Genomic DNA, 57,671 nt, shown 5'->3' with positions numbered 1-57,671 from the left:
AGAAACATTGCGATTAATGGCTGAAGATTTGGCCGCCCGACGGAGTAATACCTCCCCGGAGTTTATACGGCAGTTCTTTGATACCCAATCTTTAACGACTTGGGGAATTCGCTCAACTCAACAACTGGTACTCCGTTCTTATGGATTAACTAGAGGGTTACTTGGCGGTGTGGTAACGCTGATTTTATCTATCTTTATTTCCGGTTATATGGTGGCGGATAGTCACAGTTTAATTAAAAGTTTGGTTCAGCTATTTCCGAAACCTTGGGATGAGCGTTTAGAGACTCAGGTAATGCCGATTAGTCAACGGATGGGGGGATATCTTCGCGGGCGAGTGTTGGTTTCGGCAGTGTTGGCAGTGGCAACCAGTGTGGGATTGAGTGCTTTAGGATTAGGGGAGTTTGCGTTGGGTTTGGGGGCGATCGCCGGAGTCACAAATTTAATTCCCTTTTTAGGGCCAATTTTGGGGGCAATTCCGGCGCTGATTGTGGCGGTGTCTCAAGGAGGATGGTTGTTCCTGTCGGTGTTAATTTTATTTGCGGTGATCCAAAATGTGGAAACTTATGTTTTGGATCCGTTATTAGTGGGGTCTTCTGTAGGAGTGCATCCCCTTTATCAGTTACTCTCGGTGATTGGTGGGGTTCAAGTGTTGGGAATTGTCGGTGCCTTAATCGTTCCGCCTTGGGTTGCCGGGGCGGCTGCATTAGTGGAAAATTTATATTTAAAACCGAAACTCCGGGCAGAAGCTGTGGGGACTCCCCAGGCGATCGCTCCGAATTCCACTGCTGAGGAGTCCAGTTTGGCACAGCATCCGACTTCCTCAGTCTAAGAGAGGGAAACCCGATTAGGATTCGCTATCCACGTTAAACCCCGTCCTAACTCAGACGAAGAAGACAGGGGAATGAATTTTTGTTTTGTCTCGGTTCAGGTCCCGGAACCCCACCCTAACCGTCTCCAAGACACCGGGGAGAGGACCAGACTTAGCCGAGTCGGTTTTTACTAGAGCGGAAATTGTTTGGAGGTTGATCCCCTGTGACTGCTTTTTTCCTCTGAGTTGTAGCGTTCTTGTTTATTTTAGTGTAAATTATACCTCAATCCATAAAAGCTTGCCGGGAGAATTTAACCCTAAGAGTTGATCGGGGTTAAGACTCAGCGAGTAAGAGAAAATTAACAGGCAGACTAAGATGAGACAATGGCGAATCATCATGAAGCTATCTCCCCGTCGAATCGTCAGTATTTATCTAGTGATCAGTGCCTTATGGATTGTCGGGTCCGATCGCGTGATAGCCTTTCTATTTGGGCAACCTGGGGTCGAAAACATAACTCATCTGCAAACCATTAAGGGTTGCATTTATGTGAGCGTTGTGGCGATTATGCTGTACTATGCGATCGTCCGCTATACCTCAGAAATTCATCAGTCTAAAAAAGAGCTAGAACTCAACGAAAGGCGACTCGATGCAATTATTGAAACGAACGCTGATGGAATTTTAGTCTTTGATAGTACCGGGCGGATCACCCTGACTAATGCAGCAGCACAAAAGCATTTAGGACTGCCTCGGCAAGAGATTATCGGATGTCGATACAATGAACCGATTTGGCAAATTCAACCGTTAGATGCGCGGGGTTTACCTGAAAATCAACTGCCGTTTTTGCAGGTGATGCAAAAAGGACGACCTGCTTATGAAATGGAGTATGCGATCGCCCGTCGAGATGGTAGTCAGATTTTTGTCTCAATTAATGCCGCCCCCTTATACGATCGCTTCGGGCGAATGGATGGAGTCGTCGCCGCCATCACCGATATTACTCAACATAAACAAGCCGAAGCTGTTGCCCGGGCTCGGGATATTGCTGAAGCGAGAAATCGAGCCAAAAGTGAATTTTTGGCTCAAATGAGTCATGAAATTAGAACGCCCTTAAATTCTATTTTAGGGCTGTCTCAAATGTTGCAAAGAGAAATATTTGGAACTCTTAATCCTAAACAAAAAGAATATGTCAGCCGCATTAAAAGCAGTGGCGACCATTTATTAGAACTCATTAATGATATTTTAGATTTATCCAAAGTCGAAGCCGGTAAAGAAGAATTAAAATTTAGTGAAATACCCGTTGCGGACTTATGTAAATATTGCCTCAAAGTGATGCAGGAACGGGCGGTGGACAAAGGATTGAGAGTGACGAGTAGAATTGACCCGAAAATGCGAATTTGCATTGCCGATGAACGTCGTCTCAAACAAATGCTGCTCAATCTGCTCTCCAATGCGATTAAGTTTACCCCAAAAGGGGAAGTTTCATTAATTGTAGAAAAACAGCCTGGGGGAATTGGATTTACCGTTACAGATACGGGAATCGGTATTTGTGAAGAACATTTGCCCCTAGTATTTGACCCGTTTCGGCAACTGGATAATGAACTGAACCATAACATCCAAGGGACAGGATTAGGATTAGCCTTGACGCGAGATTTAGCGCAGTTGCATGGGGGGGATGTACTCGTCAGTTCTACCTTGGGGGTGGGGAGTCGATTTACGATTATTCTGCCCGATCCGCCTCCGGGATATATTCCAACTCCGGCTAGTGATGAGCTTCCGGCAATTGTCATTCCCGAAGCGGGCGATCGCAAAGGTCGGATTTTAATCGTGGATTATGATGGTTCCAGCACGTTATTGTTACAAGACTATTTACAAGCGGTAGGACATCATGTCAAATTGATTGGTTACAGCGCCAATTTTCTCGAAGAAATAGCTTCCTTTGACCCCTATTTAATTTTGTTAGATGTCCAGTTTGCTCATCTGGCGATGGGGTTGCAATTAGTCGAAGAGTTACGCAAAAACCAGAATGTGCAATATTTGCCAGTAGTTGTGGTAACTGCAATGGCAATGTCAGGCGATCGCGAACGCTGTCTAGCCGCAGGCGCAACAGATTATTTAAGCAAACCCATTCAGTTAGAAGTGTTAGATGAAATGCTATTACGCTATATCCCTCCAATCGTTTAAAATATTATTCCCCCATAAAAATTGGCATTTTCGGACAGGTGGGAAGACAAGTATTTTTATATTCTTCACGGTTTGAAATAGTTTCCATGTTATAAAATTTGGAAAATATAAATGAAAATTGAACGTTTAATCATCAATTCATTTCGAGGCATTGAAACTTTAAACTTAGAGTTTGCTCCCTCTGAGCCTATCGTATTTATTGGCGCGAATGGAGTGGGAAAATCCAGTATTTTGGATTGTTTAGCTATACTTTTATCCTGGCTTCCGGCGCGACTTCAAAACCCGCAAACTTCGGGACAGCTTTTTAGGGAAGAAGATATTAAAAATGGGGCGAAAGAAACTCATGCTGAAATTACGATTAGAATCAATCATCCCGAGCAAACTGTCAAATGGTCACGAACGAAAACGCGAACCGGGCGCAGCAAAGAAACGAGCAGTGATTTGGTGCAATTAAGGCAACTGGTTGGAGAAATTCACGAAAGTTTAGAAGAAAATCCCCATGCAGCTTTACCTGTGATTGCCTACTATCCGACCAATCGTGCAGTCTTGGATATTCCCTTACGAATTCGGAAAAAGCATCTGTTTGAGCCGATCGCAACTTATGACGAAGCACTTACCGGAGGAACCATCAATTTTAGACGGTTTTTTGAATGGTTTCGCCAACGGGAAGATTTAGAAAATGAACAACGACTCTGGGGGGAGTCGATTGATTATCGCGATCGCCAGTTAGAAGCAGTCAGACAAGGCATTTCCGGGATATTGGGGGATATTCAAGACTTGAGAATTCAGCGATCGCCCTTGCGAATGACCCTCACCAAACAGGGACAAGAACTCAGTGTCAGCCAACTTTCTGACGGAGAAAAATGCTTATTGGCATTAATTGGGGATTTAGCAAGACGCTTGGCGATCGCCAACCCTAACCCCCAGCAAAATCCCCTCCAGGGTAGCGGAGTCGTCATCATTGATGAAATCGAATTACATCTTTATCCCCAGTGGCAACGGGGAATTATTCCCGCCTTAACCCGAACCTTTCCCAACTGCCAGTTTATCGTCACCACTCATTCTCCCCAAGTGATTAGTGATGTGGAATGGGTCCAGCTTTTAAAAATGACACCGGAAGGAATCGTCATTGAGCGCCTGCGGTCCTTTGGCAAAGATAGCAATCGGATTCTGGAAACCCTCATGGGGACTCCCGAACGTCCCCCAGAAATCGAAGAAAAGTTTCAGCAACTCTTTCGGGTGATTGATAGGGGAGAATTAGACAACGCTCGCCAATTGCGTCAACAGCTTGCGGAACGAGTCGGAGAAGACGATCCCACCTTCGTGCGAGCGGATGGACTGATTCGCCGAAAAGAAATTCTGAATCGATGAAATACATCCAAAAGGGAAATGAACCCCCGGAGTTTACAGAATGGAAGGAGCAACAAAAACCTTTGGGGGTCGAGTATTGCAATTATAAAAATCTTCAAAATCCGGAAAAGCGTTTGACTCACGAGGCATTGCTGCGTGAACAAGGGTATATTTGCTGCTACTGCTGCCAACGGATTGACAAACAAACGAGCCACATTGAACATTTAGAACCTCAGAGCAAAACTGAAGTAGAGTTATCAGTAGATTACGCCAATTTACTGGCATCCTGCGGTCGAGATGGAAATTGGCCGGATCACTGTGGTCATAAAAGAGGAAATAAACCCATTCAAGTTTCCCCTCTCATCGACAATGGTGAAGCGTTTTTCAGATACTCAGGGGGTGGAGAAATTCTACCGACAAATGCTCCGGATAAAAAAGTAGCAGCAGAAACAACGATTGATATTCTGGGACTGAATGCGTATGACCTCAAAAAGATGAGAATTGAGGCCCTTGATGTATGGATAGGAATGACAGAGGAAGAAGCACAGCTTGTGGCTCAGGATTTTAAGCAGCAAGATACCGAGGGAAAATATCAACCGTTTTGTAGGGCAGTTTTGTATTATCTAAAGCAGTATTATGGAGTTTAAAGGCTTTTTCCCCTGATGCGATATTATCCTTCTGCCTCTTTCTAATTTTCCGCGATAATTTTACTAATTTTGTTCGTTTCAGGGGAAGATAGACGCTCTAAAATATCTAAAGATTCCTGCATAGATTGCAAGGCAGTAGTAAAATAACCTCCAATTGCTAACAGTGGTCCCAGCATTCCTAAAGTCGCCGCATTCCGTTACAGGTTGCCAATATGTTTAATAAGTGGCAGCAATGTCAATCGTTATCCTAATCGCTGCCATTGGTGCAACTCTCAATCACGCCAAGACCATTGTAAGGGAACTCCAAAAAATAAAATCTTCTAGGAGAGATCCCCCCAACCCCCCTTAAGAAGGGGGGCTTTTCCAATTCTGCAAAACTTCTAATGCAGAACTTTTTCTATGGAAATCCCTAAGCGATTCACTCCCAAGTCCACTAACCCTGGAATCCAGCATCACCCTTCCCCCTGGAACTGTTATTCTGTCTCGAATGAGTCCCGTTAGCGGCTACATCTGGGTAGACAGTCCCGAATATTCTACCTAAAATTGCCAAGAATTTATACTCATTTACCTCACACAACTTTATCATAACTTTGCACAGATTGCCCGAAATTTAGTCCCATTTTTATAAAACTTGTCTATACTAGAAGTAGATAGAGAAGAAAAGCAGATTCTTTATCGGGGATCAACGCAAACCGAGGGTTACTACGATGCAAACACTACGGGAATCTCCGGAAACGAACTATGGTATCAGCTTTGCTTTAGAAAAGATTGACTCCATTGTGCTGGATGTATTTAAGCCGTTTTTTAACAATTTACCCCTAGACCCTTATATCAAAGGCAACTACAGATTGCGCCGCTTGTCGCGGTTTAAACTGAGGGAAAATGAGTTGATTCACCTGCCTCATGGGTATTTGTACCAGAGTAAGGATTATAATCCGGTTGTGGGGGGTGTGAAGCGGCAGTTTGCGGAATTGGATGAGGAACTGATTGCGCTGTATGAGTTTAAGAAACTGGTGCAGGAAGTGAGTCATTACTGCAAGTTAAAACCCGGTGTGGAAATCGGGGTGCATCAAATCCGGACTACCTGTTCCCCGAAAAACTATGGGAACCCTGCGCCGGAAGGGATTCATCAAGATGGTGCGGATTTTGTGGCAATTTTCTCTTGCGATCGCCAGAATATCCAAGGGGGAGGTACTCATCTGTATATGGCACGTCGGGAAAAACCTGTGTTTACTAAGGTGCTCTATCCCGGTGAATTGTTACTCGTCAACGATCGCGATTTCTTCCACTTCACCACCCCCATTAAACCCCTAGAAGCAGGGGTAGGAACTCGGGATGTATTCGTCCTCACTTCCCCCAGTTTACTGGTTGATTTTGAAGAGTAAACGAGCGATAATGTAGAGGCGAATCGCGATTCGCCCCTACATTAATGCGCTTTAGAATTTATCGGGATGGATTCATTCTGGGTTGAGGGTTGAAAATTTTGCCGTCTACTAAATAGGGAGAATTAAACTCCGTCATTTCTCCCGCTTGTTTCCCAGGAATGGGAAATAATCGCGCTGATAGCGGTTTATCTAATTTTATCGCTAAACTGGCAACATCGAGTAAAATTGCTTCAATCTGTTCAATGGAGATATTTCCCGGTAGAGGAACCGTATCTAATCCACAGCCACAAACCGAAGAATATAACAATAAATCGGTTAAATTGTAGTTTCCATCACTGGCGCGTTTTGCCAGTCCAACATCTTCACAAACGGGCAACATTAAGCCCGAGTATCCACATAATTTGACGGGAATTTTTTTAATCACCCGAGTGATGAGGGCCGAAATGGCTAGGGTTCCAGAATGCCCAAATTGACCTAATTCTAATTGTTCATAAGCGTAGGCGATACTATTAGTTTTGTCCAGGGAGGGGGCGAGGGATGCGTCTATTCCCTGATAGGAAATCTGAAATTCCTGGGCGAGTTTAGCGGCAGTTCCCTCTAGTTTGATGAGATGTTTTGCATAAATTTCCGTTAAATTTGTTTCCGCTTCGAGTAAAGTCCTAGATTTAGAAAAGGCTTCAGTGAGTAAATCGGCACATTCTAATCCAATGGAAAAACTAGCCTTGCCTTCATGGTAGGATGCCGGGAAAAAGGGAATTCCTGGAGGACAATTTGCACCCGCGCAAAAGCGAAAGTTGCCAAATCCCTTAATGGTTTCCGTGGAAATGCGGTGAATGGTTTGCGCGGAGGCTTGCAGACTTTCAAAATTAATTCCATCTTGGACATTGCCAATTGTACTAGAACAAAATATTTTTTCTGTTCTTTTGAGAATTGCCGGAATTACCGAAATAATTTCCGGACTTTTGGCATATCCGATATTAAAAAAATCCAAATTTAACGTTTGGCAAATCTCTTCGAGTCTTTGTAAATTGTCCAGGATTTCAAAGAGGGTATATCCGGGTAAATACTGCTCAAAGGATTGGGTAGAAATGCGGGTGGTTTGGACTTCGTAGCCTTGAGTTTCTAACTCTTGTTGCGCTTGGGCGTTAAATTGCGCGGCTTGTTGAATAGGGGCGCTATCCGTGGAAGATGCTAAGGAAATCCCGGTGGTGATGGTTCTAATTTTCATAACCCTGTGGTGGTTTAGTGTAAATTTCCCGGGGAGGCGATCGCCGGAGTGATTGCAGACATACCCTCGTCATCGGTGCCACTTCCTCCGGTTTCTTTATTGAGAATTTTCACCACATGATTGTAAATCGATTCAGCTTGTTCGGGGGAATTACCAATGCTAGTTAATCCCAGTTTACCAAACTCCGAAAGACATCCCATTAAATGAAATAAGGTCCCGGTTTCGGTACAGCTATCAAAATGAAGTTGATGAAAAGCGATAATATCCATTAAATCATTCGGCAGTAATCCTCGATAGCGCTCTTTTTGCAGATTATCCGTGGCGAAATAATATTTAGGGCGTCCGGTTTGGCTATAAAATAATCCAGTAGATAAATTATACCGGCCATTGGTTAACAGTTTGAGTTCCATAAAAGGATGAGTTGTGCCGCCTTTGCGAAGGTTAATTTCGATCGCATACAAATCCCAGATTGGATGAGTGTTCTCCTGACGCTGAACCGCTAAAAAATCCACGCTAAACCGTTCTAATGCGCCTTTAGCGGCTAAATTTCGACCCACGCGCATCCCCAGTTCCTGCGCTTGCAGTCGATATCCTTCATCGGCGGGAAACCGACAACCGAGGAAAATCTGCTGATCACTACCGCCGAGAATTTGGTCATGGGTGGAGAGAATTTCTACCTCACCATTAGGGAGAATTCGCCCTTGCACACTGGGCGATCGCTTGTCCTCTCCTTCGATATACGCTTCCACAATTGCGCCTAATTCAGGAATGCGACTGGAAAAATTAGCCCAAGTTTCTTCCTCTGCTTGAAAGTTCATGGTTTCAAAGCGATCGCAAATGGTAGAAACCCGCTGTTCCGGTGCAATTTCATAGAGGGAGTTTACCTCTAAAATGGCATTTCCTTTCCCGGAAAACCCTTCATTGAGTTTGATGGCAATCCGCTTTAAATTGGGTTCTTTCGCTAATAAGTCTGCTGTGGCAACTGCCAACTCTTGAACTGTCCAAACTGATAAACTCCCCGGCGGATGGGGAATATTACATTCCCCAAAGATTTGGCGAGAACCGCTTTTTGTACCCCACTCCAATAATTCCGGATTTAATCCCAGTAAAGGAATGTCTAACTGGACTGATAACTCGCGTTCAATCTCCGTAGAATTAAAACAAATCATGTAGGATTTATCTCGGCGCAAAACCTGCCGGATGCGCTCCATTAGACGGGGACGTTCTAAAATCTTTTGCGCTAGGGGTTTCGGGGAGGTATCGTAAGTCGAAAATAGCAACAGGCGATCGCGAGCGTGAGAAAAGGGAATTCCGGGCAATAATTGTAGATAATATTCGACAATCGTGGGATGTAAGGGTTGGGATGTCACATAAATCAGGCGAGTGCGAGGGTTTCTCAACCGAATCAGGGAATAGAGATTCCGCTCTTCATAGTGATGTACCCCGTCAATTTTTAACAATTCCCGCCTATCAAGAGACAGGGAGGGAACGACTAAAATATCATTATCCCCGCGATCAAACTCATCGATAGTTTGCCAGCGATCGCGCAATTGACTTTGCAATTGGCGAAACCGCTCAATGCGATCGCCTTCAAATTCCGTTTGAACACCCATCCACTCAACCCCTACTTGCGATTTATTCTGTAATTTTAGCCTGATTGCTCCCGTCACCCATTCCCCTAGGGTGAGATTTTAGCGAAGATTTTGGGATACCCTTGGCGACTCCATCCTCTACGGATAAAAGATGGAGTATCAGAGTCCAAAAATTTTCGCGCCGGGAAATGCCTCCCCTTCTACCACGGGAGGCACTAAAAATACACCTCCTGCACGCACGTTAATAAACCGTTCCATTCCTGGCAATTGCTCCTTGTCCCCACCGCCAAAATTCACCCCACCTAACCAAGTCGGTTGCGTCAACATCCGTAATAATCGTTCGGGAGTATCCTGAAAACTCACAAAGTTTAACCCAGCGCGAAAACCCGGAGTGCTATCGATCGCCTCTAAGAATTCATACCCTTGCCGGAACACCCGCAGGGAATTACGCGAACCCACATCTTCCGCCTTATTTTGATTGGCGCGATGAGTGTGACTCGCATTTAAAGGCGACTCCAACGGCACCCGAGGTAACTCTCGATACCCTTGGTTTTCCGGGGTGGTGACTTCTCGGGTTCCGGTAAACGGACAACCCGTTTGGACTACTGGATTGCCATCATTATCAATTGTCTCTAGGGGACATCCCGATAGTTTATCTCGTCCGATGATGATTTCTTGTTGCTGGCGAGTGAGTTTGCGCCAGACAGTGAGATCCACCGGCAATCGCAGAAAGGCGAGATAAGTTCCGCCGACTGTCCATTTGTCTTCCGGGGAAGTTTGGTCCTCTTTAATGGCGATCGCCTGAATTCGTTCGGAACTTTTCATGTTAGAAATTCCATCATGAAAATCAATCCAGCTTCGCTCATCATCTCGCTGAAAACCCGTATAAAATCGGGTAATTAACAAAGGGGATTCCCCGGTTTTCGGGTCAGTCAAATCCTGTAAAATTTTCCAGGTTTCTACCACCGCCCGATTCACCGCTAGTTCAGTTTTAGCAATAAATTGAATGGCAATTTCTTCCGTTGCGGGATTAAATTGAACATCATCCGCATAAGATAACCCCGAACCCAACAGTAACGGACCGCCACCCGTAGGACGAGCCGAACGAAACTGATTTTTTGCCCCTAAATCTAGGGGGAGTGTTCGACCCCCATCCGCCAGTTTAAAGGCATTAGGTCCATATCCCACCAAAACCGTTAAATTCCCACTGGGAACCGGAGAATCGGGTAAATCCCTAACTTTGCCTTGTTTGAGGTTTTGATACATTGAGTACAGGGTTTGAAATGCCGTGCCAATTTCCGGCGCAGTTAACCCCCTGGCAGCGCGAAGAAACATGATTCCAAAACATTGATCCGGTCGCACTCCCGGTGCGTGATAGATGCCTTCTTGAAGTTGTGGTGTCATGAGTTAATGTTGCTGAAAGTAAGGGTTAAGAAATGACGCCCATTTGCCGAGGACCAACGCGACCAATTTTTTGTTGGGTATCATACTGCTGTTTTAATTGATAAATGCGATCGCAAATCCCCGCGTCTCGACAGCGAATCGGTTCTGAACTTGTCCGGAGAATCACATACTCATCTTCGGCCACTGGAGTGGGTTCTCCTACCACAATAATCGGTCCAATTTCAATCTGTTGTAACACTTGAAAACCCCCGGTTAAGGGTTTAATATCTGATCCAACTTCCACAACAATATCATCTAAAAATGCTTCATCGGTGTCACTCGGGCCAAACTCCAACCGTTGATACATATCTTTTTCCCCTCGACTGAAGCGAATCCACTCCTGGGGAACAGGTTGGTCTTGATATCTGAAAACCGGGTGATTAAACGATAAAATATACATTCCCAGGGGATTATCAAATGCCACCGTCTGACCATTCATCGCCGCCCCCTGCGCCCCCATTGCGGCGGCTGGGTCCGCATGACGACAGGCCAACCCTTCTACATTGTATTGCCGGAAAATTTGTTCTCGGATGGCGGATTTCAGCCCCGTCTCGGTGCGAATCACATAGGGCGCGGCTCCAAACATCACAATATATAGCAAATCATCCAAGCCATTAATCGGATGGGTCATAAACAGAGCATTGTCTTGATTCAAGGCCCCGACTGGTTGTTCAGGAACCCCCGCCGAGACTAACTCCTGGTTGTTGCCATGACCTGCAACCAGTCGAGAAAAGGCAACTTCTCGCTGACGTGGACTTAATTTAGACGGGTCGCTGACACCGTAAAGAGCTTCCCAACTGGGGAGAAATCCCAGGACATTCTCCACCATTGCCCGAACCGCCACGGGATCAAATTTAGCAATACAAGCCCAATATTCCCGCAGTTCCGTGGTGACTTGCACTCGTTTCGGGCGCTTTTTTCCTGTGGGATCGGGTTTCTCAAGGATTCGATATTCACAGTATTCATTGTGCAGAATATGCCGACCTGGAACGCCCCAGTCACACAATTGTTTAGCTGTGGGTTCATCTAGACAAAATGCAGGTTCCGCAGGGTCGCCAAACCATTTAATGGGGGCACGGACGGGATTTTTCAGAGAACTGGGGTCGAGGGTGAAAAAGCGATTTTTCCAGTTACCCAGGCGATCGTAAGCGTCTTGGATGGTTTGATTCCACTGTTCGAGGAGATCGCTACTGATGATGGGGTCGGCCCGACCGGGAACGTCATATAACATGATTGATTATACTCCTGATGTTAGGGTAGAGAACGGAAAGAAAGACGACAGACCCGATCGCAGATCGAACCATAATTCCATCGTGCAACAGGACTGCACCAGTCCCGATAGATTTCAGATTTTTTAAAGAAAGTGACTTTAACCTCGAACTGCTTTGACCAAGGACTGGCAGGCTTTGAAAAAAATGCTAACATCCATGCCTAACCCAATATACTGCACCCCGACCTCCATCCACTGTTTCGCGCTTTCCGGGGTGGTGGTAAAGGTTCCCACTGCCTTGCCTGCATCGCGAATGGTGGTGACGGCACGTTTCATCAAGTCCACAACTCGCGGGTCCTCCACTTGACCGGGAATTCCCAGGGATTGGGAGAGGTCATAAGGACCGAGAAAAATCACGTCAATATGGGGAACGGTGACAATTTGGGCTAAGTTTTCGATGCCGGTTTGACCTTCGACATGAACGATTACGAGGGATTCGGCATTCAGGCGATCGGTGATATTCGTACCCGCAGAGGTGTATGCACCAGCGCGGGTGCCAAAGGACAGACCACGGGTCCCGACAGGGTTATATTTGGCCCCCTGAATCACCGCCACAGCATCCGCTTGGGTTTCAATTTGGGGCACCTGGACCCCGGCACTGCCAATATCAAGGGCGCGTTGAATTTGAGAGGCATCGTTTTTAGAAACCCGGACGATGGGGGCCAGTCCCACGGAATCGGCAGCGCGACAGAGGTCTTCCGCAGCGAGGATATGTAAAGGGCCATGTTCTAGGTCAATGACGGCAAAGTCAAATCCGGCATGACCACAAATTTCAATAAAGGCGGGATAGGGACAGTTAATAAAAGGGCCGAGAACGGTTTCCCCTTGTTGGAGTTTGCGTTTAAGTTGATTTTCGCGCATATTGTCGGGGTTGACGGTGGGATTGTCTCAATTTTAACGGAAGGAGGATGGAGGGACTTCAGGGGGTACAAAAAGAAATCGCACCCGCTGTAATACGGATGCGATCGCCTTATTTATCGATTACTGGATTCTGATGCTTCCAGTTCAGATTCACCTTACATCAGCAGTAAGCTCTCTTGCGTAATCTCAACTTGAGAGAACACCGTTAGGGAGTATTCCGCACTAAAGGTAATCTTAGAAACAATCTGTCCGGACTCAAGGGTAGACGAAGAAATCCCTAAATCGTCCGTAGTATTGGTGGCATCAAACAAATCAGAGAGATTGCTAATCCCGAACGCAGCACCCGCAAACTTGATGACGTCACCTTCTTCGGCATTGAAGTCCAAAATCACGTCTTGCTTTTTGCCTTGCTTGCGGACAGTTTTCTCGGTTGCTTCGCCCTCTTCGCCTTCTTCGATATCATCGAGGAGCGCATCGCCATCTAAGATGAAGACATCTGCACCTTTACCACCGACGAGGGTATCTTTACCAGACCCACCATACAGGGTATCGTCACCTTCGCCGCCACTGAGCAAGTCTTTACCGTTGCCACCCATGAGAATGTCGTTACCCATCCCACCGATCAGGGTATCTTTGCCATTCCCACCATCTAGGTAGTTATCCCCGGCAACACCACAGAGGAAGTCGTTGCCATTGTCACCCATTAGGCTATCGTTACCCGTACCACCAATTAGGGTATCTTTGCCGTTGCCGCCTTGTAGGGAGTTATTGCCACCCATCAGCATATCGTCGGCATCGTCGCCTTCGAGGTCATCTTCGACAACTGCTTCACTTTCAGTAATTGTTGCATCACCTTCAGTGACTTCACTTTCAGCAATTGTTGCATCACCTTCAGTGACTTCACTTTCAGCAATTGTTGCATCATCTTCAGTGACTTCACTTTCAGCAATTGTTGCATCACCTTCAGTGACTTCACTTTCAGCAAGTGTTGCATCACCTTCAGTGACTTCACTTTCAGCAAGTGTTGCATCATCTTCAGTGACTTCACTTTCAGCAAGTGTTGCATCATCTTCAGTGACTTCACTTTCAGCAAGTGTTGCATCATCTTCCGTGACTTCACCTTCCGTGACGGGTGGCATCAATTCTTCACCGTTCATCAAGGCTTCAAACACTTCTAGGTCAGCAATCAGGAGGTCATTTCCGTTGGCACCAAAGATGGAGTCGTTGCCTGTACCACCAATCAGGGTGTCCTGTTGGTTGTTCCCTTCGATGAAGTTATCGCCAGCGATACCGAAGATCATGTCTTTGCGGTTACCACCGATGAGGGAATCGTTCCCTTCACCCCCGATGAGAACGTCGATGCGTTTTGCTGCGGTCAGACTTACACCGTCATCGCTGTCGGCAATCAGGACATTCTTGCCGTTGGGGTTGATACTATCGATCGCCGGGATTTCGAGTTCCAGATCCTCACAACTCGGCACAGACTCTAGGGCCGTATCCGGTGCAACCGTGATCAGTCCTTCAAATTGACCCACTTCGATGTAGTGTTCAAAGGTGCTGGCGTATTCTTTACCTTCACCGATGAGTGCTTTGGTTTCTTCATCGAGTAGGGAGAGATAGAATTCGATATTGAATTCAGAGGTAGCAATTAAACCGCTGGGGAGTCCGACTTCAGCGAAGTGAGCGAAGGCGCTGCTGTATTCACCAGAGGCGATCGCCGCTGTGACACCGGGCTGAGTGAGATAGAATTCCTCTTCAAAGAATTCACAGGATACCTGTCCTTCAGAGAATCCAACCTGCACGAAGTAAGCAAAGGCGCTACTGTATTCCCCAGAAGCAACCAGTTCGGCAACTTCTGGATACTTCTCCAGATAGAAGGATTCTTCAAACAGCGCACTGCCAACCAAACCTTCAGAGAGTCCAACCCTCATAAAGTGGTCTAAGGCACTGGTATATTCTCCCGAGGCAACCAGTTCGGCGACTTCCGGATATTGATCCACATAGAACGCTTCGTCAAAGAAGGGATTAGGACTGAGACCCTCAGCTTTACCGACTTGCAGGAAGTGGTCTAAGGCACTGCTGTATTCTCCGGAGGTAATCAGTTCTGTTACCTGAGAATAGGTGGCCAGATAGAACTTAGTATCAAACAGCTTACTGACTTGGGTCAACTCTTCCACGTCAGGCATTTCCACACCCTCTACGCTGATGCTGGGGGTCGTGACGACGGCAATATCGGTGGCAGATAGGGCTACATCGGACCAAACATTGACAGCGCCTTTTGCACTGAAATTGAGTACGCTCAGGAACTTGGTTGTGACGGTTCCATCTTCAGCGGTTTGTTCAACTTCGCTCACTTGAGCAGAACTTAAAATTTGTTCCGCAGTCAAAGTGCTGCCGACGAGTTCGATTTTGTCGCCGTCTTCCGCATTGAAGTCGAAAATCGTGCTCCGGTGCTTCCCTTTGTCTGCACTCAGATCCAGGATAAAGGTATCGCTGCCTTCGCCACCGACGAGACTATCGGATTTGCCACCGCTGGTATAGAGGTAGTCATTCCCCTCGTCACCGATGAGCAAGCTCTTTCCTTTGCCGCCGCCGATGAGGGTGTCGTTGCCTTCACCGCCACAGAGGGTATCTTTCTGGTCCCCACCGATGATTAAATCATCCCCTATACCCCCGATGAGTAAGTCTTTACCTTTGTTACTGATCAGGGTATCGTTACCATCGCCACCAATCAGGGTGTCTTTGTTCTTGCTGCCAATGAGCAAGTCATCCCCAGCTTCGCCAAAGAGTACGGATTTACCTTTGTCACCGATTAAGGTATCGCCACCTTCGCCGCCAAGAAGCACATCTTTGTTCTTAGCACCTAACAGCACATCGTTCTCTTCAGTGCCGATGATGGCGTTGTTGGCATTAAACTGGCTGGGTTCTAAACCCTCTTCCAAGTTCGCACATTCGGGAATGGTGATATCAGAGGAGGGAAGCAGTCCTTCTTCTTTTCCGACTTTGAGGTAGTAGGCAAAGGCGCTGGGATATTGCTTGCCTTCTCCAATCAGGGCTTTTTCTTCTTCACTTAGCTGCTGTAAGAAGACTTCTTCCTTGAAGGTGGCGCTGGCGGTGATGCCAATTTCGATGCCGATACTCAAAAAGTGGGTAAAGGCAATCTGGAATTTTTGCGCTTCGGTTGCACCGGAAGGAATTTCCGGCATCTCGAAGTCCGGATTTTCTGCTGCATATTTCTCTAATTGTTCTATATAGAATTCTGCATCAAATTCCGGGAGGGGATTTTGGCCTTTTGCAAAGCCTTCTTGCATGAAGTATTCAAAGACGCTGGTATATTTCCCACTGGCGATCAGTTGTTGAACTTCTGAATATTGCAGTAAGAAGTATTCGGCATCAAAGAACTGGGTGGGAACATCGCCTTGAGCTTGTCCAACTTTCAGGAAGTAGTCGAGGACGCTTTCGTATTCCCCAGATTCAATGAGTTCTTTAATTTGGGGATTTTGCTCTAAGTAGAATTTCAAATCGAATAAAGGACTGAAACTCTTCTGGCTGATTTCTGCATCGAATTGTCCTTCGAGGAGGTAGTATTCGATCGCACTGCTGAATTGCTTGCCTGCGCCGATGAGTTGGCGGATTTGTTCCGGCAGTTGAGAGAGGAAGAAATCTGAGTTAAAGACACCTGTTTTGGCGATCGCTTCGGTTTCTTCCGTCAGTGCAGGATCGTCTTCGTCAGAGGGTTGTTCGCCATCGGTGGGTTGTTGTCCCGGGATTGTCGGCGGAATAGGCGGCGTATTGAAGACAATGGGGGGACCGTCGGTGGTCTCTTCAGTTTCTACATCATCCTCATCCGTCGGCATTTCTGCTTCGGGTTCTGGCATGGGGGGATTCGGCAGGAATCCGCTTAAGAATCCAACTTGGAAGAAGTGAGCAATGGCACTAGAGAATTGACCGTTTTCGATGCCTTCAGCTACTTCTGGATACTGTTGTAAGTAACTCTCAAGATTAAAAGATTCGCTGGGGATTCGTCCTTCAACGATGCCATGATTTAAGAAGTGGGAGAAGACGCTTTTAATCTTGCCGGTTTTTAAGGCTTGGGCAACATCTTTATATTGTTGCACGTAAAATTGGCCGCTGAAAAAGCTGCTGAAGGTCCGAATTTCATAGCGTCCATGTTCCAGCCAGTGACTGAGGCCGCTGCTAAATTCTCCGCTTTGAACGGCTTCATTTACGTCTGCATTACTGGCTAGATATTCTTGTTCGTTGTAGGCGAGGTTGGGAGAGCGATTTTCTTTGCAGCCAGCCTTGAGGAAATGATGCAGTCCGCTTTCAAAATTGCCGCTGGCGATCGCCTCTTTGACATCTGCATTACTTTCTACATAGAAAGTAGCATCAAACCCGACGATGATTTTCCGTTCCTCTTTATATCCAAATGTGTAGGCGTGTTGTAACCCACTCTCGAATAAACCCTGTTCGACAGCTTCAACAACGTCCGGGTTTGCCGCTAAATATTCTTCTTCATCGCAATAAGCGGTAACCAGTTCTTTGATTTCCGGATCGACATCCGCATCGTCGTCGATTTCCATTTCTTCGCCATCATCCACCGCTTCACCTTCATCAACGGCTTCGCCATCATCCACCGCTTCACCTTCATCAACGGCTTCGCCATCATCAATGTCATCATCACCGTCATCGCCGATTACATCATCCCCTTCATCGGTGGTGACTTCTACATCCTCGGCAACATCATCACCTTCATCAGTGGTGGTGACTTCCTCTTCTGCTACTTCTTCGACATCAGTTTCGGTTTCGGCAACGGGTTCTTCGGGGGTTTCCTCGGGTTCCGGCACAACTTCCGTTAATGTGGTGGGTGCGATACCTTCGAGTTTGCTGCTGCCTCCGCGATCGTCCGTTCCCACACTGGTGAGGCGTAATCCCAAACTTTGACCTAAAAACTGATCCAAAGTCAAGGTTGCGGATTCGTGGGAGAGGGTAAAACTGGTGGTAGTAATATCGTCTTTGCCGATTCCGGAGGTGCCAATTTCTACGTTCCCCTCAAAGGATTTTGGGGTAACATTTGCATCCCCACTAATACTTCCACTCGATCCAAAAGCGGAATTGGTGACGTTACTGCCGGAGATTTTCAATCCAGTGAGTAAAGAATCATCAGCTAGGTTGAAAAATACACCTCTAATGTCTGCCATTGGGGTGACATCTTTCACGGTGACGTTAATGCCTGCGGCGGTTTCTTCGAGAATCAGTTTACCACTGGCAGTATCTCCGGTGAAGCTACTCACTTCAACGGTAATCGTTTTGGGTGCGGCAGTTTCTTGGGTGTTGGTGGTCGTAACTGTGGCAGTTTCTTCGGTAGTTTCTTCTAGGACGGTCTCTTCAGGATTCATAGCAAATCTCCGTAGGTTAATGCAAACAATAGCTGTTTTAAGTGATGCCTTTTTGGGGTAAAGGCGGGTAACAATCCCCCACATTGTTTCGATTTAGGGGGGGGGGACAGTTCCCTAAAATTTAAGCTTCCCGGTTTCAGGATTGGGCGGCGATCGCCTCGGTTATTCTTAGGAACTATCCCTAATTTTTGGGAGAAAAAAACTTTCCATTTTCTTACAAGCTCAATCCGGTTTTTAGATGTCATCTGGGGCCGCGTCTCAAATAAGGATAATTGAGTTAACGCTCAGGAGAAAATTGCTCTTTACAATATTTTTAATTCATTTTCCTGGGTTTAGCTTACCCTACAAATCCAGGGGAACTCTCCGCAATTCCACGGAAATTATTTTCATAAATCCTCAGAACTAAATTCAATTGAAGCCCATGAAAAATTTTGTTATAAATACTCTTTATAACCGCTAAAATTTAATTAGGAAAATGATTGAATCCTAATTTTATTCAATGGGTAGTTTCGTTTAAATCTGATTAGCTACGTTTTGCTTTAAAGAGAGAAAATTCAATTTTCTATAAATAGTTAAAAGGACCCAGGGTAGCCAGAGGAGATATTAAGATGAAAAAATACCCAGTTTTGATGTCAGGAATGCTGCCATAGGGCACAGGGGAAAGAAAGCAGGGGTCAAGGGAGTTAGCTTCATTAAAAAAAATAGGGGGACAGACAAACCCAGGATAAAATTTTAGGATTAGGGACAGTTTGAACCAGAATCTGAAAAAAATCCCGATGGATTTCCAGATGGGGGTGAATATAGCCTTTAGACAGAAACTCTATCTTTTCCGACGGGGACTCACCGGCATCCTGTAATGATTAGATTTAAAAGAGTCGGGTTTTGTTCCCGCTGTGGAAACGCCGATCGCGATTCGGGGAATGGCATGGTAAATATCCGCCTATCTGAGCAATGGAACCTCTGGTCAAGGGCTCCTTGGGTATGGGGCCCTCTGGCGCAGATGTCGAATTCAGGACCTGAAAAAAGCGGATACCCGATTTGAGGAGGCGATCGCCTCACCCAAAGCGCCAGGAACTTCCCCCAGGTTTAGCCAAACTCCGGGGGAGAGGATGATGGCAAAAGAAATCGCACCCGCTTTAACAGGGGTGCGATCGCTCTATAGATTAATCCCTAGATGTTGTTCATCCCCTCTGGGGACTGACCTTACATCAATAGGAAGTTATCTTCCGTGAGTTCTACCTGAGATAAGACCTCTAGGGAGTAGTTTGCACTAAAGGTAATCGTGGAAAGAATTTCTCCACTTTCTAGGTTACTGGTAGCAATACCAAACCCGTCCGAACCATTTTCAACAAACAAGTCAGAGATATTCGTAATCCCAAATGTCGCGCCGTCAATTTGGATAACGTCTCCTTCTTCGCCATTGAAGTCCAAAATCAGATCTTTCTGGGTGGCGTTCTCGTCATCCCCTGCTTCCGTCTCGCTACCGAGGGTACTGCCATCGAGGACGAAGACATCTGCACCGGATCCACCCCGGAGAGTATCGTCACCGGATCCACCCGTGAGGGTATCGTCACCGGATCCACCATTCAGGAAGTTGTTACCGCTGCCGCCGATGAGCGTATCATTGCCGGTCCCACCGAGCAGGGTGTCGTCACCTTCTCCACCCTCTAGGTAGTTGTTGCCTGAAACTCCAAACAGGAAGTCATCGCCACTATCTCCCATCAGGGTATCGTTACCGCGACCCCCCATCAAGGTGTCGTTGCCTTCTCCACCCGTGAGCATATTATCGGTGACATCATCGGCATCATCAACATCATCGGTGACATCATCAGCATCATCAGCATCATCGGTGACATCATCAGCATCATCGGTGACATCATCAGCATCATCAGCATCATCGGTGACATCATCAGCATCATCGGTGACATCATCAACATCATCGGTGACATCATCAGCATCATCGGTGACATCATCAGCATCATCGGTGACATCATCAGCATCATCGGTGACATCATCAGCATCATCGTCATCGGTGACATCATCAGCGTCATCGGCATCACCGTCGTTGAGTTCATTGATGAAAATAAAGCCGTTAGCGCTTTTTAATTCATCAAAGACTTTGAGGTCCCCAATGATCAGGTCGTCACCTTCCCCACCGGAGATAGAGTCACTTCCTTGACCCCCAATGAGAGAATCATTTTCGCTGCCGCCTTCAATCAGGTTATTGCCAGCAACTCCAAAGATTAGGTCGGGGAGGTCGTTTCCTGTGAGGGTATCGTTGCCATTCCCACCGATGAGAACATCAATGACTGCAGTCGCTTCTAGGAGCACTCCCTCTTCACTATCGGAGACCAACACATTGCTGCCGGTGCGGTCAATGTCGTCTATATTGCGGATTTGGATTCCAGAATCACCGGAATCGTCATCGGCATCATCGTCATCGGCATCTAAATCACCGGAATCAGCATCTAAATCACCGGAATCAGCATCGGCATCATCCTCATCGGCATCATCGTCATCGGCATCTAAGTCACCGGAATCGGTATCTAAATCATCGTCATTGGCATCATCGTCATCGGCATCTAAGTCACCGGAATCGGTATCTAACGCGGGGGGTACAGGGGGTGAAACGATGCCGGTAGGAGGATTGAAGACGATGGGGGAGGTGTCGGTGGTATCTTCAGGGGTTGAGGTGTCGTCTTCTAAATCATCATCATCATCATCATCATTATCGGGCATTTCTGCTTCTGGCATCGGTGGATTCGGCATGAATCCACGGAAGAATCCCACTTGGAAGAAGTGGAAAATGGCATTGGGGAATTGACCTGATTCGATTCCTTCGGAGACTTCTGGATATTGTTCTAAGTAGGTTTCCAGATTGAAGGATGGGCTGGGAGTACGTCCTTCAAAAATCCCGTTATTTAAGAAGTGAGAGAAGACGCTGCGAATCCTTCCCGTATTGAATGCTTCTGCAACATCTTCATATTGTTGCAAGTAAAATGGGGCGTTAAAAATGTTGCTGAAAACCCGAATTTCACGACTTCCATGTAAGAGCCAATGGGCTAGGCCGCTGCTAAATTGACCCTGTTGCACAGCATCATTAACGTCTGAATTATTATTCAGATACTCTTCTTCGTTGTAGGCGAGGTTGGGAGAGCGATTTTCGTTGATGCCAAAGAGTAAGAAATGATGTAGTGCGCTTTTGAAATCACCCTTGGCGATCGCCTCTTTCACGTCGCGATTATTTTCTTCATAGAATCGCGCATCGAATCCCGGAATGACTTCCCTGCCTTCAAGATATCCAAAGAGGTAGGCGTGTTGTAATCCACTCTTAAACTCCCCTCGTTTGACGGCCTCCTCAACATCAGGGTTATCGGCCAAATATTGATCTTCATCACAATAGGCGGTAACGAGTTCTCTGATTTGAGGATCGACGCCTGCATCGTCATCCATGTCATCGGCATCATCCAAGTCACCGGAGTCCATCTCTAAGTCATCGGCATTATCATCGCCATCCATGTCATCGGCGTTATCCTCGCCTTCGGCAGTCGTCGTGACTTCACCTTCTAAGTCATCATCATCATCCAAGTCACCGGAATTCATCTCTAAGTCATCGGCATTATCCTCGCCTTCGGCAGTCGTGGTGACTTCACCTTCTAAGTCATTATCATCATCCAAGTCACCGGAATTGGCATCTAAGCTATCACCATTATCCTCGCCTTCGGCAGTTGGTGTGGTTTCACCGTCCAAGTCATCATCATCATTATCCAAGTCACCGGAATTGGCATCTAAGTCACTGGATTCGACGTCGGTTACAGCGGTGGTGGAGAAGATGTTGTCATCCAATTCATCATCCAAATCGCCCGAATCGACATCAATAGTCGGATCGATAACGACAACTCCTGTGGTTTCTTCTGGCATTGTTTCTTCCGGATTCATTGCAAAGCTCCTTGGTGCAACAGGGTGAAAAGTTACGGGGTAGATTAGGTTGGCTTTTCCCGGCTTCGGGAGTCCGTGGCACTCGCCTTTATGAATAGAGGCACGGTTTGCAGGGTTAGACTACGAACAGGTTTTTTTTACTTCCCTTAAATTGGACGAGGGCAAGTTAATAACCTTTTAATTTATTTTTCACTTTAGAAAAAGCATTTTAATCTGTCTAAAGGCTGATTTTAATGAAATTCGCATTTTCTGAATTTTCTCATGAAAAAACTCTCTCTGCTTAAGGTTGCTGAGAGATTTACGGAAATCAATTCCGAGGGATATTAAATAATTAATCCAATTTTTTCTATTTTTATTTCAATGGCTTATGCTTGAAGGATCATCCTAAGGACCATCTGATTTCCTCTACTTTTTTCGGAAATCTCAAGAGTCGCTAAATTCGATGAACAGTTGGCCTAGAGCTAAACGGGCCCCGGGAGTTTGCTTCATGAAAATTGGGATGCAGCAAAGCTTAAAAAATAAAGCATGAGGATCAAAGCGGTTTTTGAACACTACAAAAAAAATACGGATTCGTGAATGGAGGATGCGAATATAGACGCTAGGGGGAAACTCTATGTTCCTGGAACAGTAACTACATTGCAGCATCTCTTAACCTGATTTAAAAGAATTAGGTTTTGTTCCCGGTGAGCGAAAGATTATCTACAAATTCCAGGAATTCGATGAAAATAGGATTGATGTACTGACTCTGTGGTGGGTTCAGTCCGATCGGTGCGTCAGTTCCCGAGAACGCCTAATCCAAAACCCGAGGACTTGGGACTGGAAGAACAAGTGCCCTAGACCGGGGGTAACATTTGGGTTAGAAAGCCGGGGTTCTTCACGAAATTTAGGCCAATTCGCCACAGATCGGGGCCAAAAACCCGGTGTCTGGTCCCTGAGATCTAAAATCCGGGCCTCCTAGGGCCTGTTAGAGGTCGGATGTAAGCGGTGAAAGACCGCCATGAGTGCAACAATAAAACAGCAGGCCGGATGGCTCCTTATTAGCAGTAAGGGGATGAAGGGTTGAAAAGTTGGGGGATGAGGAATCGGTTTGGGGATGTCATGAGGGAGGATGGGTAAGGAGGTCGGACAGGATAGGACGTGGGACCCTCGCCTTGGCTTCAGGATGAGCTTAGAATCGGTAAGAGTGGGAAGCGTGTTAGAGGTGAGGAGTTAATCATGACGTTGGCAGAACAACTGGCGCAAGAGTGGCGATCGCGCCTATCCCAGGATTGTCCAGACCATCCAGCCAGCACCCACGAGAGTATCGTGCAATGGCTGTTGGGGGAGGATCCGGATCGGTTTGAGGCCCTGACGCCAGAAAAGCTAGAAATCATCCGTTCGGCGATGGACTATCGCTATCGGATTTTGCTCAAGGTCCTCGGGGTGCCGCCAGAACGAGCTTACACGAATTTAGTCCGCCGGTTGTCTTCGTTGGTGCTGCTGCGGAATAAGATAAAAACCTGGGTGGCGCTGAGTCGCGATCGCCAGCGGACTGTGGTGGATGTGGTCCAGGAAGTCATCCAGGAGTTGTGCGAACGCGATCGCTATATGCAGCAGCAAATTGCCTGGATTGGCAAATCAACCCAAACCTCGCGGGTCAGAAATGCGCTGTTGTTGGCAACTATTGAAGAATATTGCTTGCGTCCGGTTCGGAATCAACCCTTACTCGCCTATCGGTTTTTTAACTATTTGCGGAGGTCCCAGCGTGGGGGCTTGACTCAGGTACCCGAGGCGGAATTAATTCGCCTGGTTTCTGATGAAATTGGTTCGGATGAGTCAGACAGTTCGATTAGTTTGTTGGATGCTCAGGCGATCGCCAATGCGCAAGATACGATCGCCTGGGAAGAACAACAACTGTTAAGACAAACCGTCCAACAGGAGTTTGCCGAATATTTGGCGAAAAATGTGGATCCAACGGCAGCGGATTGGTTGCGATTGTATCTTCAAGGTTGCTCCCAAGATGCGATCGCCAAGGGTCTAAATTTACCCGTTAAGCAGGTCTATCGCTTGCGCGAAAAAGTCAGCTACCATGCGATTCGAGTCTTTTCCCTGAAAATCGAACCGGAGTTAGTCGCTAACTGGCTACAAATTAGCTTACAAGACCACGGGTTCGGTCTAACCTCGACGCAGTGGGATCAACTTTATGACACCCTCCCTCCAGAGCAGCAACAGCTTCTTGAGCAACTCAAACAGGGACAATCCCTAGAGGCGATCGCCCAGAACCAAGGTCTCAAACTTTCTCAAGTGCTAGGGGAATGGACCCAGCTTTATTTAGCGGCTCAATCCCTCCGAAATAGCCGTTCGGAACCCGATGGCTGATTAAAAATTGTTAACTTTTTCAGGGAAAAGTGCTACTTTAAAAGAAGAATATTAAATCAACTCACCCCTAGTCCAACCGCTGTCCCTTTGTTTGTGGTGCATTGAATTTTAGTTGAAACCCCGATTAGCCAGACAGCCTGATCCCAAATTTGTTCAACTTTCGCCAATCTTTATCCCACATTCCTCTGACAGGTGTGACTTTTTACCCAAGTTAATCACAGCAGCGGAATCACTGGAATTGAGGAAATAACTGGGTGCATCTAAATCTGTTTAAAAGTGGCCAATTGTACTCAAAATTTGACACAGGGTGCGATTCTTGACTACCTTGTTTGGAACTGCTCAGTCCGGCCTGGTATCGGACTTGACTTGTCGGGTCATCAAGCCGGAGAATATGAATAACCCGCCAGCATTTCTTTTCTGGGAGAGTCAGGGATGGGACCTACCCTGACAACCTTGGGTCATTGGTGTCACTATTGTTAGTTTTCTTTCTCTGAATAAAACAGCACCGAGTTTTTCCACCAATGCAAACCAAAACCGTCACTAACTGGGCAGCACAAATGGATTCCGAGCAAATCTTCCAGCTAATTGACAACCTGTTGCCTTTTGAAGCCTGCCTGTATCATGAGGTGTTACCGTTGTCCATTAAAGGGAGCCGTCTCCACCTGGGTATGGTGGATCCTGAAGATTCTGCTGCCTTGGAATATGTCCGCCGAATTCTGGGATATATGAGGTGTTCTCTCGTATCAGAAAATATTTCTGCGGAGGTTCACCGCTCGATGCTCAGTGCTTACTTAAACTATATGCACACGGGGAAGAAAAAGGCATCGGCTGCACCTCAAAACCCTGGAAGTCACCTTGCCGCACCGGCCCTGCCGCCTTTGCCGAATCCCTCCCATGCTTCCTCAGTGGCAGTGCATTCTCGGAACGATTTGCTCCCCGCGCCCCCTTCACATTCAGGGATCAGCAACCTCCCGAGCTTACCCGCACCTCACTCGGCACCGATGTTACCAGGGGCGGCGGTGCCAGTGTTGCAAGTGAGTGCCTCCCATCCTCACAGTTCCCTGGATGAACTGGCAAGTTTACCCCCCAAGGAGCTTTTACAAGAGTTATTAGGGCGAATTTTAGAAGGGGGTATTGGACGGCTTTATTTCGAGCGTCAATCTCAACATGGGCGGATTCTGTGGAGTCAGGATGGGGTGGTGCAGTCGGTGATGGACGGTTTGGAATTGTCCCTGTTTGGGGGGGTGATGAACGAGCTCAAGCTATTGGCACACTTGCCGTTAATTCCCCTCCAAAAACCGAGACAGGTGGAAATTGAACGGCGATATAACAAAGAAGATTTATTATTACGCTTGCGGGTGATGCCGGGAACTGATGGGGAACGGGCGACCTTGCAAGTGTTGCGGGGAGCGGCTTTAAAGTTTTATAAGCAGCAACAGGTGGAGGATTTAAGTCGGGATGCCTTGCGACTAGCGCTGCAACTTCAGCGGAAGGTGGATGAATTGCGCGATCGCGCTAGTAAAATTCCGGATCTCGCTTTAGGTAAGTTAGATGCGCTGCCTGCGCTCAACCAGTTAATTCGGCAGGTGGATGAACAGTTAGCGCAACTGAAGGCACTGGAGGAACGCAAAGATTAAGTAGGACTTAGATAAAAAATTTTAGGAGATCACCGGATCGGAAGTAGGGGCAGTCAATATACTACCCCTACTTTCAGCCTGTTTTGAGAGAGCGAATAGCCTTTTACGCTAAGACGGCAGCGGGTACAGTCCAGCGACCGACCGCTTTGCCAATCACGGCTAACTCTTCTCCCATCAGGCGATCGAAGCGATCGGGGGTGAGGGATTGGGGTCCGTCAGAGAGGGCTTTATTCGGCGTCGGGTGGACTTCAATCATCAGAGAATCAGTGCCTGCCGCGATCGCCGCCCGCGCCATAGACGGAACCTGATCCGACCACCCCGTTCCATGACTGGGATCAATCATGATCGGTAGGTGTGTTAGCTTCCGCAGGACCGGAATCACCGATAAATCCAAAGTATTGCGCGTGTACTGCCGGTCAAAAGTCCGGATTCCCCGTTCGCACAAAATCACCTGAGTATTGCCTGCGGCTAAAATATACTCGGCTGCCATCAACCACTCTTCAATGGTGGCCGACATTCCCCGTTTGAGTAACACCGGCTTATCCTGAGCGCCCACTTTCTTTAACAGGGAAAAATTATGCATATTCCGCGCCCCAATTTGGATGATATCGGCGACTTCGCCTAACATCTCCAAATCTGACGCATCCATCAGCTCGGTAATAATTCCCAACCCAGTCACTTCCCGCGCTGTGGCGAGTAATTCTAACGCACTTTCGCCATGTCCTTGGAACGCATAAGGCGAGGTGCGGGGTTTGAATGCGCCGCCTCTCAAAAACTTGGCCCCAGCCGCTTTGACTCGTCGGGCCGTCTCAACAATCATGTCCTCGTTTTCCACAGAACAGGGTCCTGCCACGACCACGATCGGGTGGGTTTCACCAAAGGGAACAGGTCCATTAGGGGTATTCACCACAACTTCTGAGGCTTCGCCGTGGCGGAATTCCCGACTCACGCGCTTAAAGGGCTGTTCTACTCGCAGGACTTGTTCGATCGCCGGACTCATTTCCTGGAGTTGTTGCAGATCCAAATCTGCCGTATCCCCCACGAGTCCAATCACGACTTTATAGCGCCCGACAATTTTCTCGGGGGTCAGACCCCAATTGTCGGTCAATTCTGCACTGAGTCGGTCAATTTCGGCTTCGGGTGTGCCGACCTTCATTACAATGATCATGGTATGTTACGGGGCTTATTTGCTTTTGTACAGACTCTTTAACTGCTCTCGTCGGCGATCGGCTATTCCTCATTGATGGCTTCTTTCTAGCAATGTTCAGCACTTCGCTAAAGAGCAGCCGATCGCCGATCGCCCGCGAATCCTAAAAATGGAAAAATGGGGCATTTGTCATTTGTCCTTGGTTCTCCCTAAAGACGACAAAGGACCAATGACCCATGACAAATGACTACTGGCTTTTTTGCTTCGCCTCTCGCCTCGCCGCATTCATCCGGCCAAAATTGGTGGTAAACTCCTGCCACCCTAACAGGGATCCGGGAATCTCTTCATCCCAAGATGCCGAAAGGACGCCGTAGGTTAGCCCGATTACGCCGAGACCAAAGCAGCCCATGCTCACTAAGACAACGGCGAAATTAGGCAAGGGGAACAAGTCCCCACTGATCACAAAATAGCTGGCGATAAATGTAAACATCCCCAAAGCAGTCGGAACCCCGCACAAGATTGCCATCCGACTCACCATACGTTGGCTGACCACTTCGGGAATGGCCCGGTCTTCTTTGGATATCGGACGACGAGCGGTATCTTTAGGTTTTCCAGATTCTGGAGTTTCGGACGCCTTGGAGGTTGAGTTGTTTTTGGCCGGTTTTTTCCGTTTAGGCTCAAACGGTAACCGATTTCTTTGGGGTTCCTGTGACATTGGCTTTTGTGTTAGGTCTAACCCCGAATCCCGAGGCGGGTAATTAAAGCGCGATAGCGGGCTTGGTCTTGTTTCAAAATATAGGCCAGTAACCGCTTGCGCTGACCAATCATTTTCAACAATCCTCTTCTGGAGGAGTGGTCTTTTTTGTTGATTTTCAGGTGTGCGCTGAGTTGGTTAATCCGAGTGGTTAACATGGCAACTTGCACATCTGCCGATCCGGTGTCGGTCTCATGGATTTGATATTCGTTGATGAGTTCGTGTTTGCGCTCTTGCGTCAGGGTCATTGCTTTTTGGCTTTACTACTATAAACGCGGCAATTCACAATCTTAACATGAGTTGGGGAGATGGGGAAGATGGGGAAGATGGGGGAGATGGGGGAGATGGGGGAGATGGGGGAGATGGGGGAGATGGGGAGGATGGGGGAGATGGGGAGGATGGGGAGGATGGGGAGGATGGGGAGGATGGGGAGGATGGGGAGGATGGGGAGGATGGGGAGGATGGGGAGGATAGGGGAGTTATTGGGAGGCTAACCAGGCGATCGCCTTTCGGATCCAGTCTTCTACCGGGTCCTCGTTGGATAATTGACCGCTTTGGGCGATCGCTGATAAAGATTCCATGACTTCGGTACTGGTATATCCGATCGCCAGTAAGGTCATCTCTACATCCTCTTGCAATGCCGGTTTAATTCCCATTGCTGGGCTTGCACTCACCCCAGATTGCTTCCGCCATTCCGCTAGTTTAGTCCTCAGTTCTAGGGCAATCCTTTCCGCTGTTTTTTTCCCAACCCCTGGGGCTTTGGCGAGGATGGCGGTATTACTGGTAACGATCGCCTGGACCAATTCGTTCAAGTCCAGGGTATCCAACAGGGCGATCGCCAACTGGGTCCCGATCCCACTCACGGCGATTAATTGTCGAAACAATTCCCGTTCCGCATGAGACCCAAACCCATACAGCACCATCTGGTCCTCCCGCACCTGGAGATGGGTAAACATCTGCAAGGTTTCCCCGATTGCCGGTAACTGTCGGATCGTCCGGGGGCTAATTTGCAAGTCATACCCCACCCCCTTCACCTCTAAAGTTAGGAAAACCCGATTTCCGGTATTTTTTTGAACCCCTGCCACGGTGCCTTTGAGATAGCCGATCATGCAATTAGATATCCTTCTGATGCGGTTACGGTCTGATTCCAGGGTCCTAGTTGAGGGTGGAGGGCTTAAAGGGCGATCGCTCCTCCACCCTCAACCCTTGAGGTTACAAAAACTCAAAATGTTTTAAGCCTTCCAATATACCACCGGCACAGGATGCCTGGGCAAAATAAAGACTCTCGTGGGGATGTTCTTCATACCAGGTGCGTAATTCAGGGCGGGCATTCCCCACGATGATCCCCCGTTCTTCCCCAACTTCAAACAGGGCGATATCATTCCCCGAATCCCCACAGGCAACGGTTCGTTTGGGTTCGATGCCGTAGCGGTTGCGGATAAACTGCATGGCTAACCCTTTATTCCCCTTGATGGGTAAAATATCCAGGTCTTTGCCACCACTGTAAATCAAACGCACCTCTAATGAACGGTCTTTTAAGGCAGATTCTAACCGGGGGAGTAAATCAGAGGCGACATCCTCGGAAAGGAAATAACTGACTTTAAAAGGGCGCTGTTCTGAGTCCGGTTGGGACACTAAGTCAGAAAAATGACCAGCAGTCTCCCGGATGCGATCGCGGTCCCACCCGTGAGAGAGAATATCCGCCCATTCGGGATCATACCCTTCGATGCCATCCGTATAGATTTCGGTGCCAACGGAGGTGATTAAAGCATCGGGTTGGATGAGTTGCTTTTCTTGTTGGAGTTCCTGGTAAAGTGCTGGCGATCGCCCGGTGCAATAGACAATTTTCGTTCCGTAGGTTTGGCGATGCTGACTCAGTGCTTCCTGAAGCATTGCCAAGGCGGCATCGTCACCGACATAAGTATGATCTAAATCGGTTATGAATAAAAACTGACTCATGTTTTCCTCTGGTTTATGGTATTTAGTGGTTTATTGTTTCGTGGCGATCGCACCTTGTCAAAGTCCAGGGGGTAGAATTTTGGTTTTCATTCCCGGAAAAAGGGAGAGTTTGAGGTTGTCAGAAACCTGATCTCAGTCCGATGGAGACAACTGTGGGGACGATCTCGCGGTTATTGGTCTTCGGGTGATCAGTTAAACTGCCTGTTACTATGGCTAAAGATTCTTGTAGCCTCTGCGAACCCCTATGATCCTGACTCCCCTACCCGAAGCGTTACAATCGGCATTCAATACACCGCGCAGACTCTGGTTATTGATTCTGCTCTTTTTCTATTCCCTCTGTCTTATTTTCCTATCACCTGGGTTGAGTCTCATGGTATTTCCCCCGCAACTTTTAACGGATCCGTTTTTGCAAGTTCCCACGTCCAATTCTGTGCGGGTGGTATGGTTTACGGATTTTGCTGGGATTCAGCATCGGGTGGAATATGGGGAAAATGGGGAGAACGTAGTGGCGGCGACTACGACGAAACTAAGTCGGACTCAGGAGGACCAGCGATCGCATTTCGGGAGTCAAAGCGAAGACGGATCAGTGTATCCCAAACCCACAGTCCGAGAGATTTGGCGCCATGAAGCGGAGATTACCGGATTAACCCCAGGGGGGCGGGTCCCTTATCAGGTGACCAGTGTGCGGGAGGACCAGGTGGAAATCAAAAGCGATCGCTTCACCCTGGCAGCCAACCCCGAACCCGGTAGCGATTTGAAAATTTTACTCACTTCCGATTATCAGTTAAAGCCGATGACTGCGGCTAATTTACAGAAAGTCGTCGAAACCGTCGGGCGAGTTGATGCAGTGTTTCATGCCGGTGATTTAATCAATGTTGCCGATCGCGCTTCGGAATGGTTTGATGACAATCGCGGAAATGCCTTCTTTCCCGTGCTACAAGGTCGCGCTCAGTATAACTTTAAATCCGAGTCGGGAGATCACGTTTATACTGGGGGTCAAATTATTCAACACGCCCCCCTATTTCCCACCATCGGCAATCATGAAGTCATGGGCCGTGTTTCGACAGAAAAAGACTTAGAGGACCAGTTTATCGATGCCTTTCCCCGGGAGATTGCCCATCGCCTTTACGAGGAAAAGGTTGCAGAAATCAATCCTGAACAGTCTCCGGTATTGCGCGATCGCTGGTTAATTGACAACTCCTTTAATACCACAACCTTTAATGAAATCTTTACCCTCCCCAATGCTGAGGGCAAAAATTATTACGCCGTCACCTTCGGCGATGTGCGATTAGTTGTTCTATATATTACCAATATTTGGCGCACTCCCAATCTCGGCCCCAAAGCTAAAGGCCGATATCTAGAACGGGCAGATCATTTAACTCAACCGGAAAAATGGGGATATGGACAACATATTTTTGAACCCATTACTCCGGGAAGTCCGCAATATCAATGGCTGGAACAAGAGTTAGCCAGTTCCGAGTTTAACCAAGCTAAATATAAAATTGTCATGTTTCATCATCCCCCCCATTCCCTCGGGGGAAATGTCGTTCCGCCTTATACCGACCCCGTGCAACGCTTAGAATCCGATGGGATTGGGCGGATCACAGTGCGTTATGAATATCCTCAAGACCAAGATTATATTATTCGCGATGTCGTACCCTTACTTGAATCAGCGGGAGTTCAGTTAGTCTTTTACGGACATTCTCACCTGTGGAATCGCTTTATTAGTCCCAGTGGAATGCACTTTTTGGAAGCCTCTAATGTGGGGAACAGTTACGGGGCACATGATGAGAATAATCCCCGAGAAGTGCCGGAGAATTATCAAGAAACATATATCGCCACCGGCGATCCCAATGGCTTAGATCCGGTTGTTCCCACTCTTGTCCCCCTCCTAGATGACAACGGTCAACCGTTACCCTATCTTGCCAGCAATGAAATATCGGCGTTTAGTATTTTCGAGACGAGTACAGGGATGGTCAGCAGTTACCGTTTTGATGCGCGAAACCCTAGGGTACCGGCTGTTAAATTTGATGAATTTAAGTTAAAATAATTGGCCTAAAACAGGGAACCAGAAACCGGGTTTCTGAAATAACTTTTGTACCTTGGCCTAAATTTATGAAAGAAACCCGGTTTCTTAACCTACCGCAAGGGAACCAGAAGGCGAGTTTGACAATCACTTGCCTTCTTCACTTCCAGAATCTGGCATTTTCCAGATTTTTATGGTTTTATCACTGCTACCACTAACGAGCATTTTACCATCGGCAGTCATGGCTACAGCATTAACACTATCAGAATGTCCCGTTAAGGTTTGAATTTCCTGTCTGCTTCTGAGGTCCCAGAGTTTCACGGTGTGGTCTGCACTGGCAGAAACTAGCATTTTTCCGGCGGGACTGATGGCAAGACTATTAATGCGATCGCCATGTCCAGTTAAGGTGCAAATCTCTGTTGCCGTTTTCATATCCCAGAGTTTAATGGTTTTATCTAAACTGCCACTGGCTAAGGTTAAATTATCCGGAAATATCCCCACGGAAGTCACTGCATCAGAATGTCCCAATAAGGGGGGAAATTCTTCTGATGTTTCTAAATTCCAGAGTTTAATGGTTTTATCTAAACTGCCACTGGCTAAAAGGCGATTATTTGGACTAATTGCCAGGGAAGTTACAGCAGCTAAATGTCCAGTTAAGGTGACCAATTCTTGTGCCGTGATGGCATTCCAGAGGCGAATGGTTTGGTCGAGACTGCCACTGGCGAGAAGGGTGCCATCGGGACTGAAGGTGACCGCATTTACCCATTGTTGATGTCCGGTTTTGGTGAATAAAGGTTGTCCGGTTTGGGCTTTCCAAAGTTTGACGGTTTTATCATTACTGCCACTGGCTAAAGTCCAGCCATTGTAACTCAAGGCGACGGAATTAACGGGGTAAGAATGGCCGGTGAGGGTGAGAATTTCTTCGCCGGTTTTGAGGTTCCAGAGTTTAATGGTTTTGTCCCAACTGCCACTAGCGAGGAGTTGACCCTCGGAATCTAAGGCGATCGCACTGACGGGGCGAAAATGGCCAGTGAGGGTGGCTTGACATTCCATGCCGGGAGTTTTTAACACTTCCACTGGGGAGACGGGAGTAGCTGCCAAATCCGGGGACTCGGGAGAAGCATGAGGATTAAAGGAAGAGGAAACCTGGGTCAAATGAGACTGAAGAACTTGGGTTTCTTGTTCCAGTTGCTTAATTAGATGGCTGGCGCTTCTGAGTTCGTCCTGCTGCGATCGCAGGGTGGCCCAGAGTCGTTTCGCCCAAGCTACTTTTGCCCGTTCTTTAAATAAAATAATCGGTCGAATATCCGGCGTAACCGATGCAGGATAGGGGGTCAAATCCCACCCACAATTTGCACAGCGATCGCATTCTCCTTTAGTAAATTCAACTTGACAAATCGGACAACTAGACATAATGGCTTAGATAGACGGGCAACACAACTGATTTAATCCAAAGTAACTCTTGATATAATAAAGGGTTAATGGTCACCAATTCCCCAAATTTTAATCTTACCGCCATCAAACCCCGTGACAATTTTATCTCCGTTGGGACCGATGGCGCTACATAACATATACCCTTCATTTCCGTGAGTCGTTTTCAAGGGAGGAATGGTGTGAATGGGTCGAGCTTGCTCCAAATTCCAAATTTTAATTGTCCCATCATCGGAACTGCTGGCCATCATATTATTTTGAGAAATGGAAACAGAAGTCACCCCACTGGAATGATCCGCCAGGGTGTACAAAAGTTTGCCGGTTCCGACATTCCAGAGGCGCAGGGTGGTATCATTACTCCCACTGGCTAAGAGATTGCCATCGGGACTAATGGCAACGGAACAGACAGATCCGGTATGTTCCGTGAGGGTATGGAGTAATTCTCCCGTGAGTAAGTTTCTAATTTTAATCATATTATCATTTCCCCCACTAATTAGGGTATTTCCTTGAGGATTAATCGAGATAGATCGTACGGTACTTGTATGTCCGTAAAACGTCCCGATTAATTCCTGAGTCTCCAAATTCCAGAGCGCAATTGTTTTATCTGCACCCCCACTCACGAGCATATTTCCTTTGGGATGAAATGCCAAGGCATTCACCCATCCCGTATGTCCTCGCAACGTAAAGCGGAGTTTACCAGTTTTGAGTTCCCACAGTTTGATCGTATTGTCTCCACTGCCACTGGCGAAGAGTTCGCCATTGGGGGAAATTGCCAGGGCGATTGCCGAACCCGTGTGACCTATTGCTGTTTTAATCAGGTTTCCGCTGTGGATTTCCCAAATTTTTACCGTTTTATCATTACTCCCACTCACCAAAAAATTCCCCTCGGGGTCGATCGCTAAAGTTCGCACCGCTTTTTGATGTTCTAAGACTTGTAGGCAGCGAAAAAACCGATAGGGTTGATAATCTTCTATGGCCATTTTTGCTTTGGGCAAATGACTGCGTTTGAGCAAGGCATAAGCCCATCGTTGGACTGCTTCAGAGGGATCGGCTAGGGATGAAATCAATAAATTGACCATTTCAGATTCAAATTCCATCGCCCCATCGTTGCGACTTTTAGCTTCTATTTCAGCGTTTAGTTCTTTAATTTTTTCTTTTAAAACTGCCGAATTTTTTTGTTCAATAGCCAGTTGATTAGTTAGCTGTAATTGCTCTGATTTAGACTGATTTAGCTGTTCTTTTAATTCCTGAAGTTCCTGAAATGCTTCCGCTTCTTGGGGGGGCTTCAACCGGGCTATTTCTTGATGCAGGTTGGCCAACATTTCTTTTAAATCCTGGGGTTCTCTCATGGGACTGCTGCTCGATTGAATAGGATGAAGGGGTTGAGAAATTTGGAGGCGATCGCTATTGCTTAGGGGTAACTGAGAGAACACTTCATTGAGTCGAGTCTCTAACTCTTTGTGCCCCGCTAGGCGTTCTTGACGCTCATGGTTAATCTCCGCTTCTAGCCGATCGCGCTGTTGGCGGACTTCCTCACTCTCAAATAATAGGCGATCGACCTTTTCTTGGGTCGTGATTCGTTCTTTCCCCGCCCGATCTAAGCGTTCCCAAAATTTAGATAACTGTCCTTCAATGTCCGCTAACTTCCACTCTAACTGTTTAACCGCTGAGTCCCGTTCCTGAACCAGCGCCCAAACGTTTCGCGCCCAAAATAGTTTGGTCCCCTCACCAGGAGAATTCCCGTCAGGCAACTCCCCAGGCATTAACGGGGGATCCAACGTTACATCCCACCCACAGGTTGGGCAGAGTGTCTGTTCCCCCTGCACATATTCAGTTCCACACACTGGACATTTAGATCCACCCAATCTCACCCTATCCATGCTTTCTATCCGCCAGAAATTCGCTCACCCATATCGGCATCTATTGTTATGCTAATGGTTTCCCATGCCTTTAGCCTAGAACCTCGGTATCGCCTTCAATCGATACAGGGCTTACGGCTCACACAGATGTAAGATGGACATGGCCAAGCCCGGGCTACATTTAAAGTTTTAAACCGGGACTGGCGTTAGTGATCAGATAGGGCAGTTACGAGGTTGCTCCTCAACCCCAGTTTTTTATGGCTTCAACTCACCTTGTAAAGCTGGCTTGAGGCGTTCGTACTCCAAGTAAATCGCTCGCACCAGTGCCAATGCCTCTGGGGGTAAGAGCGTTCCCTCTTCGGAACTGGTTCGTCCGAGCTTTTCTAGCTGCTTACTCAATTGCGCCAACGGTTTTGCGCCGAGGGTGGCACTGGTTGATTTTAAAGTGTGAGCCGCGCGATGGAGGGTGGGAGCATCTTGTTTCTGCACAGAAGTTTCTAGGGTTTCTAACAAATCTGGTAAGTCCTTTAAATAACTCTCAACCACTTCAATAAACGCTTCTGGCTCATCTTCACCGACCATCTCTCGTAAGTTTTGCAATGCTTTGGCATCGATGGGAGGTTCAGGAATTGAGTGAGGAAATGAAGAATTAGACATGGGAGATGGGGGGGATGGGGGAGATGGGGGAGAGACAGACTCTGGGGGAAAGGATACATCCGTGGTTGGTGGCACAGGTAAGGATTCAGAATACAGATGACATCCAGCCAGTGCCTGGGCGAGGGCTTCTAGGCGAATGGGTTTGCTGATGTAATCATCCATTCCTGCTTGCAGACAGATTTCGCGATCGCCTTGCATAGCATTAGCCGTCATGGCAATAATCCAAGGGCGTCCCATTGGGGAAACATCCCGGCGTTGACTCCATTCTAAGCAGATGCGACGAGTGGCTTCTAAACCATCCATTTCAGGCATTTGCACATCCATGAGGATGACATCGTAGCTTTGACGATTCAGAGCGGCGATCGCCTCCAATCCGTTACCAGCGACATCGGCACGATATCCCATCCGTTCTAAAATCCGCAACGCCACCTTTTGGTTAACCACATTATCTTCGGCTAACAGAATCTTCAGGGGGCGATCGCTCTTTAGAGGAGTTGGCTGACGGGGGAAAGAGGGAGCGCGACGGCCCTTGGGATCCTTCCCGTGGGATTGCCGTGACAAAATCCCAATCAAAATATCGAACAGTTGAGATTGTTTGATCGGCTTACTCAAAAACGCTGCAAAATCGATTCCGGAAACTTCCCGAGAAACGGGTTGCCAACCCAGAGAGGTCAACATGACCAAGGGTAAGCGATCGCCATCGGGGATCTGACGAATCGCCGTTGCTAGGGCTATCCCATCCATATCCGGCATCTGCATATCCAAAATAGCCAGGTCAAACCGGGTATCCGAATTCTGCAACTGCGCCAACCCTTCAGGACCCGAAGCTGCGGCATAAGGAATCATTCCCCAGGATTGGGCTTGGCGGGTGAGAATCAGGCGATTTGTGGCATTATCATCCACAATCAGTAAATGCTTGCCCGTGAGTTGAGGAACTTCATCTTCTGGACTCACCGAGGCGAACTCCGAAGTGGCTGCCGCCTGAATTGTAAAATGGAACGTCGAACCCACGCCGATTTGACTTTCCACCCACATCGTACCGCCCATCAGTTCGCTCAGGCGCTTGGCGATCGCCAAACCCAAACCTGTACCCCCATATTTGCGCGTTGTGGAAGAATCCACCTGAGAAAACGACTTAAACAGGCGATCGAGGCGATCGGGAGGAATCCCCACCCCGGTATCTTTCACAGAGAAGTGAATTTGATAAATCCCCCCCCGAGTTCCCGTTTCTATCCGGTTCCCCAAGGGGGCATCCTGCACCAGGGTCGCATTCACCGAAATGATCGTCTCCCCTTCTTCTGTGAATTTGACCGCATTACTGAGTAGATTCACCAAGATTTGGCGTAGGCGGGTGACATCGCCGATGATGCCCTCGGGGGTTTGGGGACTGAACAAATAGGCCAGTTCTAGCTGTTTTTCTGCCGCTTTAGAGGCCACCAAGTCCAGACATTCCTCAACGCAGGTTCGCAGATTAAACGGATGTTCCTCTAGGTCCATCTTCCCGGACTCTATCTTAGAGAAGTCTAGGATATCGTTAATAATCGTTAGCAATCCGTCGCCACTGGTGCGAATGGTTTCCACAAACTCGCGCTGATCTGCATTCAAGGGCGTATCTAACAGTAACCCGGTCATCCCGATCACGGCATTCATCGGGGTGCGGATTTCGTGGCTCATGGTGGCGAGGAATTCGCTCTTGGCGCGGTTCGCCGCTTCGGCTGCTTCCCGCGCTTGCAAAGCTGCTTGGCTTTTGAGGGCGACTTCCTGACGGGCGAGGGTTTCTTGTTCCAGGAGTCGGGCTTGAGCTAGGGCAATCCCCACTTGTTCGGCGACGGCTTCACATAACTCAATTTCCTCGCGAGTCCAGCGCCGGAAGCGATCGCACTGATGCATCCCAATCACCCCATTAGGTATCCCCTGATAGGAAGTTCGCACCGCTAACATGGACTTGACTCCGATGTGCCGACACATCGCCTCCGCTCCTTTGAGCAGGGGTTCCTTATAGACATCATCGGAGACCAGCACCGTATCGAAGGCTACCAGTTGTTCTGCATGAGGATTCCCTGCTACCGGCACCTCAAAGTTCATCATGGATTGAGCACCAGGCTCTAAATACTCCGCCACTAAGGGCATTTTCGGTGGGTCCGTGGGGATGTAACTATGAATCAAACAGCGATTTACTCCAAAAGCCTGACCAATTTGGGTGGCCGTGGTTTGAAAAATCTTCTGACTGTCTAAACTTTGGCGGATTTCTCGCGTTATTTGGCCCAGGAGCAGACTGCGATGCAGTTGCTGTTGCAGGGCTATTTGAGCCTGATTCCGCTCGATCTCACCGCCGATCCATTGGGCCATCAGTTTCAACAAGTTTTGATCCACGGATTTAAACGGTTGAGTCCGACGCTGGAACGAGGAGAAGCTCAGACAGCCGTAAACTTCGCCAGAGACCATCACTCGCACTCCGAGATAGGCTTCTAATCCGCGCATTTTATAGGCGGGATGCTCCAGCCACTCGGAGTCACTGGCGGATGGGATGCAGACTGGCTCAGATTCCCGGATGGCAAGGGAGCAATAGGTGAGTTCTAATTTAAAGGCATCCCCTTGGGTCAAGGGAATTAAGGCATTAGGAGGTAATTGCAGGGCGATCGCCTCGATGGTAGAAGCGCGCTCCATCCCGTCTCGACTCTCCTTGGGGCTGTCCAAACGGCCTACCATCCCTATTTCCAGGCCAAACCGCCGACATCCCATCTCTAACATTCGCGATAGTCTGGTGTCAAAGTCCAGACTGCGATCGGCTGTGACGGAATACAGCGCCCGAATCGCTGCCTCACTCTCTTTCAGGGAGGCAATTAATTGAGTCTTTTCCCATTCGGCCTGTTTACGGAAGGTAATATCATTGAGGGTGCCACTAATCCCGGTCAACTCTCCCGCCTCATTCCGACTTCCTCGGGCAAAAACCTCAATCCAACGGTAGTCTCCCGCTTGGGTGCGGTATCGCATCTCATCTTGACAGTTCTGCTGTTCTCCAGAACTGAGTGCTTCTAAATATTGGGAAAATGGCGGGACGTCGGGTTCATAAATGTAACTCAACCAAGAAGTGCCGATGCTCTGGTCAATCTCAAATCCGGTAATTTCCTCCCAAGCTGGATTGAGAAAGGTGAAGTAACCCTGAGCATCGGTCTGGAAAATTACCTCTTTGATGTTATCCACCACGGAGCGATATTTTTCCTCACTCTGGCGCAGGGCTTCTGCTGCTTCAAACCGTTCTGTAATATCCTGAACCATGCCTACGGCAAATTTAGAATTGCCATTGGCATCCCGAATGATGGAAGTCGTCAGATCAACCCAGATTCGAGAGCCATCCTTGCAAATATAGCGCTTCTGGATTTCGTAGCTGGGACGCTCTCCGGCTACCACCGCCTGAAAGAGGGGAAGTTCTTTCTGTAAATCTTCCAGATGGGTGAAGTCAGAAAAGCTCATGGTAGAGAGTTCGGCGGCGGAGTAGCCCAGCATTTTCTCAAAGGCGGGATTGCTTTTTAAAATCCGTCCCTCGTCTAAAGTCCCTAGGACGATGCCAATTCCTGCTCCTTCAAAGACGATCTGAAGTTGAGCGGCGCTTTCAGCAAGGGCTTCTTCGGCTTCTTTTCGTTGAGTGATGTCATGGGCGACACAGTAGAGTAATCCTTGTTCGCGGAAGGGGGTGGTGTTCCAGCGTACCCACCGATAGGAGCCATCTTTACAGCGATAGCGGTTTTCAAAACCCAGGGCGTCCAGGTTCAAGTTGCTCAGTTTTGCCGTTTCTGCTAGGGTGGCGGCGCGATCGTCGGGATGGACGAATTCGATAAAGGGCTGAGAAAACAGTTCTTCGTCGGTGTACCCGAGGATTTTGCCCCAGGCGGGGTTGAGGAGTTTAAAATACCCATCAAATCCGGCGATACAGAGCATATCCAGGGAGAGGGTGAAGAAGCGATCGCGTTCCTGTTCGGCGTTTTTGCGATCGGTGATATCCTGGGCGACGACCATCACGGAGTCGATGGGGCTGGTTTCGGTTCGCACGGGTACGGTGTGGGTGCGATACCACCGCCCATTCCAGGGCATTTCTTGGATGACTGAGGTGGAGTTTCCGTCGATCGCCTGAATACTCTGCTCTAAGAGGGTTCGGGCTTCTAATGAAAAAACCTCACTTAGGGTTTTACCTTCTACGAATGCTTTAGAAAGACCGGCAGCCTCTAAACCGGCTCCTTCTGCGAGTAAAAACCGTTGATTTCGGTCTAAAAGGAAGACGACACCCTGGGGAAAGTTACGGGTGAGAGTGCGATAGAGTTCTTCACTTTGACGCAGGGCTTCTTGCGATCGCACCTGTTCTGTCCGGTCCGTCGCCACCCCGATGACGCCGCTCACGTTGCCGCTTTCATCCCAAATTGGGGTCAATTTATGTTCATAAATTAATCCATTGCAATTGCCGATCCAGTTTTCTTCTTTCCCGTTAAATACCTGCTGGATCTGCTGGAGGATACTCGGCTGCTCGGCGTAACCCTCGAAAATGGATGCACCGATCGCTGTTTCTTGCTTCACTCCTAAGGATGGCAGGTTTTTTCCTTCCACTAGGGTAATTCTGCCTTGGCGATCGGTGGCATAGAGAATCACCGGCGCTTGTTGCACCAGGGTTTGTAGGTGGGATGTACTCTCGCGCAGTGCTACTTCTATGCGTTGGCGTTCCTTAATTTCTCCGCGCAATTCTTCGTTGGCGGTTTGCCATTGTTCGGTTCGTTCGGCAACCCGTCTTTCTAGTTCCACATTGAGCGATCGCAGGGCGATTTCCTGCTGCTTGCGATCGGTAATATCCTCGATCATCAACAGGCTTAAGCTCGCTTTCCCCTCGTATGATACAATCTCGGAAACTAGCACTTGAGCGGTCCGTATTTCTCGATCTTTCCGAAGGTAATTCTGTTCTTGTGCATAGGTCCTCTTGGCCCCTATCTCTTGTCCTCCGGGGATTTCCCCCGGCCCTTGCAGGGGTTGGGGATCTGAGATCAAGTCGCTCCAACTCATCGCGCTTAGTTCCTCTGCGCTATATCCCAGCATCTGTTGTAGTGCTAGATTGGTTTGGGTGATGCCGCCCGAGGGGGTCACCAGAGCAATTCCCATCCGCGATCGCTCAACGACGGTTCTCAACAGGGCTTCGTTTTCCCGCAAGGCTGTTTCCGCCTGCTGCCGTTCTGTTATTTCTGTCTGTAGTTGCTGGTTGGCTCGTTCTAACTGCTCTGGGGACTGCAATGCCAAGGCTTGGGGAATTAGGGGGACCAGTAAAAGCGCTGTGGCGAGGGAGATTCCGGCGGTGAGCGCTTTGATTCCTCCCGATAGCCAATAATCCGAATACCAGAGCGTCCAGATTTCCATTAAATGGCTGGTCCCACAGGAGATGATAAATGCCCCAAACAGAAGAAAAATCCAACTAAAGGGCAGGTCCTTGCGATTGCGGATAAAATATAGCAGGGTTAGCGCAATGGCAAAATAGGAAAGGGCGATCAGGGCGTCGGAACCAACATGAAGCCCCACTAGCCCGGGATTCCACAAGTAACAATGCCCGTGAGGGATAAATGAGAGGAACCTCTCCCCGGACAGATGGGCGATCGCTCTGTTTGTGAACAATTCTAAAACTTGGCTCGGCATTTATCCCCCTTTTCCATTGTCTCACGCTCCATTTCTGTCTCTCGTTCCCTTGTCTTTGACTTTCTATTGATTGAATGGCTTTCCCTTGAGCTGACCTGTTTTTATTTCTTTAAAATAGGGAGCAACGGGTAAAATCCGGTGAGCGGCCTTCTCCATTTTTTTGGGATAAAATGGAAGAATCTCCGATAGAACCCTGATACAATTGTTTTCTAATTTTAGCGAAATTCTAAAAGTTTTAAGCCAGCCCAGGCGGATTCTTTGTTAAAGCTTAAGATTGCCGCAGGGGGCGCAGATGCCCTAGGGATTCGTGCCTCTGAGGGAAATGATCCCGCTATTGCCGGTCCCTCGTCTGCCCTGGCGATCGCCCCCCAGGGCGCGAATGGTGCGTTAGAATGGTGCATTAGTCCCCCCAGGAAGAGGCTTTTGAGACTTTCCCTAGAGGGCCTGACCGCTCCTCCCCTTGGTCGCGCCCCTGAAGTTGCCTCGATACCCCCAATCAGTCAAAATTATCCAAACAAGTTATCCCAATAAAACGATGCCTAACTCCTTAATGTATCAAGACGAAACTCATTTTGTCGTTTTAGAATGCAATCAACCGGAACAATTACTAACCGCTGATGAATTGCTCGGCAAGCTCAAAGTAATTTTAGGCGATCGCCAGGATAATTTGCCTCGGGATTTGCAAAAGTTTCCCACTATCGATGCCCAAGCTCAATATCTTTTGGAAACAAGCTGCGAATTTGATTTAGGACCGGGAGAATATTTTCAATGGTATGTAGTCCGCCTGGAAAAGTAAATCCGCTTACCCAGTTTTAATGGATTTTATAGATTTTTTAAAGGTAATTTAAAGGGACAAAAGACGGGGTAAAATCCCCGTCTGTCTGCTGGATTTACTCGCGGATTAAATCCAGGCTCAGTTTTGAGCAATTAGAGCCACCTCAATGTGATTTTTGCCCGGATTCTTGACTTGAACAGAGATGCCAGGGCCAAAAAACTTTTCGATTTTTTCTTGCTTTTGCTGCCAAATTTCCAAGGGAAATTGAGGGGAATCAAATTCTAAGATTAAAGCATAACAACCCTGGCAATTCTCTTCTCGAATCCCCACGAGAACGGGTCGGGCTTCATCGGAGGGATTCAGACCAAACCGTTCCAGGGAATCATCCAGATGAGCATCTTGACCATAGCGATAGCGGGTGATATCTTTGCGAATTTGATTTTGGATTTGAGTGGCCTGTTTTTCTCGCAATTCTAAGATATCCGGGGAGGTCGGCTGCGTGAAAGGGACGGGCTTAAGTTCGGCGGCTTTCAGGGCCAAGCCACCGAGTAACAAGGGAATGCCATAAAAGAATCCTGCCAAATTTAAGGTGGCGTAGTCGTTAAAGTAAGCGTAGAAGCCCACGATGGTGATCAGACTGCCCAGGGATAAACCCAAGGTTCCCAAAGAAAGTTTAGCTAACATGATAGTGAGTGAATGAACGATCGCGCAGGAATGGAAAGTTCTATTGTCCCCTGTTGGCGATCGCACTACAACGATCGCCCCGGTAGTTTTCAGGCCAATGGTGGTTACCCTTGTTAATCTTTGTTAAAATGGGTCGGGTTCAAGAACCCCGGACCCGTCTGATCCTGGGATAAGAGGGAAAAACTGCGATCTCTTTGTCAAGGGAGGCGATCGCGGATCTAGGGTATCGGTATTGTCTTGAATAAGTAGGGCGCTTACCGGGTTTGTGGCCCTAATTGGTTGCTAATTGCTACAGATGAGCTAAACAAACCCGGTTTGTCTTCCCCATCCCATACCGACACCCAAGGCTGATCTATTAAGCTTGACAAATGGCTGATTTTATAATAGAGAAAGCTGCCGGATCTAAACCGGATCGGCATCAACAAAACTGTTTACAGTGATATTAGCAAAAACAAAGGGAAGGCAGAATGGACGAACAAAAACTCAGAGAACGGGTTAGTGCGATCGCAGACAAACGGGAAACCCTCGTGCGTCTGTTAGAACAACCCAACTTAGGAACCCTCAGAATTGATGTAAATCAGGCGATCGAAGAACTGGACGATTTGCTGGATGAATTCAACCGCACCTTTAGCGATCGCCCGATCTCCTAAACCGGGTCGAAACCCCAACCGCCCCTCACCCCTGCGGTCAAGGGGCGGAGTTTTTGCACCCCTCCCCCGGAATGGAATTCCCTCACCCTTGTTGCAGGGCCATTTCCATCAAAATATTTTGAGAACTTTGAGCGATCGCATCATTCTTTCCCCGCCGTTGCAGGTAACTCCCATCCGGCTGCAACTCCCATGCTTGGCGATTATCTGCTAACATAATCCCCAGAATTTCCTGGAGGTCTTTTGCCAAATCCGGGTCTTGCACCGGGGTTACCGCCTCCACCCGCCGATTCAGGTTCCGAGGCATCCAATCTGCACTGCCAATGTACACCTCCTCCGCCCCATCATTGTAAAAATAAAAAATCCGGGAATGCTCTAAAAACCTCCCCACAATACTCAACACCCGGATATTTTCACTGACATTCGGCACCCCCGGACGCAAACAGCAAATCCCCCGCACAATTAAATCAATTTGCACCCCCGCCCTTGAAGCTTCATAGAGCTTGATAATCATTTTGGGATCTACCAAGGCATTCATTTTTAACACAATTCGCCCCGTTTTTCCCTGCTTGGCATTGTCAATTTCCCGCTGCACTAAGGCGGTCATCCGTTCCCTCATATTCACCGGCGCAACTAACAAGCTACGATAGGACCGCTGGCGAGAATACCCGGTCAAATAATTAAACAAATCTGTTAAATCTGCTCCTACATCTTCCCGGCAGGTAATTAACCCCAAATCCGTATAAAGTCGGGCCGTCTTGGGATTATAATTCCCCGTTCCAATATGAGCATAACGACGGATGCCATCGGCTTCCCGACGCACCACCATCGCCACTTTAGTATGAGTTTTTAGTCCCACTAACCCATAAACCACATGAACGCCTACTTTTTCTAACTTGCGCGCCCAAGAAATATTATTTTCCTCATCAAAACGAGCTTTCAGTTCCACCAATACCGCTACCTGTTTGCCGTTTTCTGCGGCTGCAATTAAGGCATTCACAATCGGTGAATCCCCAGAGGTGCGGTAGAGGGTCATTTTAATCGCTAATACCGCTGGATCGTATGCCGCCTGAGTAATAAATCGCTGTACGGTTGCACTAAAGGAATGATAGGGATGATGGATGAGTAAATCTCGCGATCGGATCAAAGCAAATAGATCCTCTGTCTCTTCCATCTCCTCCAGATTCGGTTCGGAGGGCAGTTCTCCGAGACGACGGAAGGAGGCGGGAGTCACGGGATTCCACGCCGGATATTTAAGTTCGGGAAGGGGCAAATCCATCAACCCCATTAAGTCTACTAACCCGAGTAATCCCTCTACTTCATAAACTTCATGAGGAACTAAACCCAATTCTTCCCGCAGCATTTCACGGACGGATAAGGGAATATCCGATTGGACTTCCATTCGCACTACGGAACCGCCGACTCGTCGCTTGCGAATTTCTTGTTCGATCGCCAGGAGTAAATCATCCGCTTCATCTTCTTCTAGGGCAATATCTGCGTTCCGAGTGACGCGAAATGGATGATATTCCAAAATATTCATCCCCGGAAATAGAAACTCTAAATTATGGGCAATTACCTGTTCTAAAGGTGTAAAGGTCCAGGTTTTTCTGTGTCCTTCCCCATGACTGCTGCTGGAGTCGCGGGGCGCTTCGGGAATGGGAACAAATCGGGGTAAAACTTTGGGGACTTTCACCCGGGCAAAAAATTCTTCCTCGGTTTCGGGGTCTTTGATGACAACTGCTAGATTCAAACTGCGGTTAGAAATATAGGGAAAGGGATGGCCCGGATCGACAGCTAAGGGGGTGAGAACCGGGAAAATTTCTTGTTCAAAATACTGTTGCAGGTAGGTCCGCTGTTCTTGGTTGAGATCCATATAATCGAGGATCTGGATACCGTAAGCAATCAGTTGGGGACGCAGGAGTTTTTCAAAATGCCGATGTTGTTCGGCAACCATTGGATGTAGGCGATCGCCCACTTGATGCAATTGTTGTTGAGGGGTGCGTCCATCGGGAGTCAGGGAGGATACTCCCGCTTCAACCTGCTGTTTTAGTCCGGCAATCCGCACCATGAAATATTCATCTAAATTAGCACTGAAAATTGCTAAAAATTTCAGCCGTTCTAGCAACGGCGTCCGAGGGTCAAAGGCTTCCTGTAAAACTCGATAATTAAATTCAACCCAACTTAATTCTCGGCTGAAGTAATATTGCTGATCTTTTAAGTTAATTTCCGGTGTTGTTTCTTGGGGTTTCTTCGTCGTTGTCATAATTCTGACCTGATGGAACAATAAATGGAGTTCATCGGTAAATACACTCTATAGCCTGACCCTGACTTCGATCGCATCGGGGTCCACAGCAGGAGGTCGGATGGATTCCTTGTCCGCCGGGAACAGGGGCGGAAAATGCTGGAAAAATGCCTAATGTTCGAGGTGGGCTTGAAGCAGGTGTGGTTTGGATGGGTAGATATATTGTGCCCAGGATGAGGTCATGATGCCACGGAATGGGCAAATCCACGACAAAAAGCAGTCACGATCGCCTCGTGACTGCCTAGGATGAACCCTTTAGCAAGGGCGATCGCCCTTACTGAGTGACTCAATTTTATTTAACCGGAGATTAAGCGTTTTTCATTTGGTCGGCGACAAAATCCCAGTTGATTAAGCTGCTGATGAAGGTTTCAATGTAATCCGGACGCTTGTTTTGGTAGTCCAGGTAATAGGCGTGTTCCCAAACATCAATGGTCAACAGGGGAGTGAGTCCCATTGCCAGGGGATTTTCGGCATTGCTGGTTTTGACCACTTTCAGGCTGCTTTTATCCAACACTAACCAGGCCCAACCGCTACCAAACTGGGTGGCTGCTGCGGTTTTGAATTCTTCTTTAAATTTATCGAAACTGCCAAAGTCAGCGGCAATCTTGTCGGCGAGTTCTCCACTGGGTTGACCCCCGCCACTGGGTTTGATGCAGTTCCAGTAGAAGGTGTGGTTCCACGCTTGGGCGGCATTATTAAAGATTCCAGCTTTAGAGGCATCATTGTAGGTGGCTTTGATCACCTCTTCAATGGATTTGCTCTCCATGTCCGTGCCTTTCACCATGTTGTTGTAGTTGTTGACGTAGGCTGCATGGTGTTTGTCGTGGTGGAACTCCAGGGTGCTCTTGGACACATGGGGTTCAAGGGCTGTGTACTCAAACGGCAAAGGGGGCAGTTCGTAAGTCATGGTTTTATCCTCTCTCGAAGTGTTCTTATGGGTTGCGCCCAGAAAGCGCTTTCTGTCGGCAGGCGTCAACAGCATGGCACCAGCAACCTATTCCGGTGTCTGGGGCAATGCTACTGTGGGTCAGCTTAGGCTAAGGTTCGCCGGTAGGCGATCGCCACATTACGAAAGGATTCTATATCAAAAGTCGGACCCGATCCAACTCCGAGATAAAAATCTACCAGAAGAGGGAGAAAACTGGATCCATTCTGCGCCCCCAGAGGTTTTTTACGCTTAACTGCACCTCCGGTCCCCTCCCCTTGGCAAGGGGAGGGTTAGGGTGGGGTTCTTATTGGGCGATCGCCACCTTACGCACTCTCATGACGCGATTCCCTACGGGATAGCTCCGCTTACCGCGCCTGTATTTAGGCTGGTCCAACCTCTTTCTTTGTGACGTGGCTTGCGTCACGTCAGGAGGACCCTCTACCCACTCATTCTTCCTGACGTGGAGATCGCCACATCACCGCCAACACCCCACCCTAACCCTCCCCTTGGCAAGGGGAGGGGACCGGAGTTGGGGAGGGGTTTAATAATAACTCCCGGTTTTCCGATAATGAACTGCTGTTACCCCTTCGGTATCCAGCACTTTGCCATTTTCCACCGTGGCATAAACCACCCAATGATCTCCACATTCCATGCGGTTTTGCACCACACATTCCAGATAAGCGAGTCCATCTTTTAAAATCGGACAACCGTTAGCGGCATCAATCGTTTCTAACCCCTCAAATCGGTCTTCTCCGGGGGCAAATCGTTTCATGAAATGCTTGCGTAATTGTTTCCCCTCGGCTAAGATATTCAACACAAATTTATCCCCGGTATGGGTGAGAGATTCCAAGGCCCGGTCTTTGGCGACGGCAAGGGTTAAACCGGGCGGATTAAATGAGCCTTGGGAAACCCAAGAGGCTAACATTCCACTAATTACATCCCCCCGTTTGGCGGAAACCACGCATAAAGACCCGACAATTCGCCCGACGGCTTGGGCAGTGCGATCGCTGGTTACACCTGTATTCAAGGAAGATTTTGCGGTCCGTCGTTTCTGCGATCGCTTCAAATTTTGGGCGAAATCTAGGGCGGCTTCTTCACAGGCTTGCAAGGTCACATCCGTGGGTTTAAACTTCACCCGAATCGGGTCAAAGCCAAACTGATACCCCGCATCCGTTAACTTACTTTCCAATAGGTCGATCGCTTCTCCACTCCACCCAAATGACCCAAACACTCCGGCTAATTTACTGGTAGATGCAGTTTTCAAAATAATCCCCAAAGCCGTTTGAATTTGGGTTGGTGCATGACCCCCCAGGGTGGGAGATCCAATAATAAATCCATCACATTTTTCCACAGCCGCCTGAATTTCCGACGGTTCTGCTTGTTCACAATTCAGAAATTCTACTGCTATTCCCGCTTTGGTTAACCCTTTGGCGATCGCCTGTCCCACGATCGCCGTATTCCCATAAGCTGAAGCATAAACTAAAGCCACGGTCAAATCCTGAGACTTCTGCAAATTACTCCAGGACCGATACAATTCCGTCAGTTCTTTCTTGCCATACAAAACTAACGGTCCATGACCCGGGGCATACAATTTCACCTCGGGTAATTCTGCTATTTTATCCAATGCCGACAGCACCTGTTTTGCCTGGGGTGCGTGTAAGCAATCATAATAAAACCTTCGGTCTTCACTATAAATTGCCCAACCTTCATCAAAAATTTGGTCTCCACAAACATGAGCACCAAAGAATTTATCGGTAAACAGAATTTTTGTTTTAGGGTCGTAAGTTAACAGTTCATCGGGCCATTTAGGAGTGGGAGTCGCAATGAATTGTAATTGATGTCCCTGACCTAAATCTAAGGTATCTTCCCCTCGGACAACCAAAATATTTAAGTTTTCGGTTTCCAAGAATTGACGTAAGGCGATCGCCCCTGGATTGGTACAAACAAATTGCAGTTGCGGTGCAAGACTCCAGAGGGTTTTAATCGTCTCCCCCCGATTGGCATTAAAATGACCCAGAATGACATAATCAATCTGGGACAGCTTAATTCGCGCCTGGAGTGACTCTAAATAATTTTTAGTAAAGGATTCCCCGGGTGGGTCGATTAAGGCAATTTTATCCCCTTGAATTAAAAAGGAGTTGGCGGTGGTGCCTTTGGCCAGGGAATATTCTACCTCAAATTTCAGGCGGTCCCAAGTGCGCGATCGCATAACTCGGGTCTCTTCGGCAATCAGGACCACCTGAACATCACGTTGTTTAGTCGTTGTTTCTATCATCAGTGAGGAATGCGCTAAGACAGTTTACTTAAAACAAATACACTCATCCCTCATTATCTAACCCTTGTGCAGATATGAGGAATCAATTGGCTTTCCTTGCTCATTTCCCCGGATAAGGTCTTGCCATAGGAGTGCTTAGAAACCGGGCTTCTTCACCCAATCTTTGTCACTGAACCGTAAATTCTTGACAGCAACCCGGTTTCTAGTCCCCTCAATCTAATACCAAATCCGGCTATCAAAAGTCATTTTTCTCCAATAGCCTGCCCAGGCTTCATCTGTGTAGTCCCACCAGGCATGGGTGCAGGTTTCTATCCAATAGCCTGGGAAGGCAGGTTTCATCTGTGTAGCCCCACCAGGCATGGGTGCGGGTTTTTATAGACCTTTGAAAACCGGATTCCGTATAATTGAGCAACCCCCTAGGGAAAAATGAGCAATGGCATCGGTCTAATAATGATTGCCGACTTTGCGATGGTGGATCGCCGGTAAGGCATCGGGATTGGAGACTCGGCCATTGTCTACCTGGCTATACACGATCCAGTGATCAGCACATTCCATACGACTGATGACTTGACATTCCAGATAGGCGAGGGCTTCACTGAGAATCGGACTGCCGTTGTTCGCCGGTTGGGTTTTGACTCCGGCAAAGCGATCGGCCCCCGGGGGGAAGCGCTTCAGGAAATGTCTCATCAGTCCTTGATAGTTGTCTTCATCGAGGACATTGAGCACGAAGGTATCGCCGACGTGCATCAGGGCTTCGATCGCCCGGTCTTTGGCAACGGCAATGGTAATCCCCAGGGGTTCAAAACTGGCTTGAGTCACCCAGGAAGCTAACATGGCACTACTCACATCCCCTTTCTGGGCGGTGAGGATATACAATCCCCCGCTAATCCGCCCCAAGGCTTTATCCAGTTCACTATCTAAGGATTTCATCTGTTTGATAGCCTTTTTCAGGGTCAGCAACTGTCCCATGTCAGTTCCAGCTTCATCGCACAGTTGATAGGTGGCTTCCGTGGGGTTTTCCTTGACGATAATATTGGGAAATCCCTGTTTTAGCCCGAGTGCTTGGAATTTAACGGCGAGGGGATAGATGGATTGGTCGTTACCCCCACCGGATTCAAAGAGTCCGATGGTCTGTTTGTTATTGGCTGCCACTAAAATGGTGCCGATCGCCGCTTCTGCATTCTCTGAACCCGGTCCCGTTAATGGCGGTGCACCCAGGGCGATTCCCGAGGCGATACTCACCAGTTCCCGCACTTCCTGGGGTTCTGCCGATCGCAAATCCATCATTTCCACGTTGACGCCGGTTTTGGTAATCCCGTGGGCCACTGCTTGGGAGAGGCGATCGCTATAGCCGTAATCGGAAAAATAAAACACGGCAACGGTGGTTTCTGCCTTAGCTTGCTCCTGACTCCACTGTTTGTATCGTCCGGTGAGTTCGCCGATATTATACCGCAGTAAGGGTCCGTGCCCGGTGGCGATCGTGCTAATTTTTTCCACTTCCGGCATCCGCTTCATGGCACTCAAAACCGATCGCGCATTGGGGGCCATCAAACATTCGTAATAAAAGTGATAATCCGCTTCAATTTCACTTAAGTTTTCATCGAAGGTTTTATCAGAACAGTAGTGCATTCCAAAGGCATCGCAGGTAAACAGAATCTGCGTTTTGGCGTCATAGGTAAAAATTGTATCCGGCCAGTGCAAATTCGGGGCATTGAAAAATTCTAGAACGTGACCGTTACCTAAATCTAGGGTATCCCCATTTTTGACAATTAAACGTTTAAAGGGTTGATGAACTAAGTCTTCTAAAAACTGAATGGCAACTTTGGCGCCCACAATGGTGATATCTGGGGCAAGCTCTAATACATCTTTAACTAATCCACTATGATCCGGTTCGGTGTGACTGATGATCAGGTAATCGATTTGAGTCGGGTCGATTTCCTGGCGCAGGGTCTGCAAATAGGACTCGCGAAATTTGGCATGAGAGGTATCCACCAAGGCAGTCTGACTCCCCCGAATCAGAAAGGAATTATAAGTGGTCCCGTTTTGCAGGCCAAATTCGATATCGAACCGATCGCGGTCCCAATCCAAACAGCGAATTGTCCGAGTTTCGGTGGCGATTTCCCCCGTTGCGATCGTCAGTCTCGGTTGTACTCTGTCGGTCACGGCTACCATTGAGTGGCCTCCTTTGCTTGTCGATGTTAGGGTTTGCTTACTCTTTATATTGTTACATATTTTAATGATTAGTTTTCATCGAAAAATATATGGTAATCATAAGCCTTACCAATAAACGATTCTCTCCCGGGAACCCCTGTGTTATCATTAAAGATTAAGTTCCTAGAGCAAAGGCCAGGGGTTGCTTGCTCTAGGAATATTAGACTTTTTGCTAAATTCCCAAAAGCCCCCCTTAATAAGGGGGGAAAGGGGGATCTCTCCAGTATTTTGCAAGCGGTCTATTGACGACTTGCGGGATGGAGGTGGGGAATAGGTTTATTTCTCTTCCATCATTTTGAGCGGCAGTTCTACAATAAACTCTGTCCCCTCTCCTTCGCTGATGCAGCGAATTTTTCCCTTATGACCTTTAACGATAATTTGATAGCACAGAGATAGACCTAACCCTGTGCCTTGGCCCACAGGTTTTGTGGTAAAAAAGGGATTGAAAATTTGGTTTTGAATCTGTGCAGAAATTCCCGGACCATTATCTTTAATGGAAATGCTCACCCAGTTGGGATAGGGTTCGCAAATTGAGAGGGTGAGTTCACCTTCTGTCCCTGGATTGGAGGCGATCGCATCTAATGCATTATCAATTAAGTTAAAAAACACTTGATTAATCTGGGCCGGATGACATTCCACTCGGGCTTTAGTATGATAATGTTTATGAATTTTTAACTCCGGGGAAAATCGATGTTGCAACATCGATAAACTGCTTTCTAAACCTTCACTGAGATTCACAGGTTTAACCCCTGCTTCATCTAACCGGGAAAAGTTCCGTAAGTTTTGGACAATTTTGCGAATGCGATCGCTTCCTTGCTGCATCGAAGAAATGAGGTTCGGCGAATCAGACCGGATATAGTCCAAATCCACCTCTTCATTCAATTCTTCGATTTCCAGAGGAATTTCTGAGGCCGCACTTTCGTAAATATCAATCGCTTTTTTCAAAGCTTCCACATATTCATGGACGTAGAATAAATTGGCATGAATAAAGTTATTTGCATTGTTAATTTCGTGGGCAACTCCCGCTACCAACTGTCCCAAACTGGATAATTTTTCGCTTTGAATGAGTTGTTGCTGGGTCGCTTTGAGTTCTTGTAAAGTCCGCTCTAATTGTTCAGCCTGGGCTTGATATTGGGTGGCAGAATCTTGAACTTGTTGATATAATTCTGCTTGTGAGATGGCAATTGCCATTTGATGCCCTAATTGTTCGAGGAGGTCGATTTCTCCTTGGGTCCAATGGCGGGTCGAATGACATTCATGAGCAATCAACAACCCCCAAAGATGACCGGGCATATTAATGGGAACGATTAAATTAGCCTTAACTTCCAGTCGGGCCAAAAAGTCTACATGACAGGTATTTAATCCCGCCTGATGAATATCATTGATGGCCCGAACTCGCCCTTGTTTATAGAGTTCAGCATGGTCAGTTTTAAAACAATTATCCGCCACAATCCCACCAAAAATCGAAGGCCAAGGCACATTAAGGTCTTCAACTACAATTTCACCGGCCCAGTTTTCTAGGAATCGGTAAATCACCACCCGGTCAGTATTTAGGAGTTCCCGGACTCCCTGGACTGCGGTTTTTAAAACCGTATTCAGGTCCAATGTACTGCGAATTTGGTTCGTAATCAGGCGCAGTAAAGATTCTCGTTGCGCTGCCGCACGGGTGGCACTGTACAATTGAGCTTGATTAATGGCGATCGCCAGTTGAGAGGCAACCCCTTCTAACAGGTCTTGTTCCCACTGCGACCACTCCCGTTCGCGATCGCACTGATGCAATCCAATAATGCCATTGACTTTCCCCTGGTAAGAGGTGGCGATCGCCAGCATGGACTTAATTCTGAGTTCCTGCACCAGTTGCAACGTTTCTTTCCCCAACCCAGGAAACTCTAAAAATTGCGTCACCGCTAAGGGTTCTGTCTGCGACATCAACTGATGCAAGTGGGGATTATCCGCCAATGGTACTCGCGTCCCCAGTTGGCTGGTGTAATCATCCGTCTTATACTCTCCTCGGGTAATTAACCAGTCCCCCACTCCCGATTCGTTGACTAAAATGCTGACTCGACTACAGTTGAACGTTTCCCCTAACAAATGACAGGCAGCTTGGAGCACTTCATCTAAATCTAGGGTACTGCGAACCTTGTTATTGATCTCGTTGAGCAATCGAGATCGCTCAATTTCCCTCTGGAGTTCCCAAGGATGTAAATTTTGTATCTCCATACTTTCTTTGTAAGTGTCGGTCACCTCATGGATAGACCGACGGGCTTGCGGGATTGATAAATCAGGCTTCGGCCATTTACAGTCGGGGGCTTGTTGTTTTATATACATAAATTTTTATCTCAGGGGACCAACCTAAACCGATGACGCAGATGCCGGTGTTCTTTATCCTGCTATCTTAACAAATTTTTATAAAAAATTAAGGTTATTTTATAATTCTCGGTGAAATAAATTCAAAAAATTTGCTATAATATCTCAGAAAATTCTAAGAACTTCAATCGATTCATCTCTATTTGATTATAAGCAACTCTAAGCGGACGTAAAAATCAGGGGAATGCAGGGCCACCCTAACATGAGCAACAGTGCAACCGAATCGGGACGCGATGCCCGCAACTGGCTGGCCTTAAGCATTGGAAATTCCCGACTACACTGGGCTTGGTTTCAGGGCGAGGTCTGTAAACAGGTGTGGCACAGCCCTCATTTAGACTCGGCTGCTGGGGAAAAGCTGATTCATGGCTGGAACCGGGGTGAGTTGTGGTGTGCGGGTCTGGAGTCTCCCGGTCCGCCCGGAGGTGAGGCGATCGCCCCGAACCCTCCCCTGTGGATCGCCTCCGTCGTTCCCCACCAGTTAGCGCTTTGGCAGTCTTACGGGAGATTCTACCTCATTACTCTGGAGGATGTGCCCCTGTTGGGACTCTATCCCACCTTGGGAATCGATCGCGCCTTGGCCTTAGTGGGCGCAGCAAGGCAATGGGGTTGGCCGGTTTTGGTCGTGGATGCGGGAACCGCCCTCACCTTGACCGGCGCAGACCCCGAGGGCCGATTAGTCGGAGGAGCAATTCTCCCTGGGTTTGGGTTACAACTGCAATCGTTAACGGAAAAAACCGCCGCATTACCTCCGGTAACATTTCCAGCCACCTTACCCCCACGCTGGGCTTTAACCACCCCGGAGGCGATCGCCTCTGGAGTAATTTATGGGATTGGGTCCGGGGTGCGAGACTTTATCGAGGACTGGTGGCAGCGCTTTCCCACCTCTACGGTGGTGATCACCGGGGGAGGAGGGGAAATGCTCTTGAGATATCTCCAAGAGAGTGCGCCAGAGATGGCAAAACAGGCGATCGCCATGCCGGATCTAATTTTTGCTGGGATTTGCTACATCAAACAACAGCAATCGGGGTAAAGTTTACCCCTGCTTGGGGTTTAAGGCTCTATATTAGAAATAAAATCTCGAATCTGTTGGGCCACGAGATCCGGGAGTTCCTCGGGTAAATTAGACTGGCCCTCGGGAATGCGGCGTAAATTCGCATCAGCGATCGCCCGATGGTAGGTTTCTGATAAGGCAACTGCCGTTGGGGTATCGCGATCGCCGATTAAAATCAAAACCGGAATTTTCAGCCAACTCAACCGATCCTGCAACAACTCCCCTTCAATTTCACTGGTGCGACGTTGGAACAAAATCTGACAAGCTACCCCAAATTTTTGCAAGCGATCGGCATTTAACAAAGCTTGATGCATCACTTGGTGGAGGCGCAACCGTCTAGCCAAGGGAAAGAGGACCGATTGTAGCTTGCGAATCAAAGGCAATGCCTGAATCCAAAGGCGAGTCCTAAACCAGCGGTTTTTCAACCCTTCCACCTGGACTCCTTCCGGGGTCAGTAACACCAACCCAGGCACAACCTCGGGATATTTCAGGGCGTAACTCGCTGCCACCCAAGCGCCAAGAGAGTCACCAACCAGATAAACCGGGCCCGGGTTCACCGTTTCCAGAAATTCGTGTAGACACTCCACCTGGAGGGCGATCGAGTAGTGGATATTCGGCTGTTCCGATTCACCAAACCCGAGTAAATCTAAGGCAAAACAGTGATAATTGGCCCGGAGGCGCTCAATCACTGACACCCACTGAGCGCTATCGCTCCACGAACCATGCAAAAATACTAGAGTGAGTCCCTCCTGGCCGACTTCACGCCAGAACAGTTGCCCTTGGGACAGTTTGATTCGGGAATTGCGGAGCGGTAGAGTCATCCTGAGTCCTTGAAACGCATCCGTATCGAGTTAAGGGTTTATGAGGCCGGAGGAGTTGAGGATCGCCGTTGACAGAAGGAAACCCGAGGTAACTCCTCCGAGCCCCAATCAGGGTACCACGCTCCCCGACCCAATTAAGCGACCGCAGTCACACCATTGAGAAAGTCCTGTAATTGGCGATCGTGGTCATGGGACAGTTGACCCAGGGGTAGAGAATCCCGGTCAAATGCCTTGACCTCCAGGATTTCCGACGTATCATAGATTTTCATCTCCCCCTGGACCTGTGCCGCGACAACCACGCAGATCGAATGAATCCGGGGATCGCGATCGGGGGCGGAATAAATGCCCACTAAGCGACCCACTTGAGTCACTTCTAGGCCCGTTTCTTCCGTGAGTTCCCGTTTTAAGGTGTTCGGAATATCTTCTCCCCAGTCCACCATGCCTCCGGGTAGACCCCATTTACCATTATCGCGACGGCGCACCAACACGATTTGACCGTTATCTAACAGGGGAATAATGCTAATTCCGAGGACGGGATGTCGAAACACAATCCCGAGTACGGCTTGCGTAAAATGCCATAAGCGTTTCATAAATCAAATAATCCTGGATTCAACGACCACCACCCAGACTCCATCTTTCTATCCCGATCGCCTTGTTGTTTAGGCTTGATCTGACTCCCTCCCTCTGCTCCCTGAGCAAAAATCAATGTGGATCACCTCAGTGACTTGAGTCACGAGATGAACACCGGGCTAAGCCGTCCTGATTTTAACCTACAACCTGTTAGAATCATCATCGTTGATGAGTCTACAGGATTTCAATACAACAAATCCTTACTTTCCCAAGTTCAACGTCCCGACTTCAGTCGTTCCCCCCATCCTCCCCATCTCCCCCATCCTCCCCATCCTCCCCATCCTCCCCATCTCCCCCATCCTCCCCATCTCCCCCATCCTCCCCATCTCCCCCATCTCCCCCATCCTCCCCATCCTCCCCATCCCCAGAATGGGATAGCTCTTTACTGTTATCATGAATTCAGTGCTACGCCAGTTCGGTCATGCCTGAGATTGAGATTCCATAGAACTCAGCTTGCAGTCTTGGCCGAGAGCAATTCGAGAAATTGTGCGTTCCCTAGCATAAAATAGTGGATCGGATTCATCCGGAGTAGGGGGGGTAAACCGCCCCATCCAAAAGAGACTTCCGGATGATGGGCGATCGCTTGCTTTCTTTCGGGAGAAAGGTTTTCATCTCAACCCGAATTGATGGGATTGAGCCTATCCCCATCCGAAATGGGTGAGCTGGGGTTCACCCTCGGTACGAAGCTGTTCGGATATCGGGTGGGAGTGCTAACCCTTGCCCCCTGTTCAGGAATTCAGTCCCCTTGTCCTGTTTGCTCTAACTCGTGATTGTGCAATTGACAACTGTGCAATCAATGGAGCGATCGCTGGGGGGTCAGTCTGTACCTCGCGGCGATCGTCCCCTAAAGCTACCCTAGAGCCAAGAGTCATTTTTGTTGTTTATCCATGAGGTCCATAATAATGGCAAAACGTCGCAATCCTAAAAAAGAAAAAGCACAACGGAACAAAGCTTATGCGCGCCAATTCCGCAAACCGACTAATTCCGGTCGCTTTTTCAAGAACCGTAACTCTAATATGAATGGCAACCGTGACGAAAACAGCGAAAACACAGAAGGGGAAGAAAACTAACGGAATTCTCTGAGATTTAAACCTCAGTTAAGACGGAGTTTATCCCCGGATGAAGTTGGGCTAATCAAGAGAATCAAGTGCGGTTGAGTTACGGATTTTTGAGAGATTTGGGAGAGTAAAGGGGAGTCGAAGTGGAGGGTCAGTTGCCAAAGCGGTGACTGGCAACTTTGTACTCCCGGGTTATGAACCCGAAAAATCGAGCCGTTGCATGGAGAACATCCTTTAACCTCGCAACTCGACTCCCCTAGTGGGAAAAACATCGGTTCCGAGTGGGCGATCTCCATGAGATTGCCCACTACCGAATTTTTCTTCCC

At 48.1% G+C, this 57,671-nt stretch carries 39 protein-coding genes (2 of these 39 cut by a window edge); 14 read left to right on the top strand and 25 right to left on the bottom strand.

Features of this window, described 5'->3' with window-relative positions:
• The 4 genes from NG792_RS16340 to NG792_RS16325 all read left to right on the top strand — a co-directional run.
• Positions 1–829 carry the 3' portion of an AI-2E family transporter gene (locus tag NG792_RS16340; RefSeq protein ID WP_261236085.1) on the top strand. 302 nt of this gene lie to the left of the window's left edge, so the window shows 829 of its 1,131 coding nt (coding positions 303–1,131); its start codon lies off the left edge, out of view; it ends in the stop codon at positions 827–829.
• A gap of 376 nt (positions 830–1,205) precedes the next feature.
• A complete protein-coding gene (locus NG792_RS16335; protein ID WP_261236084.1) occupies positions 1,206–2,987 on the top strand; it encodes a hybrid sensor histidine kinase/response regulator in 1,782 nt (593 codons plus the stop codon).
• Between the two features lie 111 nt (positions 2,988–3,098).
• Positions 3,099–4,358, top strand: coding sequence for an AAA family ATPase (locus NG792_RS16330; protein WP_261236083.1), 1,260 nt, complete (start codon positions 3,099–3,101; stop codon positions 4,356–4,358).
• Complete coding sequence (locus tag NG792_RS16325; RefSeq protein ID WP_261200606.1) at positions 4,355–4,984, top strand: retron system putative HNH endonuclease; 630 nt, start codon at positions 4,355–4,357, stop codon at positions 4,982–4,984. The genes NG792_RS16330 and NG792_RS16325 overlap by 4 nt, the downstream gene beginning before the upstream one ends.
• A 41-nt stretch (positions 4,985–5,025) precedes the next feature.
• On the opposite strand, the gene NG792_RS16320 is transcribed toward NG792_RS16325, so the two are convergent.
• Entirely contained in the window at positions 5,026–5,160 is a 135-nt protein-coding gene (locus NG792_RS16320) for a hypothetical protein (protein ID WP_261236082.1), read from the bottom strand.
• A gap of 531 nt (positions 5,161–5,691) precedes the next feature.
• Here NG792_RS16320 and NG792_RS16315 point away from each other — a divergent pair.
• Entirely contained in the window at positions 5,692–6,369 is a 678-nt protein-coding gene (locus NG792_RS16315; RefSeq protein ID WP_261200605.1) for a 2OG-Fe dioxygenase family protein, read from the top strand.
• A 58-nt stretch (positions 6,370–6,427) separates the two neighbouring features.
• Here the strand turns inward: NG792_RS16315 and NG792_RS16310 are convergent, their stop codons facing one another.
• The 7 genes from NG792_RS16310 to NG792_RS16280 all read right to left on the bottom strand — a co-directional run bounded on the left by NG792_RS16310 (position 6,428) and on the right by NG792_RS16280 (position 22,101).
• Entirely contained in the window at positions 6,428–7,597 is a 1,170-nt protein-coding gene (locus tag NG792_RS16310; protein ID WP_261236081.1) for a DUF711 family protein, read from the bottom strand.
• Positions 7,598–7,611: 14 nt separating this feature from the next.
• A complete protein-coding gene (locus NG792_RS16305; RefSeq protein WP_261236080.1) occupies positions 7,612–9,210 on the bottom strand; it encodes a peptide ligase PGM1-related protein in 1,599 nt (532 codons plus the stop codon).
• A 138-nt stretch (positions 9,211–9,348) separates the two neighbouring features.
• Positions 9,349–10,593, bottom strand: coding sequence for a Dyp-type peroxidase (locus tag NG792_RS16300; RefSeq protein ID WP_261236079.1), 1,245 nt, complete (start codon positions 10,591–10,593; stop codon positions 9,349–9,351).
• Between the two features lie 25 nt (positions 10,594–10,618).
• Positions 10,619–11,863 carry a DUF8225 domain-containing protein gene (locus NG792_RS16295; protein ID WP_261236078.1) on the bottom strand — a complete coding sequence of 415 codons (1,245 nt, stop codon included), beginning with the start codon at positions 11,861–11,863 and terminating at the stop codon, positions 10,619–10,621.
• A 138-nt stretch (positions 11,864–12,001) separates the two neighbouring features.
• Positions 12,002–12,763 (bottom strand): HpcH/HpaI aldolase family protein, encoded by a 762-nt coding sequence (locus NG792_RS16290; protein WP_261236077.1) that lies wholly within the window; start codon positions 12,761–12,763, stop codon positions 12,002–12,004.
• Positions 12,764–12,918: 155 nt separating this feature from the next.
• On the bottom strand, positions 12,919–18,162 hold the full coding sequence (locus NG792_RS16285) for a calcium-binding protein (protein ID WP_261236076.1): 5,244 nt from the start codon (positions 18,160–18,162) through the stop codon (positions 12,919–12,921).
• A gap of 1,203 nt (positions 18,163–19,365) precedes the next feature.
• Positions 19,366–22,101, bottom strand: coding sequence for a calcium-binding protein (locus NG792_RS16280; RefSeq protein ID WP_261236075.1), 2,736 nt, complete (start codon positions 22,099–22,101; stop codon positions 19,366–19,368).
• A gap of 1,215 nt (positions 22,102–23,316) precedes the next feature.
• On the opposite strand from NG792_RS16280, the gene NG792_RS16275 reads away from it, so the two are divergent.
• Positions 23,317–24,459: a HetZ-related protein 2 gene (locus tag NG792_RS16275; protein WP_261200597.1), complete on the top strand. Its 1,143-nt coding sequence runs from the start codon at positions 23,317–23,319 to the stop codon at positions 24,457–24,459.
• A gap of 521 nt (positions 24,460–24,980) precedes the next feature.
• Positions 24,981–26,096: an ATPase, T2SS/T4P/T4SS family gene (locus NG792_RS16270; RefSeq protein ID WP_261200596.1), complete on the top strand. Its 1,116-nt coding sequence runs from the start codon at positions 24,981–24,983 to the stop codon at positions 26,094–26,096.
• A gap of 103 nt (positions 26,097–26,199) precedes the next feature.
• Here the strand turns inward: NG792_RS16270 and aroF are convergent, their stop codons facing one another.
• The 3 genes from aroF to rpsO form a co-directional block, all read right to left on the bottom strand.
• A complete protein-coding gene (gene aroF / locus NG792_RS16265) occupies positions 26,200–27,264 on the bottom strand; it encodes a 3-deoxy-7-phosphoheptulonate synthase (protein WP_261200595.1) in 1,065 nt (354 codons plus the stop codon).
• A 226-nt stretch (positions 27,265–27,490) separates the two neighbouring features.
• Complete coding sequence (locus NG792_RS16260) at positions 27,491–27,958, bottom strand: PAM68 family protein (RefSeq protein WP_261200594.1); 468 nt, start codon at positions 27,956–27,958, stop codon at positions 27,491–27,493.
• A gap of 17 nt (positions 27,959–27,975) precedes the next feature.
• Positions 27,976–28,245, bottom strand: a complete 270-nt coding sequence (gene rpsO, locus NG792_RS16255; protein WP_261200593.1) for a 30S ribosomal protein S15 — start codon at positions 28,243–28,245, stop codon at positions 27,976–27,978.
• Positions 28,246–28,314: 69 nt separating this feature from the next.
• Between rpsO and NG792_RS16250 the strand changes: the two genes are divergently transcribed.
• Positions 28,315–28,491, top strand: coding sequence for a hypothetical protein (locus NG792_RS16250; RefSeq protein ID WP_261236074.1), 177 nt, complete (start codon positions 28,315–28,317; stop codon positions 28,489–28,491).
• On the opposite strand, the gene ruvA is transcribed toward NG792_RS16250, so the two are convergent.
• Together ruvA and NG792_RS16240 are read right to left on the bottom strand one after the other, a co-directional pair.
• Complete coding sequence (ruvA, locus tag NG792_RS16245) at positions 28,477–29,106, bottom strand: Holliday junction branch migration protein RuvA (RefSeq protein WP_261236073.1); 630 nt, start codon at positions 29,104–29,106, stop codon at positions 28,477–28,479. The two genes, NG792_RS16250 and ruvA, sit on opposite strands and share 15 nt — an antisense overlap.
• A gap of 103 nt (positions 29,107–29,209) precedes the next feature.
• Complete coding sequence (locus tag NG792_RS16240; RefSeq protein WP_261236072.1) at positions 29,210–29,956, bottom strand: sucrose-phosphate phosphatase; 747 nt, start codon at positions 29,954–29,956, stop codon at positions 29,210–29,212.
• Between the two features lie 244 nt (positions 29,957–30,200).
• On the opposite strand from NG792_RS16240, the gene NG792_RS16235 reads away from it, so the two are divergent.
• Positions 30,201–32,006 carry a purple acid phosphatase family protein gene (locus NG792_RS16235; protein WP_435387584.1) on the top strand — a complete coding sequence of 602 codons (1,806 nt, stop codon included), beginning with the start codon at positions 30,201–30,203 and terminating at the stop codon, positions 32,004–32,006.
• Positions 32,007–32,129: 123 nt separating this feature from the next.
• Here the strand turns inward: NG792_RS16235 and NG792_RS16230 are convergent, their stop codons facing one another.
• From NG792_RS16230 to NG792_RS16220, 3 genes are all read right to left on the bottom strand, one after another.
• Entirely contained in the window at positions 32,130–33,395 is a 1,266-nt protein-coding gene (locus NG792_RS16230; RefSeq protein WP_261236070.1) for a WD40 repeat domain-containing protein, read from the bottom strand.
• Between the two features lie 65 nt (positions 33,396–33,460).
• Positions 33,461–35,191 (bottom strand): WD40 repeat domain-containing protein, encoded by a 1,731-nt coding sequence (locus NG792_RS16225; protein ID WP_261200588.1) that lies wholly within the window; start codon positions 35,189–35,191, stop codon positions 33,461–33,463.
• A gap of 336 nt (positions 35,192–35,527) precedes the next feature.
• A complete protein-coding gene (locus NG792_RS16220; protein WP_261236069.1) occupies positions 35,528–41,596 on the bottom strand; it encodes a PAS domain S-box protein in 6,069 nt (2,022 codons plus the stop codon).
• A gap of 535 nt (positions 41,597–42,131) precedes the next feature.
• Between NG792_RS16220 and NG792_RS16215 the strand changes: the two genes are divergently transcribed.
• Positions 42,132–42,392: a CRR7 family NDH-1 assembly protein gene (locus tag NG792_RS16215; protein ID WP_261200586.1), complete on the top strand. Its 261-nt coding sequence runs from the start codon at positions 42,132–42,134 to the stop codon at positions 42,390–42,392.
• A 117-nt stretch (positions 42,393–42,509) separates the two neighbouring features.
• On the opposite strand, the gene NG792_RS16210 is transcribed toward NG792_RS16215, so the two are convergent.
• Positions 42,510–43,055: a DUF2854 domain-containing protein gene (locus NG792_RS16210; RefSeq protein WP_261200585.1), complete on the bottom strand. Its 546-nt coding sequence runs from the start codon at positions 43,053–43,055 to the stop codon at positions 42,510–42,512.
• Positions 43,056–43,522: 467 nt separating this feature from the next.
• On the opposite strand from NG792_RS16210, the gene NG792_RS16205 reads away from it, so the two are divergent.
• Complete coding sequence (locus tag NG792_RS16205) at positions 43,523–43,705, top strand: hypothetical protein (RefSeq protein ID WP_261200584.1); 183 nt, start codon at positions 43,523–43,525, stop codon at positions 43,703–43,705.
• An 82-nt stretch (positions 43,706–43,787) separates the two neighbouring features.
• Here the strand turns inward: NG792_RS16205 and ppk1 are convergent, their stop codons facing one another.
• The 5 genes from ppk1 to NG792_RS16180 form a co-directional block, all read right to left on the bottom strand.
• A complete protein-coding gene (ppk1, locus tag NG792_RS16200) occupies positions 43,788–45,965 on the bottom strand; it encodes a polyphosphate kinase 1 (RefSeq protein ID WP_261236068.1) in 2,178 nt (725 codons plus the stop codon).
• A 346-nt stretch (positions 45,966–46,311) separates the two neighbouring features.
• Positions 46,312–46,911, bottom strand: a complete 600-nt coding sequence (locus NG792_RS16195) for a superoxide dismutase (RefSeq protein ID WP_261200582.1) — start codon at positions 46,909–46,911, stop codon at positions 46,312–46,314.
• A gap of 562 nt (positions 46,912–47,473) precedes the next feature.
• Positions 47,474–49,207, bottom strand: coding sequence for a diflavin flavoprotein (locus NG792_RS16190; RefSeq protein WP_261200581.1), 1,734 nt, complete (start codon positions 49,205–49,207; stop codon positions 47,474–47,476).
• A 444-nt stretch (positions 49,208–49,651) separates the two neighbouring features.
• Positions 49,652–51,379: a diflavin flavoprotein gene (locus NG792_RS16185; protein ID WP_261236067.1), complete on the bottom strand. Its 1,728-nt coding sequence runs from the start codon at positions 51,377–51,379 to the stop codon at positions 49,652–49,654.
• A 315-nt stretch (positions 51,380–51,694) separates the two neighbouring features.
• The gene (locus NG792_RS16180; protein ID WP_261200579.1) at positions 51,695–53,746 is read right to left on the bottom strand and encodes a GAF domain-containing sensor histidine kinase; all 2,052 of its coding nucleotides are present in this window, start codon (positions 53,744–53,746) and stop codon (positions 51,695–51,697) included.
• Positions 53,747–53,987: 241 nt separating this feature from the next.
• Between NG792_RS16180 and NG792_RS16175 the strand changes: the two genes are divergently transcribed.
• Positions 53,988–54,815 (top strand): pantothenate kinase, encoded by an 828-nt coding sequence (locus NG792_RS16175; RefSeq protein WP_261236066.1) that lies wholly within the window; start codon positions 53,988–53,990, stop codon positions 54,813–54,815.
• 20 nt (positions 54,816–54,835) lie between these two features.
• Here NG792_RS16175 and NG792_RS16170 read toward each other — a convergent pair whose 3' ends face one another.
• The 3 genes from NG792_RS16170 to NG792_RS16160 all read right to left on the bottom strand — a co-directional run bounded on the left by NG792_RS16170 (position 54,836) and on the right by NG792_RS16160 (position 56,682).
• A complete protein-coding gene (locus tag NG792_RS16170; protein WP_261200577.1) occupies positions 54,836–55,657 on the bottom strand; it encodes an alpha/beta fold hydrolase in 822 nt (273 codons plus the stop codon).
• A 134-nt stretch (positions 55,658–55,791) separates the two neighbouring features.
• On the bottom strand, positions 55,792–56,247 hold the full coding sequence (locus tag NG792_RS16165; protein WP_261200576.1) for an NUDIX hydrolase: 456 nt from the start codon (positions 56,245–56,247) through the stop codon (positions 55,792–55,794).
• A 240-nt stretch (positions 56,248–56,487) separates the two neighbouring features.
• Complete coding sequence (locus NG792_RS16160; RefSeq protein ID WP_261236065.1) at positions 56,488–56,682, bottom strand: hypothetical protein; 195 nt, start codon at positions 56,680–56,682, stop codon at positions 56,488–56,490.
• 507 nt (positions 56,683–57,189) lie between these two features.
• Between NG792_RS16160 and NG792_RS16155 the strand changes: the two genes are divergently transcribed.
• Both NG792_RS16155 and NG792_RS16150 read left to right on the top strand, forming a co-directional pair.
• Positions 57,190–57,357, top strand: a complete 168-nt coding sequence (locus NG792_RS16155; protein WP_015151665.1) for a hypothetical protein — start codon at positions 57,190–57,192, stop codon at positions 57,355–57,357.
• A 282-nt stretch (positions 57,358–57,639) separates the two neighbouring features.
• Positions 57,640–57,671, top strand: the beginning of a protein-coding gene (locus tag NG792_RS16150) for a hypothetical protein (protein ID WP_261200574.1). It continues 109 nt past the right edge of the window; only the first 32 of its 141 coding nucleotides appear in the window; it begins with the start codon at positions 57,640–57,642; its stop codon lies beyond the right edge, outside the window.

The sequence above is a fragment of the Laspinema olomoucense D3b genome, assembly GCF_025370785.1.
GTDB classification, from domain to species: Bacteria; Cyanobacteriota; Cyanobacteriia; order Cyanobacteriales; family Laspinemataceae; genus Laspinema; species Laspinema olomoucense.
This window is presented reverse-complemented; position numbering and strand designations above follow the sequence as displayed.

Coding starts and splice junctions, on each gene's coding strand:
- NG792_RS16335 (WP_261236084.1), top strand. CDS start 1,206: ATGAAGCTATCTCCCCGTCGAATCGTCAGTATTTATCTAGTGATCAGT.
- NG792_RS16330 (WP_261236083.1), top strand. CDS start 3,099: ATGAAAATTGAACGTTTAATCATCAATTCATTTCGAGGCATTGAAACT.
- NG792_RS16325 (WP_261200606.1), top strand. CDS start 4,355: ATGAAATACATCCAAAAGGGAAATGAACCCCCGGAGTTTACAGAATGG.
- NG792_RS16320 (WP_261236082.1), bottom strand. CDS start 5,160: ATGCTGGGACCACTGTTAGCAATTGGAGGTTATTTTACTACTGCCTTG.
- NG792_RS16315 (WP_261200605.1), top strand. CDS start 5,692: ATGCAAACACTACGGGAATCTCCGGAAACGAACTATGGTATCAGCTTT.
- NG792_RS16310 (WP_261236081.1), bottom strand. CDS start 7,597: ATGAAAATTAGAACCATCACCACCGGGATTTCCTTAGCATCTTCCACG.
- NG792_RS16305 (WP_261236080.1), bottom strand. CDS start 9,210: ATGGGTGTTCAAACGGAATTTGAAGGCGATCGCATTGAGCGGTTTCGC.
- NG792_RS16300 (WP_261236079.1), bottom strand. CDS start 10,593: ATGACACCACAACTTCAAGAAGGCATCTATCACGCACCGGGAGTGCGA.
- NG792_RS16295 (WP_261236078.1), bottom strand. CDS start 11,863: ATGTTATATGACGTTCCCGGTCGGGCCGACCCCATCATCAGTAGCGAT.
- NG792_RS16290 (WP_261236077.1), bottom strand. CDS start 12,763: ATGCGCGAAAATCAACTTAAACGCAAACTCCAACAAGGGGAAACCGTT.
- NG792_RS16285 (WP_261236076.1), bottom strand. CDS start 18,162: ATGAATCCTGAAGAGACCGTCCTAGAAGAAACTACCGAAGAAACTGCC.
- NG792_RS16280 (WP_261236075.1), bottom strand. CDS start 22,101: ATGAATCCGGAAGAAACAATGCCAGAAGAAACCACAGGAGTTGTCGTT.
- NG792_RS16275 (WP_261200597.1), top strand. CDS start 23,317: ATGACGTTGGCAGAACAACTGGCGCAAGAGTGGCGATCGCGCCTATCC.
- NG792_RS16270 (WP_261200596.1), top strand. CDS start 24,981: ATGCAAACCAAAACCGTCACTAACTGGGCAGCACAAATGGATTCCGAG.
- aroF (WP_261200595.1), bottom strand. CDS start 27,264: ATGATCATTGTAATGAAGGTCGGCACACCCGAAGCCGAAATTGACCGA.
- NG792_RS16260 (WP_261200594.1), bottom strand. CDS start 27,958: ATGTCACAGGAACCCCAAAGAAATCGGTTACCGTTTGAGCCTAAACGG.
- rpsO (WP_261200593.1), bottom strand. CDS start 28,245: ATGACCCTGACGCAAGAGCGCAAACACGAACTCATCAACGAATATCAA.
- NG792_RS16250 (WP_261236074.1), top strand. CDS start 28,315: ATGGGGAAGATGGGGGAGATGGGGGAGATGGGGGAGATGGGGGAGATG.
- ruvA (WP_261236073.1), bottom strand. CDS start 29,106: ATGATCGGCTATCTCAAAGGCACCGTGGCAGGGGTTCAAAAAAATACC.
- NG792_RS16240 (WP_261236072.1), bottom strand. CDS start 29,956: ATGAGTCAGTTTTTATTCATAACCGATTTAGATCATACTTATGTCGGT.
- NG792_RS16235 (WP_435387584.1), top strand. CDS start 30,201: ATGATCCTGACTCCCCTACCCGAAGCGTTACAATCGGCATTCAATACA.
- NG792_RS16230 (WP_261236070.1), bottom strand. CDS start 33,395: ATGTCTAGTTGTCCGATTTGTCAAGTTGAATTTACTAAAGGAGAATGC.
- NG792_RS16220 (WP_261236069.1), bottom strand. CDS start 41,596: ATGCCGAGCCAAGTTTTAGAATTGTTCACAAACAGAGCGATCGCCCAT.
- NG792_RS16215 (WP_261200586.1), top strand. CDS start 42,132: ATGCCTAACTCCTTAATGTATCAAGACGAAACTCATTTTGTCGTTTTA.
- NG792_RS16210 (WP_261200585.1), bottom strand. CDS start 43,055: ATGTTAGCTAAACTTTCTTTGGGAACCTTGGGTTTATCCCTGGGCAGT.
- NG792_RS16205 (WP_261200584.1), top strand. CDS start 43,523: ATGGACGAACAAAAACTCAGAGAACGGGTTAGTGCGATCGCAGACAAA.
- ppk1 (WP_261236068.1), bottom strand. CDS start 45,965: ATGACAACGACGAAGAAACCCCAAGAAACAACACCGGAAATTAACTTA.
- NG792_RS16195 (WP_261200582.1), bottom strand. CDS start 46,911: ATGACTTACGAACTGCCCCCTTTGCCGTTTGAGTACACAGCCCTTGAA.
- NG792_RS16190 (WP_261200581.1), bottom strand. CDS start 49,207: ATGATAGAAACAACGACTAAACAACGTGATGTTCAGGTGGTCCTGATT.
- NG792_RS16185 (WP_261236067.1), bottom strand. CDS start 51,379: ATGGTAGCCGTGACCGACAGAGTACAACCGAGACTGACGATCGCAACG.
- NG792_RS16180 (WP_261200579.1), bottom strand. CDS start 53,746: ATGTATATAAAACAACAAGCCCCCGACTGTAAATGGCCGAAGCCTGAT.
- NG792_RS16175 (WP_261236066.1), top strand. CDS start 53,988: ATGAGCAACAGTGCAACCGAATCGGGACGCGATGCCCGCAACTGGCTG.
- NG792_RS16170 (WP_261200577.1), bottom strand. CDS start 55,657: ATGACTCTACCGCTCCGCAATTCCCGAATCAAACTGTCCCAAGGGCAA.
- NG792_RS16165 (WP_261200576.1), bottom strand. CDS start 56,247: ATGAAACGCTTATGGCATTTTACGCAAGCCGTACTCGGGATTGTGTTT.
- NG792_RS16160 (WP_261236065.1), bottom strand. CDS start 56,682: ATGATAACAGTAAAGAGCTATCCCATTCTGGGGATGGGGAGGATGGGG.
- NG792_RS16155 (WP_015151665.1), top strand. CDS start 57,190: ATGGCAAAACGTCGCAATCCTAAAAAAGAAAAAGCACAACGGAACAAA.